The sequence below is a fragment of the Lysinibacillus sp. NPDC048646 genome (genome assembly GCF_050272295.1).
GTDB lineage: Bacteria > Bacillota > Bacilli > Bacillales_A > Planococcaceae > Lysinibacillus.
Genome location: NZ_JBNNLZ010000026.1, coordinates 1 through 57,671, shown reverse-complemented (window position 1 = coordinate 57,671; position 57,671 = coordinate 1). Strand labels below are relative to the sequence as shown.

The 57,671-nt window shown below is 34.8% G+C and carries 55 protein-coding genes, 6 tRNA genes, 1 rRNA gene and 2 pseudogenes (1 of these 64 running past the window's edge); 22 read left to right on the top strand and 42 right to left on the bottom strand.

The genetic code is table 11. The annotated features are described in order from the left end of the window. Both ACQKII_RS20660 and ACQKII_RS20655 read right to left on the bottom strand, forming a co-directional pair. A protein-coding gene (locus ACQKII_RS20660; protein ID WP_427462349.1) for a RidA family protein crosses the window boundary here: on the bottom strand, positions 1-10 show its beginning. 389 nt of this gene lie to the left of the window's left edge; only the first 10 of its 399 coding nucleotides appear in the window; the start codon lies at positions 8-10; its stop codon lies beyond the left edge, outside the window. 353 nt (positions 11-363) lie between these two features. Then, the gene (locus ACQKII_RS20655) at positions 364-1,425 is read right to left on the bottom strand and encodes an AI-2E family transporter (protein WP_427462348.1); all 1,062 of its coding nucleotides are present in this window, start codon (positions 1,423-1,425) and stop codon (positions 364-366) included. A gap of 350 nt (positions 1,426-1,775) precedes the next feature. Here ACQKII_RS20655 and ACQKII_RS20650 point away from each other — a divergent pair, with 350 nt between their 5' ends. From ACQKII_RS20650 to ACQKII_RS20640, 3 genes are all read left to right on the top strand, one after another. Next, the gene (locus ACQKII_RS20650; protein WP_427462347.1) at positions 1,776-2,168 is read left to right on the top strand and encodes a RidA family protein; all 393 of its coding nucleotides are present in this window, start codon (positions 1,776-1,778) and stop codon (positions 2,166-2,168) included. Positions 2,169-2,338: 170 nt separating this feature from the next. Next, positions 2,339-3,091: an IclR family transcriptional regulator gene (locus tag ACQKII_RS20645; protein ID WP_427462346.1), complete on the top strand. Its 753-nt coding sequence runs from the start codon at positions 2,339-2,341 to the stop codon at positions 3,089-3,091. 135 nt (positions 3,092-3,226) lie between these two features. Further along, the gene (locus tag ACQKII_RS20640; protein ID WP_427462356.1) at positions 3,227-4,159 is read left to right on the top strand and encodes an aldo/keto reductase; all 933 of its coding nucleotides are present in this window, start codon (positions 3,227-3,229) and stop codon (positions 4,157-4,159) included. Between the two features lie 74 nt (positions 4,160-4,233). On the opposite strand, the gene ACQKII_RS20635 is transcribed toward ACQKII_RS20640, so the two are convergent. The 3 genes from ACQKII_RS20635 to ACQKII_RS20625 form a co-directional block, all read right to left on the bottom strand. After that, positions 4,234-4,842, bottom strand: a complete 609-nt coding sequence (locus tag ACQKII_RS20635; protein WP_427462345.1) for a flavin reductase family protein — start codon at positions 4,840-4,842, stop codon at positions 4,234-4,236. A gap of 17 nt (positions 4,843-4,859) precedes the next feature. Continuing rightward, on the bottom strand, positions 4,860-5,798 hold the full coding sequence (locus ACQKII_RS20630; protein ID WP_427462344.1) for a ring-cleaving dioxygenase: 939 nt from the start codon (positions 5,796-5,798) through the stop codon (positions 4,860-4,862). Positions 5,799-5,872: 74 nt separating this feature from the next. Continuing rightward, positions 5,873-6,469: an NADPH-dependent FMN reductase gene (locus ACQKII_RS20625; protein WP_427462343.1), complete on the bottom strand. Its 597-nt coding sequence runs from the start codon at positions 6,467-6,469 to the stop codon at positions 5,873-5,875. Positions 6,470-6,743: 274 nt separating this feature from the next. Here ACQKII_RS20625 and ACQKII_RS20620 point away from each other — a divergent pair, with 274 nt between their 5' ends. Beyond that, a complete protein-coding gene (locus tag ACQKII_RS20620; protein ID WP_427462342.1) occupies positions 6,744-7,583 on the top strand; it encodes a YitT family protein in 840 nt (279 codons plus the stop codon). A 259-nt stretch (positions 7,584-7,842) separates the two neighbouring features. Here ACQKII_RS20620 and ACQKII_RS20615 read toward each other — a convergent pair whose 3' ends face one another. Continuing rightward, positions 7,843-8,748, bottom strand: a complete 906-nt coding sequence (locus ACQKII_RS20615; RefSeq protein WP_427462341.1) for a D-alanine--D-alanine ligase — start codon at positions 8,746-8,748, stop codon at positions 7,843-7,845. A gap of 4 nt (positions 8,749-8,752) precedes the next feature. After that, positions 8,753-10,201, bottom strand: a complete 1,449-nt coding sequence (locus ACQKII_RS20610; RefSeq protein WP_427462340.1) for a PLP-dependent aminotransferase family protein — start codon at positions 10,199-10,201, stop codon at positions 8,753-8,755. A gap of 286 nt (positions 10,202-10,487) precedes the next feature. Here ACQKII_RS20610 and ACQKII_RS20605 point away from each other — a divergent pair, with 286 nt between their 5' ends. Both ACQKII_RS20605 and ACQKII_RS20600 read left to right on the top strand, forming a co-directional pair. Continuing rightward, entirely contained in the window at positions 10,488-11,273 is a 786-nt protein-coding gene (locus ACQKII_RS20605; protein ID WP_427462339.1) for an ABC transporter ATP-binding protein, read from the top strand. Next, positions 11,273-12,898 (top strand): hypothetical protein, encoded by a 1,626-nt coding sequence (locus ACQKII_RS20600; RefSeq protein WP_427462338.1) that lies wholly within the window; start codon positions 11,273-11,275, stop codon positions 12,896-12,898. The genes ACQKII_RS20605 and ACQKII_RS20600 overlap by 1 nt, the downstream gene beginning before the upstream one ends. Before the next feature lie 222 nt (positions 12,899-13,120). Here the strand turns inward: ACQKII_RS20600 and ACQKII_RS20595 are convergent, their stop codons facing one another. Next, positions 13,121-14,197, bottom strand: coding sequence for a helix-turn-helix domain-containing protein (locus ACQKII_RS20595; RefSeq protein WP_427462337.1), 1,077 nt, complete (start codon positions 14,195-14,197; stop codon positions 13,121-13,123). A gap of 350 nt (positions 14,198-14,547) precedes the next feature. Between ACQKII_RS20595 and ACQKII_RS20590 the strand changes: the two genes are divergently transcribed. Next, complete coding sequence (locus ACQKII_RS20590; RefSeq protein ID WP_427462336.1) at positions 14,548-15,411, top strand: glycine betaine ABC transporter substrate-binding protein; 864 nt, start codon at positions 14,548-14,550, stop codon at positions 15,409-15,411. A gap of 110 nt (positions 15,412-15,521) precedes the next feature. Here ACQKII_RS20590 and ACQKII_RS20585 read toward each other — a convergent pair. The 6 genes and pseudogenes from ACQKII_RS20585 to ACQKII_RS20560 all read right to left on the bottom strand — a co-directional run. Next, positions 15,522-15,611 (bottom strand): annotated as a pseudogene (locus tag ACQKII_RS20585) (IS3 family transposase); the annotation flags it as partial. Further along, positions 15,608-15,778: a hypothetical protein gene (locus ACQKII_RS20580; protein ID WP_427462335.1), complete on the bottom strand. Its 171-nt coding sequence runs from the start codon at positions 15,776-15,778 to the stop codon at positions 15,608-15,610. The pseudogene ACQKII_RS20585 and the gene ACQKII_RS20580, both read right to left, overlap by 4 nt. Before the next feature lie 477 nt (positions 15,779-16,255). Next, the gene (locus ACQKII_RS20575) at positions 16,256-16,627 is read right to left on the bottom strand and encodes an iron chaperone (protein ID WP_427462334.1); all 372 of its coding nucleotides are present in this window, start codon (positions 16,625-16,627) and stop codon (positions 16,256-16,258) included. An 11-nt stretch (positions 16,628-16,638) separates the two neighbouring features. Beyond that, entirely contained in the window at positions 16,639-16,767 is a 129-nt protein-coding gene (locus tag ACQKII_RS20570) for a hypothetical protein (protein WP_427462333.1), read from the bottom strand. A 465-nt stretch (positions 16,768-17,232) separates the two neighbouring features. Then, positions 17,233-17,373, bottom strand: coding sequence for an S-layer homology domain-containing protein (locus ACQKII_RS20565; RefSeq protein WP_427462355.1), 141 nt, complete (start codon positions 17,371-17,373; stop codon positions 17,233-17,235). A 61-nt stretch (positions 17,374-17,434) separates the two neighbouring features. After that, entirely contained in the window at positions 17,435-19,003 is a 1,569-nt protein-coding gene (locus ACQKII_RS20560; protein ID WP_427462332.1) for a glycoside hydrolase family 10 protein, read from the bottom strand. A 492-nt stretch (positions 19,004-19,495) separates the two neighbouring features. Between ACQKII_RS20560 and ACQKII_RS20555 the strand changes: the two genes are divergently transcribed. Together ACQKII_RS20555 and ACQKII_RS20550 are read left to right on the top strand one after the other, a co-directional pair. Further along, positions 19,496-19,720 (top strand): N-acetylmuramoyl-L-alanine amidase, encoded by a 225-nt coding sequence (locus ACQKII_RS20555; protein WP_427462354.1) that lies wholly within the window; start codon positions 19,496-19,498, stop codon positions 19,718-19,720. 106 nt (positions 19,721-19,826) lie between these two features. Continuing rightward, positions 19,827-20,156, top strand: coding sequence for a hypothetical protein (locus ACQKII_RS20550; RefSeq protein WP_427462331.1), 330 nt, complete (start codon positions 19,827-19,829; stop codon positions 20,154-20,156). Positions 20,157-20,792: 636 nt separating this feature from the next. Here the strand turns inward: ACQKII_RS20550 and ACQKII_RS20545 are convergent. Both ACQKII_RS20545 and ACQKII_RS20540 read right to left on the bottom strand, forming a co-directional pair. Then, positions 20,793-21,755, bottom strand: a complete 963-nt coding sequence (locus tag ACQKII_RS20545) for an alpha/beta fold hydrolase (RefSeq protein WP_427462330.1) — start codon at positions 21,753-21,755, stop codon at positions 20,793-20,795. 640 nt (positions 21,756-22,395) lie between these two features. Beyond that, positions 22,396-23,163: a GNAT family N-acetyltransferase gene (locus ACQKII_RS20540; RefSeq protein ID WP_427462329.1), complete on the bottom strand. Its 768-nt coding sequence runs from the start codon at positions 23,161-23,163 to the stop codon at positions 22,396-22,398. Between the two features lie 463 nt (positions 23,164-23,626). On the opposite strand from ACQKII_RS20540, the gene ACQKII_RS20535 reads away from it, so the two are divergent. After that, entirely contained in the window at positions 23,627-23,875 is a 249-nt protein-coding gene (locus ACQKII_RS20535; RefSeq protein WP_427462328.1) for a hypothetical protein, read from the top strand. Between the two features lie 734 nt (positions 23,876-24,609). Here ACQKII_RS20535 and ACQKII_RS20530 read toward each other — a convergent pair. From ACQKII_RS20530 to ACQKII_RS20520, 3 genes are read right to left on the bottom strand one after another with little or no spacing between them, the layout of a single operon-like run. Next, positions 24,610-25,131: a hypothetical protein gene (locus ACQKII_RS20530; protein ID WP_427462327.1), complete on the bottom strand. Its 522-nt coding sequence runs from the start codon at positions 25,129-25,131 to the stop codon at positions 24,610-24,612. Positions 25,132-25,137: 6 nt separating this feature from the next. After that, positions 25,138-25,902: an SAR2788 family putative toxin gene (locus ACQKII_RS20525; RefSeq protein ID WP_427462326.1), complete on the bottom strand. Its 765-nt coding sequence runs from the start codon at positions 25,900-25,902 to the stop codon at positions 25,138-25,140. Then, positions 25,902-26,783, bottom strand: a complete 882-nt coding sequence (locus tag ACQKII_RS20520) for a S8 family peptidase (protein WP_427462325.1) — start codon at positions 26,781-26,783, stop codon at positions 25,902-25,904. Before ACQKII_RS20520 ends, ACQKII_RS20525 begins: the two co-directional genes overlap by 1 nt. A gap of 1,320 nt (positions 26,784-28,103) precedes the next feature. Between ACQKII_RS20520 and ACQKII_RS20515 the strand changes: the two genes are divergently transcribed. The 11 genes from ACQKII_RS20515 to ACQKII_RS20465 all read left to right on the top strand — a co-directional run bounded on the left by ACQKII_RS20515 (position 28,104) and on the right by ACQKII_RS20465 (position 37,017). Next, positions 28,104-28,379, top strand: coding sequence for a response regulator transcription factor (locus tag ACQKII_RS20515; protein ID WP_427462324.1), 276 nt, complete (start codon positions 28,104-28,106; stop codon positions 28,377-28,379). A 66-nt stretch (positions 28,380-28,445) separates the two neighbouring features. Then, positions 28,446-28,823: a hypothetical protein gene (locus ACQKII_RS20510; protein WP_427462323.1), complete on the top strand. Its 378-nt coding sequence runs from the start codon at positions 28,446-28,448 to the stop codon at positions 28,821-28,823. Positions 28,824-28,890: 67 nt separating this feature from the next. Continuing rightward, entirely contained in the window at positions 28,891-29,931 is a 1,041-nt protein-coding gene (locus ACQKII_RS20505; protein ID WP_427462322.1) for an FtsX-like permease family protein, read from the top strand. After that, positions 29,928-31,124 carry an ABC transporter permease gene (locus ACQKII_RS20500; protein ID WP_427462321.1) on the top strand — a complete coding sequence of 399 codons (1,197 nt, stop codon included), beginning with the start codon at positions 29,928-29,930 and terminating at the stop codon, positions 31,122-31,124. Before ACQKII_RS20505 ends, ACQKII_RS20500 begins: the two co-directional genes overlap by 4 nt. Then, the gene (locus tag ACQKII_RS20495; RefSeq protein ID WP_427462320.1) at positions 31,121-31,795 is read left to right on the top strand and encodes an ABC transporter ATP-binding protein; all 675 of its coding nucleotides are present in this window, start codon (positions 31,121-31,123) and stop codon (positions 31,793-31,795) included. Before ACQKII_RS20500 ends, ACQKII_RS20495 begins: the two co-directional genes overlap by 4 nt. Positions 31,796-31,833: 38 nt before the next feature. Further along, on the top strand, positions 31,834-32,388 hold the full coding sequence (gene lepB / locus ACQKII_RS20490) for a signal peptidase I (protein WP_427462353.1): 555 nt from the start codon (positions 31,834-31,836) through the stop codon (positions 32,386-32,388). 243 nt (positions 32,389-32,631) lie between these two features. Next, positions 32,632-33,231, top strand: a complete 600-nt coding sequence (locus ACQKII_RS20485; protein ID WP_427462319.1) for an accessory gene regulator ArgB-like protein — start codon at positions 32,632-32,634, stop codon at positions 33,229-33,231. Beyond that, positions 33,232-33,399 (top strand): hypothetical protein, encoded by a 168-nt coding sequence (locus ACQKII_RS20480; RefSeq protein ID WP_427462318.1) that lies wholly within the window; start codon positions 33,232-33,234, stop codon positions 33,397-33,399. It begins immediately after the preceding gene. A gap of 14 nt (positions 33,400-33,413) precedes the next feature. Beyond that, positions 33,414-34,685, top strand: a complete 1,272-nt coding sequence (locus ACQKII_RS20475) for a sensor histidine kinase (RefSeq protein WP_427462317.1) — start codon at positions 33,414-33,416, stop codon at positions 34,683-34,685. 8 nt (positions 34,686-34,693) lie between these two features. Beyond that, a complete protein-coding gene (locus ACQKII_RS20470; RefSeq protein ID WP_427462316.1) occupies positions 34,694-35,440 on the top strand; it encodes a LytR/AlgR family response regulator transcription factor in 747 nt (248 codons plus the stop codon). Positions 35,441-35,736: 296 nt separating this feature from the next. Further along, positions 35,737-37,017, top strand: coding sequence for an oligosaccharide repeat unit polymerase (locus tag ACQKII_RS20465; RefSeq protein WP_427462315.1), 1,281 nt, complete (start codon positions 35,737-35,739; stop codon positions 37,015-37,017). Positions 37,018-37,478: 461 nt separating this feature from the next. Here ACQKII_RS20465 and glmS read toward each other — a convergent pair whose 3' ends face one another. The 22 genes and pseudogenes from glmS to ACQKII_RS20355 form a co-directional block, all read right to left on the bottom strand. Further along, the gene (gene glmS, locus ACQKII_RS20460; RefSeq protein WP_427462314.1) at positions 37,479-39,281 is read right to left on the bottom strand and encodes a glutamine--fructose-6-phosphate transaminase (isomerizing); all 1,803 of its coding nucleotides are present in this window, start codon (positions 39,279-39,281) and stop codon (positions 37,479-37,481) included. Between the two features lie 589 nt (positions 39,282-39,870). After that, the gene (locus tag ACQKII_RS20455; RefSeq protein WP_427462313.1) at positions 39,871-40,161 is read right to left on the bottom strand and encodes an ATP-binding cassette domain-containing protein; all 291 of its coding nucleotides are present in this window, start codon (positions 40,159-40,161) and stop codon (positions 39,871-39,873) included. A 53-nt stretch (positions 40,162-40,214) separates the two neighbouring features. After that, positions 40,215-40,733, bottom strand: a complete 519-nt coding sequence (locus tag ACQKII_RS20450; protein WP_427462312.1) for a type 1 glutamine amidotransferase domain-containing protein — start codon at positions 40,731-40,733, stop codon at positions 40,215-40,217. Positions 40,734-40,804: 71 nt separating this feature from the next. Next, positions 40,805-41,089 (bottom strand): annotated as a pseudogene (locus ACQKII_RS20445) (M20/M25/M40 family metallo-hydrolase); the annotation flags it as partial. Between the two features lie 142 nt (positions 41,090-41,231). Beyond that, positions 41,232-42,584 carry a phosphoglucosamine mutase gene (gene glmM, locus ACQKII_RS20440; protein WP_427462352.1) on the bottom strand — a complete coding sequence of 451 codons (1,353 nt, stop codon included), beginning with the start codon at positions 42,582-42,584 and terminating at the stop codon, positions 41,232-41,234. Between the two features lie 335 nt (positions 42,585-42,919). Next, positions 42,920-43,960 (bottom strand): CdaR family protein, encoded by a 1,041-nt coding sequence (locus ACQKII_RS20435; RefSeq protein ID WP_427462311.1) that lies wholly within the window; start codon positions 43,958-43,960, stop codon positions 42,920-42,922. Continuing rightward, a complete protein-coding gene (cdaA, locus tag ACQKII_RS20430) occupies positions 43,953-44,789 on the bottom strand; it encodes a diadenylate cyclase CdaA (protein ID WP_427462310.1) in 837 nt (278 codons plus the stop codon). The genes ACQKII_RS20435 and cdaA overlap by 8 nt, the downstream gene beginning before the upstream one ends. A 149-nt stretch (positions 44,790-44,938) precedes the next feature. Beyond that, positions 44,939-45,562 carry an anti-sigma factor family protein gene (locus tag ACQKII_RS20425; RefSeq protein ID WP_143996827.1) on the bottom strand — a complete coding sequence of 208 codons (624 nt, stop codon included), beginning with the start codon at positions 45,560-45,562 and terminating at the stop codon, positions 44,939-44,941. A 13-nt stretch (positions 45,563-45,575) separates the two neighbouring features. Next, positions 45,576-46,139, bottom strand: a complete 564-nt coding sequence (gene sigW / locus ACQKII_RS20420; protein WP_004225410.1) for an RNA polymerase sigma factor SigW — start codon at positions 46,137-46,139, stop codon at positions 45,576-45,578. Positions 46,140-46,269: 130 nt separating this feature from the next. Then, on the bottom strand, positions 46,270-47,175 hold the full coding sequence (gene rocF / locus ACQKII_RS20415) for an arginase (protein ID WP_427462309.1): 906 nt from the start codon (positions 47,173-47,175) through the stop codon (positions 46,270-46,272). A 180-nt stretch (positions 47,176-47,355) separates the two neighbouring features. After that, positions 47,356-47,428, bottom strand: a tRNA-Lys gene (locus tag ACQKII_RS20410). A gap of 16 nt (positions 47,429-47,444) precedes the next feature. Further along, a tRNA-Gln gene (locus ACQKII_RS20405) sits at positions 47,445-47,519 on the bottom strand. A gap of 19 nt (positions 47,520-47,538) precedes the next feature. Then, positions 47,539-47,622 (bottom strand) — tRNA-Tyr (locus tag ACQKII_RS20400). Positions 47,623-47,637: 15 nt separating this feature from the next. Then, positions 47,638-47,713 (bottom strand) — tRNA-Val (locus tag ACQKII_RS20395). A gap of 74 nt (positions 47,714-47,787) precedes the next feature. Further along, positions 47,788-47,862 (bottom strand) — tRNA-Glu (locus ACQKII_RS20390). Positions 47,863-48,179: 317 nt separating this feature from the next. Continuing rightward, positions 48,180-48,971 carry an ABC transporter ATP-binding protein gene (locus ACQKII_RS20385; RefSeq protein ID WP_427462308.1) on the bottom strand — a complete coding sequence of 264 codons (792 nt, stop codon included), beginning with the start codon at positions 48,969-48,971 and terminating at the stop codon, positions 48,180-48,182. Between the two features lie 28 nt (positions 48,972-48,999). Then, positions 49,000-50,256, bottom strand: coding sequence for an ABC transporter substrate-binding protein (locus ACQKII_RS20380; RefSeq protein WP_427462307.1), 1,257 nt, complete (start codon positions 50,254-50,256; stop codon positions 49,000-49,002). Between the two features lie 61 nt (positions 50,257-50,317). Further along, entirely contained in the window at positions 50,318-51,379 is a 1,062-nt protein-coding gene (locus ACQKII_RS20375) for a branched-chain amino acid ABC transporter permease (RefSeq protein WP_427462306.1), read from the bottom strand. Between the two features lie 4 nt (positions 51,380-51,383). After that, positions 51,384-52,268: a branched-chain amino acid ABC transporter permease gene (locus ACQKII_RS20370; RefSeq protein WP_427462305.1), complete on the bottom strand. Its 885-nt coding sequence runs from the start codon at positions 52,266-52,268 to the stop codon at positions 51,384-51,386. Continuing rightward, entirely contained in the window at positions 52,243-54,165 is a 1,923-nt protein-coding gene (locus tag ACQKII_RS20365; RefSeq protein ID WP_427462304.1) for an AMP-dependent synthetase/ligase, read from the bottom strand. The genes ACQKII_RS20370 and ACQKII_RS20365 overlap by 26 nt, the downstream gene beginning before the upstream one ends. 14 nt (positions 54,166-54,179) lie before the next feature. Beyond that, the gene (locus tag ACQKII_RS20360; protein WP_427462303.1) at positions 54,180-54,953 is read right to left on the bottom strand and encodes an ABC transporter ATP-binding protein; all 774 of its coding nucleotides are present in this window, start codon (positions 54,951-54,953) and stop codon (positions 54,180-54,182) included. A gap of 554 nt (positions 54,954-55,507) precedes the next feature. After that, positions 55,508-55,584: transfer RNA gene (locus ACQKII_RS20355), tRNA-Asn, on the bottom strand. A 273-nt stretch (positions 55,585-55,857) separates the two neighbouring features. Between ACQKII_RS20355 and mbcS the strand changes: the two genes are divergently transcribed. After that, positions 55,858-57,435 (top strand): acyl-CoA synthetase MbcS, encoded by a 1,578-nt coding sequence (mbcS, locus tag ACQKII_RS20350; protein WP_427462302.1) that lies wholly within the window; start codon positions 55,858-55,860, stop codon positions 57,433-57,435. Between the two features lie 141 nt (positions 57,436-57,576). Here mbcS and rrf read toward each other — a convergent pair. Continuing rightward, positions 57,577-57,671: ribosomal RNA gene (rrf, locus tag ACQKII_RS20345) — 5S ribosomal RNA — on the bottom strand; the annotation flags it as partial.

The window sequence follows — 57,671 nt, the reverse complement described above, 5'->3', positions numbered from 1 at the left end:
TGTTTTTCATATTGTTTACCTCACCTTTTAATAGTTTCTACTGTACTTCCTTTTTCTCATTTTTGGGCACACTTCTCCCTTGAAAAATGATTCTAGAAAAAAACAGCAGTAGAGTACCCATATCCAAACGATAAAAGCTTCAGAGATTTTTTCTTCATGAATTGAATACCCCCTTTCTATTAATAGGACAAGATTGATATTTCCATTATATTATACACATGAACTCTCAATGTTTACATTATATTCTATTATTTACGTCGTTTTATACAAACCAACATAGGCAAATTGAAAATACACAACACAAATAACTAAAATGGAAGCATACGCATAAGAGCGAAGCTTCCATTTTTGGGTTAGACAAGATTATTCAATTTGCTTATCCTTATTATCTGGTACCGCCATTTTTTTCTGCAATTCTTCCTCTGGAGCAGATGTAACACCAAGAATATCAAGTAAGAACATGAACAGTGGAATACCAATGATTAGTCCCCATACACCTAGGAAATGTTCTGAGAAAAGGATTACGATAAATGTATAGAAAATCGGAAGATTTGTCTTTGCCGACATCAGTTTCGGATTTAAGAAATACGCCTCAAGCGCATGTAGCACCACAACGATGATTAGAATATAGACTATGTGCATCAATCCACCGATACTATAGGCAATAATACTGAGCGGAATCAATGAAATGATGACGCCTGCTACAGGAATCAATCCTAGTATGAAGAGCATGATGCCTAGTGCAATCAAATGTGGGAAGCCCATGAAGTACAGAGCAATAACAGATACAATACAGTTCACTGCCGCAATGACAAATTGTGCTTCGATGACTTTACCGAAAGAACGAACGAATATCTTGCAGAAATACGTTAGTTCATCGTAAAGCGGACCAATCTTACTATCCTTGAATTTCGCTGTAAATTCCATAATTCGCTTTTTCTCAAGAAGAATAAACAAGCTTAAAATCAGTGCGATGAACACATGCATGATGACTTTACCAATATTCGTGAGATTTGTAAGCGTGAGGTCCACACCTTGCTCCAAATATTTACCAAGTTCAATCTTCTCGAAAGTTGGAGCCAAATACCTCGCAATCTCATTATCATTCGGATTGAGATTAAATGCTGCAATAAGATTAAACAACTGTGTGATTTGCTGACTCACGACTGGTAGATACTTGTAGATAACCGCAACAATACCCGCTACAAGTAGGAGATAAAGTGTGACGATAACAGCTTTTTCATTTATCGGTACGAATCGTCTAAGTCCTTTAGTGGCACTCGTAGAAAGTTCATTCATCAGGTAGGTGATAATGAATGTTAGAAGAATAAGATTAATCATACTCCACATTAAATATAGTGCAACAGCGACCCCTATTAGAATAATAAAACGTTTAAAACCATTACTTCGAAAAAAATCAACCATGCATTCACACCCTTCAAAAAACGGCTTTTCTGCCTTTACGGTTAGATTTGTTCATTTATCTTGAGATACATTAACCTATAGATAAGCAAGTAGAAAATATATTTTGATAGCTAAACAAATATTTTTTATGTTATATACTTTCAAATTTGATAAACATTTGAGCATAACAGCTTAAAAATCCATAATTAGAAGAATATTCACATAATCCAAAAGAATAAGTAAAAACAGACCTTATTTTAACTATATAGATAAAAACTCTGTTTGACAAAGGATTAATCATAATGGAATTGTATATCTTTAAATACGTATAATATTTTTATAAAACAGTTTAATCAGTAAAGGATGATTATATGAAAATCTCAAGAAATCCAAAGGAAATTCACGCACCAGTGGCACCTTATGTCCACCAAATTGAAGTAACCGGACCAAATAGATGGCTAACATTATCTGGACAATTAGGTATGAGCGTAGATGGTACTGTACCTGAAGATTCTTTAGAACAAATGCAGATAGCATTAGGCAATATCCTACAAAATCTTACATCTGCTAACATGGGGATTCACGATTTGACCAAACTAGTTTTTTATTTTGTCGGAGAAAATGACGCTAATCGGAGAAGACAGATCATAAAGGATTTTCTCGGTGATCACCTACCGTGTACGACAATGATTTATGTTGTCGCATTAGCTGCACCAACCTTCAAAGTTGAAATCGATGCTTGGGCATGTAAGGAAATCGAATAACGGTATAGGCAATATATGCTTGAAGGATTAGGGACATTAACGACTTTTTTTCGTGTTATTAACCAGCCTATCCAGTTGGGAACTTTTTTATAGCTTTAACATGAAAGAATACGATGAGTTTTAAACGTGTTACGATTAAAAAAGCCAATTCAAAGTAAGGAGAGGACATAATGGAGTCCTATGAAGTATTAACATTAAAAAAGGGCCTTTTAATTTTGGATTTACTACGTGAAAAACATGCGCTTACCTTAACTGAAATTATGGAAGAATTATCAATGAATAAGACTTCTGTTTTTCGAATGCTTTATACACTAGAAAAAATGAATTATGTTACTAAATATAATAAATATTATCAATTAAATTCTCATATTTTTAGAAATGAGCATTTATATTGGCATAATGATATCCAATGGGCTTCTCTCGTAGCCCCCTATCAATTAGCAAGGCAAGAACAAATAACCACTTATATTGGTATTTTAGAAGCGTGTGAGATGGTCATAAAAAATGTCATTAGGGAGCCTTTTGAACAGCCTGCTTTTCATGCCATCGATTCTCGAACACCTATGCATTCAAGTGCCCTTGGGAAAGTAGTATTAGCTCATCTCTCACCTGAAAAACAACAAGCAATGTTAAATAATATGGAGCTACATACATATACAACGGAAACTTTTTATGATTATGGACTATTGGTTCCTCATTTACAGGTTATTAAAGCACAAGGATATGCGGTTGATAATGAAGAAACAAATCTAGGTAAATGCTGCATTGCGGTTCCAATTTATCTTAATAAAGAAGTAATCGGAGCAATTGCTTTCCATGGTTCGACCGAACAAATTAAAAAAAATGCCATTCGTTCGTATGTAAAAAAATTAGTGGAGGCAAGTGAACAAGTGACAGTAGAAATTAATTATCTGATAACCTAAGATGTTCATTTACAATTTCTCCTCTTTTTACAATGAAAATGCTTTTGTTTCTATATTCGAAACAACATGTAGCTGTGTTGGTAAAAAAATTCTTTTGCTCTATGCTGATTATAGAAAACACGAGGAGGTAGGATGATGAAATTTCATACGTTAAAGAAAACAACGATCAATATTTCAGAAATAGGTCTTGGTACAAATGCTGTGGGTGGACATAACTTATTTGAAAATTTAAATGAACAAGATGGTCAGGAACTAGTCTCCGCTGCACTTGATTTAGGGATAACTTTCATTGATACAGCAGACATTTATGGTAAAGGGCGTTCCGAGGAAATTGTCGGGGAAGTACTGAAAAATTATCGCAGAGAGGATTTCGTGTTAGCGACCAAGGGAGCTAAACATTGGTTTGAAGATGGATCTGTCACAGTAGATAATGATCCACAATATTTACGCCAAGCACTCGAGAATAGCTTGCAGCGACTTCAAATGGATTATGTAGATCTTTATTACTTACACTTTCCAGATAACGATACACCGCTAGCTGAGTCAATTGGTGAATTATCACGTCTAAAAGAAGAAGGAAAAATTCGAGCAATAGGGATTTCAAATGTAACTTTAGATCAACTAAAAGAAGCCAATGTCCATAATGATATTTCAGTTTTACAATCTCCTTACAATATGTTAAACCGTTCAGCAGAGCAAGATCTTTTGCCTTACTGTATACAACATGATATTTCATTTATTCCATATGGTCCGCTTGCATATGGGCTACTTGGAGGTAAATATACAAAAGATTTTAGATTGGATGCAGGCGACTGGCGAATTGCAAATCCTTTATTCCACGGTGAACTATTTCAACAAACATTAGCAAAAGTAGAGACATTAAAGGGAATTGCACAGAAGCATCAAACAACATTACCAAATTTGGCGCTTGCTTGGTTATTAGCGCAAGAAGGTATTGATGCCGTTATTCCAGGTGGAAAACATAAAAATCAAGTGGCTGCCAATGTAGAAGCAACTGATGTCCTTTTAACGAGTGAAGATTTCGCGAATATAGAAAGAATTTTATAACACTAAAAAAGCGGAAATGCTGTTCAATCAACATTTCCGCCTTTTATCTTAGAACACTGCACAGTAACAAGACATTATTGTGGTCGCTCTAGCGCAAAAATGTCACCAATTTTTGCGTAGTTTGAACCCGCTAGTCTACTAACCGTTCGAAGCTTGCTCGGATCAATGCGTCCTTCATGATAGATAGCCTCATCTATATGAAATTGAACAACTTCTCCAATAAACAAATCACCTGTCTGTTCCTCACCATTCATCAAAGGAATTGTTTGTACTAAACGACACTCCATACGGACCTTTGCTTCTTGAATACCTGGCACCTTAATATGCTGACTGTCAATAAGGGTAAATTGCGCTCTGACAATTTCACTCTCAGTTACTGGCAAGGAAGCCGCAGTTTCATTCACCTGCTTTACATTATCCTCATCTACAATATGCACAACAAATTGTTGTTGATAATGGATATGACGAGCTGTATCTTTTAAGTGCCCATTTGGTCTTTGAATGGCTAGAGAAATCATTGGTGGGTTTGACGACACAATATTAAAAAAACTGAAAGGTGCACCATTGATAACCCCTTGCTCTGACTTCGTTGTTACAAAAGCAATAGGTCTCGGAATAATACTACCAATTAATAATTTATAGTTTTCACGCTCTGTATTTTTCTTAGGATCAATTGATATCAAAACTTTCATCCTCCCTGTTAATCAACTGAGCGAACTCTGATTGGGATTAATGTTCTTTCTAACTGTTCACGATGCCCCTCATACTGTGATGGTAACATTAATTGACTGCCCATTGTCTCCGGTGTTTCATCGTGTGCAAATCCTGGTGGATCTGTCGCAATTTCAAATAGAATTTCCCCTGGCTCACGGAAATAAATAGCATTAAAGTAATTACGATCTTTTACTTCTGTTACATGTTGCCCATGATTCATTACATGCTGTTGCCAATCTAAGTGATCCGCATTATCTTGTGCTCTCCACGCAATATGATGTACTGTCCCAACACCCAATTGACCGCGTTGACCAGGAACAACTTTTAAATCCACGATATTCCCTATATCAGCACTGGATTTATAGCGTGTATACTCGCCCTCTGTCGCCACTTGTTCAAGCCCCATAACATCTGTTAGTACCTTTGCTGTTTCTTCAGGGTGACTTGAATAAAGCGTTGCACCTCCAAATCCTTTAATCGCAACCTCAGGAGTTACTTCACCAAAAGTCCATTCATTCGATTCACCTTCTGCACGTGCAACGATTTCAATATGAAGTCCGTGTGGGTCATCCAGTTGTATCACTTGTTCATTAAAACGTTCAGCTTTTTTGAATGGAATAGCAAATTTCGCAAGACGATTAACCCAAAATGGTAGCGTTCCTTCTGGTACAACATAAGTAGTTACACCAACTTGACCATCACCAATTCGTCCTTGATAAGCATTTGTCCATGGAAAGAACGTAATGATTGTGCCTGGTTTCCCACCTTTGTTACCAAAGTAAAGATGATAGGTACCTGGATCATCAAAGTTTACCGTTTGTTTTACTAAACGTAAGCCTAGTACACCAGCATAAAAATCAATATTTTCTTGTGGATGCCCTACAATAGCTGTGATATGGTGAATACCCGCTGTATGTTTTTTCATGTTAACAAGCCCCTTCATGACTAAATGTATTTTCTCACCCATACTTTGCCCAGTTATGTTGTCCTCAATCTTCATTATGAACGGATTGTATATAAAGCTTTTGACCATGGAATTATTTGATCTAGCATTTGGTTAACTGATTCAGCTTGAACTGCTTTTGGTTTAAAGTCTGTACCGTTTTCGAAATCTGTGAATAATGATAGTGCTGGGTGTACACGTACATCCGCAATTAACAGCTCACCCATAATGCCACGTAAATGCTCTGCTGCTCGTGCACCGCCTACAGATCCATAAGATACAATACCCGCAGCTTTGTTATTCCATTCTTCACGTAAATAATCGAGTGCATTTTTTAGAGCACCTGTAATGGAGTGATTGTACTCTTGCACGATGAATACAAAACCATCTTGTTTTGCAATAGCTTCTGACCAAGCTTGAGCACCAGAAGCATCTTGCCCCGCTTCACCTAGTAAAGGTAATTTGTAATCTGCAATATCAATAATTGTATAATTTGCATCTCCTCGTTGATTGGCAATTTCTTTTACCCATTGTGCTACCTGTGGACTGACACGTCCTTCACGAGTTGATCCTAAAATAATTCCGATGTTTAATTCTGCCATTGCATGTTCCTCCTCTTTTTTTGAAGTAAAAATTTTATTGAAAAAGTTCATTTTTTTATCTCCTTCTTTGTAAAAGGTAAGCTTTCTACACAAGTTAAAAACCTTGAATATATTTATCTCGAATTAGAATATCTTGAATTCGAGATAATAATAACATGGTGTTCAGAATTACGTCAACATATTTGTTTTTTGTTTTAATAAAAAAGCAGAGATGAAGTGATTTCAACATCTCTACTTTCAGCAACATTCCAAAAAGTATAAAATATATATAAAACTTGATATAGTATGTACTTAAGAAAAAATCAAATTTATGGTGGTGGCATGTGTGAAGAAATACGTTTTGGATATTTTAATAATTATGATTGGGTCGCTGCTTTTTGCGCTGGCAGTTAACTTATTTGTTATTCCAAATGATTTAGGTGAAGGTGGCGTTACTGGTATAACAATCATCGCCTATTATCTATTTGGGTGGTCGCCAAGTATTGTAAGCTTTGTGTTAAACGCAGCTTTATTAGTGGTTGGATATAAATTTTTAAATAGGCAAACGACCATTTATACGATTATTGCAGTAACGTTCCATTCACTTTTTTTACATTTGACAGAAACATGGTCCATTTCTTCAAATGAAATTATTGTGAATGCCATTTTCGGCGGGGTATTTGCTGGTGTAGGCATTGGCTTAATTATAAGGGTTGGTGGAACAACAGCGGGTTCTACAATTTTAGCTAGAATCACGAACAAATATCTTGGCTGGAGTATTAGTTATGGTTTATTATTTTTTGATTTAATTGTTGCTTTCTCATCTTATTTTATTATCGGCACAGAGGCATTGTTGCTTACTATTATTATGCTATATGTCGGAACAAAGGTGATGGAGTTTGTTATTGAAGGTGTGAATCCTAAAAAGGCAGTTACGATTATTTCAAAAAAACCGGAGGCCATTGCCGGTCAAGTGAGTGCGTTTATGAATCGAGGCGTGACGGTCCTATCAGGACATGGCTATTATACGAAGGAGCAAAAAGAAATCCTATATATTGTCATTAGTAAACAGGAAGTTGTAAAGCTAAAGAAAATTGTCAAAGAAATAGACAAGGATGCCTTTATTGCCATTCACGATGTCAGAGATGTCTTTGGACATGGATTTATAGAATTATCTAAATCTTAGTTCGTACATTCTGATTTAAATTGATCTAAAACCTAAGAAAACACCTTTTGTTGAAAATGGGATAAGCCCTGTAAAAACCAACATAGAGGTGTTTTTCCTATGGGAACAAGCGGTAGTTATTCAGTGAAATAAACTACATTTATGAAATTAAACACCCTATCGCCAATACAATACCGTCAATATGCCGGACAGCATAGCTGTCTCAAAACGACACTTAATACAATCAGAATACGGCTAGTAAAGTATCATATTAGATTATTCATGTCTTTTTAACCTGCAGGGAGGTTTTTATAATCTTATCCAATAGCTTGCTATAGGTGATGCCCGCCGCATGAGCACTTTTTGGCAGTAAACTATTTTTTGTCATACCTGGCAATGTATTGACCTCCATGACATATGGAATTCCATCCTTTATAAGCATATCAATTCTGGCATAAATGGCGCATTTTAAGGAGCTATAGCAGGCCATTGCAGCCTCAGCAACACGTTCATGTAGTGCGGTCGGAAGTTCTACAACCTCTTCAATCGTAGCGGCATCTTCATATTTTGCATTATAGTCAAAAAACGCTGCTGTATGGCGGATTGAAAGTATCGGGAAAAGCTTTCCATCAATAATAGAGCATGTTATTTCTTCGCCCTTAATATACTTTTCGATAATTATTTCACTATCCCATTTGAAAACTTCCATAACTGAGGATAGTAAAGAATCTTTATCGTATACTATTTTTACCCCTACACTGGAGCCACCCGAATTCGGTTTTACTACTAATGGATAGCCCATTTTGTCTAATTCATCCATCTGAAGCTCTTCCATATCCGAAATATGAAGCCAATCTGGTGTTTGAATGCCCTCATACCGAATAATTTTTTTTGAAATATTTTTATCCATACAAATACTGCTTGAGAGCATACCACTTCCGGTATAGGGAACGCCCATCGTTTCTAAAACGCCTTGAATGGTGCCGTCCTCTCCAAATTTGCCGTGAAGTGCTAACAAGGCAATATCAAGATCTCTTACCTTTTCAATCAGTTCTATGTTGTCATTTAGTTTAATTGGTACAACTTCGTATTTATTGTTATCCAAATGAGCAATCATTTCTTCACCTGTCATGAGGGACACTTGCCTTTCTGAAGAAATACCTCCCATAATAACGCCAACTTTCATTTTTTCAACTCCCCATTTCATTTTTTAAGGTATTACCAATTATCTGAATCCCACGGACAATGTCCTCTTCATTTAACCGGGAAAATCCTAATCGAAGTGTATTACTTCCTCCTCCATCGGTGTAAAAAACATCCCCAGGATAAAAAACAACACCCTTTTGGTAGCACTTTTTTAAAAGTGTACGGGCATTTATTCCTTCTTCTAGCTCTATAAAGAGATGGAGCCCGCCATCTCCTGTCATTCTTTTAAAAGGAATGTATTGATTACATGCTTGTCGAACTAGTTCATATTTTTTCTTATATACTGATCTAGCCTTTTTCAAGTATCTTTCGAAATAGCCATCATGCAAATATTGATACAGCACGGCCTGATCCAGTGTCGATGTATGAATAGTACGTGCCCTTTTTATGCTTTCTAAGCAATGGATTAGTTCCTTATCTGCTAAAATCCAACCTACACGTAAGCCTGGAAAAAGAATTTTCGAAAAGCTGCTTATATAGATAACATTGTTACCAGGACCGACAAAAGTCATTAACGGTGCTACATGGGCGCCTGAATAACGTAATTCTTCATTAAAACCATCTTCCACAATCGGCATTTGATATTTTGAAAATAGTTTAATGATTTCACTTCTCTTATCAGAGGAGGTAACAATTCCCGTTGGATTATGATAAGACGGGATGAGGTAGGTAAAATCAAAAGCCGCTTCAGACAAGCTTTTCTCAACCTTACTGATGTCAATGCCATCATCCTTCATGTCGATTCCATGAATATCAAGCCCATGTAAGCGAAAAAGCTTTAATGCGGCATGATGGGTAGGATTTTCGCAAAGAACACGACCAGATTTTTTAGCTAAGGAAGACAATAAAATATCCAAACCCTCTGTGAAGCCATTCGTGATAAGAATATCCTTATTGGAAATATCTACACCCTTCATTTCCATATAGTGAAGAAGGTAATCGATGAGGGGTTTATAACCTTTTGCATAGCCGTAATTCAACACAATATCCCCTTCAATGGACATCCGCGTCAGAAAGGCCCTTTTAAAATTTTCGACATCAAAAAGCTTTTCTTCTGGCGCAATACTATTGAATGAAATCATGCCTTTCTCCCAGTAGATGCCTTGCTTCATTACATCTAATTCGTCAGCTAATAAAGCAACAGTACTAAGCCTCTCATTCCAATTAAGTTCAATGGATGGCGTTTTAAACGTTTCGACTTTCCCTATAAAATGCCCTTTTCCTTTAATTGCGTAAATTAGGCCATCTTGTTCTAAATCTGCGTAAGCTGTAAGAACCGTATTTCTGCTGACCGATAATAATTTACTAAGTTCACGGGTTGATGGAAGTTTCTGATGCTCCAACAGGTGTCCTTTCAAAATTGCCTCTTTTAAATAATCCCGTAATTGCCCATAAACAGGACGATCATCCACAACCTTAAAATCATTAAACACTCCCTGACCCCCTTGCTTTCATTGTTACATAACTATATCTCGCTCAAAAGGTCCACACCATATGTGTTTTTCCTTAGCGGCGGTTGCCCAAAAAAGCAACCCAGTACAGTTTATTTCAAATATATATTTAAAGACAAAGCATAAGCAGAATTTATTACTTTCTTCTTAACTATTGAAATCCTTATTTCAAGTTTGTTAGTATTTCTATATATGGTTAATTTTCCCGAAACCATTCAAGTGTTTATCCGTATATAAGACAGATAGAAAAACAGAAAGGAGCGGTAAAATGGATCAGCAAGAAATTTTGACGATTACGAATTTGACGAAAAGTTACGGTAGCAAGGAAATTTTAAAGGGAATCGACTTGCACGTCTCGAGAGGGGAAATTATTGGTTATATCGGTCCAAACGGTGCTGGTAAAAGTACAACCGTAAAAATTATCTTGGGGATTGAAGGCGAATATGGTGGAGAAATTAAGCTTTTCGGACAAGATATTGAACAAGATCGCATTGAATATAAACGAAGAATTGGCTATGTACCAGAAATAGCTGATGTGTATGATAATTTAACTGGTTATGAGTATTTGACCTTCATCGGTCAGCTTTATGGCTTACAGTTAGAAGCTGCTGCTGAAAAGTCAAAATCCTTAATGGAATTGTTTGGTGTTGGCGAAGCCTATCATGCAAGAATATCTTCCTATTCAAAGGGTATGCGACAAAAACTGTTAATTATCGCTAGTCTTTTACATAATCCAGATTTACTGTTTTTAGATGAACCCATTAATGGATTAGACGCAAATAGTGTGATGATCTTTAAAGAGATTTTAACGCAATTGGCTGCCCAAGGAAAAACTATATTCTATTCATCGCACATCATGGATGTGGTCGAAAAAATCAGTAGTCGCATTATATTACTGAATGATGGAAAAATCGCTGCCGACGGAACATTTGCCCAGCTACAAGCAGACAATACTACGGGCACTTTGGAAGGGATTTTCAATCAATTGACAGGTTTCCATAATCATAAAGAAATTGGCGAACAATTTGTGTCCGTTGTACAAGGGGGAATGTAATGAAAGATTTCAAAACCCTACAACTACTTGATAAATTCCAATTTATTTTTGTGAAAATGGGCATCGATTATGACATCATGAGAAAAATTCTCCATATTAAACTAACAATGGACGAACGCAAAGTACCGACATTATTTAACCAGTCAACAAATAAAAAGAAACAAGAACAAAAAAATGGTTATATCAAATCATTATGGATTTATATTTTATTCGGCCTTATACTAATTCCGTTTATGGGCTTTGGCCATAACTATCTTTTTCAGATGAGTATGACTTATGCCATGATTATCTTTTTAATTATGACATCGTTGATATCTGACTTTTCTTCTGTACTTTTGGATGTACGAGATCGAAACATTCTGTCAACCAAGCCCATCTCATCTAAAACAATCAGTGCGGCTAAATTTATGCATATATCCATCTATTTGGCGTATTTAACTATTGCATTAACGACCATTCCACTTTTAGTCGGCTTGTTTAACCAAGGAATTGTATTCTTCATTTTAACGGTGCTCGAATTAGTTTTAATCAATATTTTTATTGTCGTGTTAACAGCAATTTTATATATTGTTATATTGAGATTTTTTGATGGGGAAAAACTGAAAGATATCATCAATTATGTGCAAATCGGTTTGTCGTTGGTGCTGATGATTGGCTATCAAGTCCTCATCCGATCCTTTGAATTTGTGAATTTTGATGTTGGCGTAGCGTTTCATTGGTGGAGCATTTTTCTAATTCCCATGTGGTTTGCCGCTCCTTATGAGCTACTGTTAAATGGAGACACGTCATTATTTACAGTGATCTACTGCATTTTCGCTATCATCATCCCAATCGTGTCGATATGGCTTTATGTAAAGCTGGTTCCAACCTTTGAGCGCAATCTACAAAAATTATTAAGTACAAGTAAATCGAAAAAAGAAAAGAAAAATTATTTGAAAGAGTTTTTATTAAAAATTACTTGTCGAACAAGTGAGGAAAGAGCTTTCTACCGCTTCGCCTCCCTCATGATGAAACAAGAGCGAGAGTTTAAACTGAAAGTATATCCGTCTCTAGGCTTTTCTTTTGTCATTCCATTTATTTTTATGTTTACTATGAGGTCCGAAGATGTTAATTATTCCGTTAGCATGGGCTATTTGAATATTTATTTTAGCATGCTCATTATTCCGTCTGCTGTGCTTATGCTCGGACATTCTGGAAAGTACAAGGCAGCTTGGATTTATAAAATATTTCCAATAAAAGACTATATGGATTTGAAAAAAGGTAGTTTAAAGGCATTTTTAATTAAACTCTATATTCCTTTATATATTGTTCTCAGCATAATTTTCTGTTTTATCTATGGTACAAGAATCATCCCAGATTTACTGACTGTCTTCGTAGCAAGCTGTATGTACACAGTGATATGTCACGTCTTTATGGGCAGCAAGATTCCTTTCACAAAGCCCTATGATGAAATTGGCGATGCACAGGGCTGGAAATCTTTAATATTATTTATTCCATTAGGCATGTTAGCGGGACTACACTATTTCATGGCAGCGCGTATTCCCTATGGCTCCATGATTTACTTAATTGTGCTTGTCATCATTAATTTTGCACTATGGAAAATCGTCTTTAAACGGTCGAAGTAACATTTTATACCGTTCTCTTTGTAAAATAAATAAAACGGCTTGAGCCCTTTACTCCATTGGGCTTAAGCCATTTTTTAATTAGAAGTCCTACTAATGGATTTAACATTTTATAATAATTTTTAAATTATTTTGCAACTCTTTTTTCCGTTTCCTTAAGAAAGAGTCCTAGCCCACCTTTACACTTTATTCTAGATGAAAAGCCAGTCGGGGCAGACTGACTTTTCATCTCGTTTTATTAATAAGCTCTATATATTGCGAATCTCCATACCCTATTGTTGGAAAAAGTTCAAATAACCGATTTACTAATTCTGATGTTGGTAACTCTTTATTTTTGGAAATATATTTTACTACTGCATTATTTTCTTTTAGCATATCTAAATAGATGGCAATTGCCTGATATATTACTGGCAGTAGTTCTTTAGATGGTTTTTCATGATTCACCAATACTTCTTCGTATACAGAATAATAGTGACCTAATTTTAGTTCAATTTGACTTACTTTAAATTCATCCTCTCGGAAGCTATTTAAAAACACTTTGCCTGCATACCCGGATTGTTCTAAATAGGAAAGTATTGTAAGTAAATTCATTTGACAAAACATGTCTTCTCCAAACCATAAAACGATATATTTATACTCTTTATGAAAAAGATTGTCTAATGGATCCATAACCTTTTTGATATAATTTTCTACTGACTCGTGATGTCCCGATGCTCTTGTTTTTATAAACTCTTTATCAAAAACTTGTTTAGTAGTCGCGTTTATACACATCGCTTCATTAAATGGCGCGTAATTAGAATCTCCCATTAATTTTTTATCTTTAAACTCTTCATACATAACCTGACCATTCAATATGTTGAGTACATATTTGTCAAACAACTTACTGTTCTCTTTTTGCAACTGTTCAACCTCAAGTTTTCTAGAAATATTCATGCTACAGCATTCCTCCTCTTTATTGATTGTGAGTTTAAGAAATGATTGAACGGGCATCTTGTTAAGTTGAAATTCTCTAGGGTTTAGTCCAAAAACAGTTTTAAAAGCTCTACCATAAGCTTCATGCGAAGAATAATCGTAATCAAAGGCAATATCAATTATCTTCCTATTATTCGCCAAATCTTCCGTAGATAAATACAATCTTCTCAGAAGCATATAGCGCCTAATACTTAAACCCGTTATTTGGTGAAATTTAAAAGAACAATAATAAGGGGAATAGCCCATATAAGTAGATAGTTCATCTAATGAAAATTCATTTCTTAAATTGTCCTCAATCCAATCAATCATAAGCTGTATATGTTCATTCATTTATCTCACTCCTAAAGAAAATTATAAACGGTATCGATTTCTTTCTTTTGATATTTCTTGTGATTTATAAAATTAAATCTCCACAAAAATGCCAAAAAAATAACCTTACATTTCATATTTTATCTTACTCGTCTACTTCCCTTAGTTGAGCTTTACATTTCTAATTCCATACTATCTAACCACTTTCCCAACTATATTTACGCCTTCTAAATCCAATCCAACTGATTCATCGTCTATTTGACAAAAGTAACAACTCTTTGCTAACATTAAGTTGTTACTTTCTAATTTTTGGGTAAATTTTACGCTATACTATAACATAGATAGAGAGACCAATGAGAAAGGGAGATTTTATGAGATCCGGTAAATTATCAAAGATAGGATTGGCTTTAGGATTCATTTTACTATTAGCTGCCTGTGGCTCCGTAGATGCAGACAAAAAAAATAAAGAAGTCAACTTAGCCTATGTAGAATGGGATACTGAAATTGCCTCTACAAATGTAATAGGGCAAGTTCTTGAGGATTTAGGATATGATGTAACACTAACACCCCTTGACAATGGGATTATGTGGGAAGCTATTGCCAACGGAGAGGTTGATGGCATGGTGTCAGCTTGGCTACCACAAACGCATGCCCCACAAGTTGAGAAGTACAAGGATGATTTAGACGATTTGGGTGAAAATCTAACAGGTGCAAAGATTGGTATGGTAGTGCCTAGTTATATGGATGTAAACTCCATCGAAGATTTAACAAATGAAGCTGGTAAAACAATCACAGGCATTGACCCAGGAGCCAATATGACAGCAGCTACAGAAAATGCTTATAAGGATTATCCAAACCTCGAAGGCTGGACTGTACTTACCTCATCTGGAGGTGCCATGACAGCAGCACTTAGGCAAGCGCTTGAGAAAAATGAAGAAATCATCGTTACAGGTTGGTCTCCTCACTGGAAATTTAATGCTTTTGACTTAAAATATTTAGATGATCCTAAAGGTATATATGGAGCTGAAGAATACATTGGTACATTTGCACGTAAAGGATTTAAAGAAGATAATCCGGAAGCATACAGTGTTCTCGATAACTTCCACTGGACTGCAGAAGATATAGAAAGTGTTATGTATGATATTATGGAAGGCACTGGTCCTAAGGATGCTGCAAAAAAATGGATTAAAGAAAATGAAGATAAAGTTGCGGATTGGACAAAGGATGTAAAATAGTGCAAATCTCAATTTTTTATTAATGTGCAAGGACTTTTCACATTTACTGTAGCTCGAGGTTACGAAAAACTGCAAATTGAAGCGCTCCCCGATGTTGGACACTATTATTATTAAAGAGCTTGTAAGGATTGAGTTCGGTATTGTACCGGACTTAATCCTTTTAGTTTTGCCTTAATTCGTTTGTGATTGTCGTAATCTATTTTTTTAATTGTTTGGTATTTATATAAAAGGTTGTACCAATTAAAAATAAGCCTAAACAAACGAACATTGCTATACCTGAATATTCATCATCCAATATTGTTGCGCTAACCAGAATAACTAACATCATTAGTACAAGTGTTACATATAAGCCTTTAATGTATTTCATACGTTATACCTCCTCATTAAAACCTTAGTAGCAGTCCTGCTAATTTGATATTCTAATTATTACCAATACTTCATTTTTATCATAACACTAATTTCCTTTTAATTGAAATCAAAATATAAAAATGACCACGTCTGCCGCCTGCACAGGAAATGATTGCGCTAATTGAATACTCACTCCCCTTGTCTTTAACAATGAATACATATGTTTTAATGTAGCACTCTAGAGTAAATATTTTACAACTAAATGGGACTTGCTCCGTCTAATAGTTGAAAGGATTCTCCTAGTCTTTATATAGCTTTCATTAAAGGTCTATTTCACTTTTTTTATAAAAAAGAAATCTCCCCTAAAATAAAATAACCTCTTACCGAAATTTCTCGGCAAGAGATTATTTCTTATTAATTTTCATAATAAGTGAATTTATTTTTGTATAAAAGTTTGATTAAAATAATTGAACTGAACTCTTAATACTACGATTTTTCATTGTCGCCAAAAAGTTGTGCAGTCCGTCTTATCCAAAATATTAAACTCGATTATTTTCTCAAGTAATGAGAAATCAACTGGACTATCCCATGGGATACGTACCAACTGCTTAGTATGATCATAGCCAGCCTGCACAATCTCATCAGAAAAATGAATAATCCCTGCCCTTTCAGGGCCAACAGCCAAATGATGTTTGGCTATGCTAAAGCCAATAATAAATGTGCCATGCTCGCTAAACATAGGCTGATTCCACGCAATTTTCGGCATTAAATTTGGGAATTTGTCCGTTACCCAAGCCAAAACTTCTTCCATTCTTTCCCGATGTTGCGGGTTATCAATATGCGCTAAATATTCTGCAAAAACTTCCATATCATTCTCTCCTAAAATAAAAAATAATTTGAACGATGTAATTTTTTATGCCAAATAACATCAATTGCTCCATTCGCAACCTCACCCGTAACTTTGACAGGATACTTAGACACCTCAAAAATCACCTTTTGTTCAGCCATAGTTTTTTCTTTCTATACGGCTGTGGCGATACTACCCTCATTTCTCCGATTTCCTGTTTAAATCGCTTGATTATTTTTTGAGCTTTTTCTTTTTAAATCGTTTGGATATATATTCACCATCTAACTACTTAAAACATTTTAAACTTCTTAAATTCTATCATTTCCCACAAAAAAACCTCTCACAGGCATCATACCCGAAGAGGTTATCTTTAATCAAACTTTATTCAAATGCATTTTTTAACTAAAAAAACTATACATAACTGTTGGTTTAGAAAAATTTTTGATTCGTTTGGAAGCTGAATCTTCAAAGTAAACGCCGTTGCTCATTGTTTGCATATTAGAATTCAGCAAACGTTCTTATAATCTAAAGGGGTATTTCATCGTAACTTTATTTAAAAAGGTATGACTTTATTTCAAATCTGCAATAACTGAAGAGTTCCAATAAAGTTGTTTACTATAAAATGTTCAAACCCACATTCTAAAACACTCTATAAAATTCTGAAACTTCGGTCGGAACGTGCAGTCTGGATAGCCTGTGATAATACCACGAGCTGCGATGTCTTCAATCATATCCTTAGCCCAGTTTTCGTGGAGATATCGTTGAATGTAATAGTAGGCTTTGGATCTACAGGTTTTTCTGATTGCTCTGGCCCTTCAGGTGTTGGCTCTATTGGTGCTGGTAAGGGTTTCCGTCTTTTAAAACAAAAGCAGTTTTACTTTCCACACCTGTAGCAGATATGGACTTTATACCATACGTGTATACTTTACTATTGTTTGCAATAGTATCTACATAAACAGTATTACCTTGTGTGTTATAAACCACGTCTACTATATTTTTAACGTCTTCATATGATCCTTCTTTTTCTCCATCAAATCGGTATATTACATATTTCCTTGGTTGCGTACTATTTTTATCTGTAATAGTAAGCTTCATGCCGGAGGACTCTTTACTCAATGCAACATCGGTTGGACTTAAAGGTACAGTAGAGTCTTTCCAAAAAGTTGAAGGTGTTAATGCTTTATAATTGTATAGTTGCTGATTTAGATAAGAAGAATATCCAAGAGCGTTATTGTTAATGCTTTTTAGAGAAAAATGCATTTGTCCTTGTGCATTTTTATTTGCTCTGTTAGCGATTACTTGGCTGATCAGTTCCGTCTTATTTTTCCATGCAGGATCAGAATCATTTCCAACTTTATAATCTGCCGTGCCAATATATAGATTAACAGGATGAGCTTTTGCGTACGTTTGAACTTCTTTTCCCCACCAATCTAATAAAACAGAGTAATTGGCTACTTTATGATTTCTAGACCAATAGATTTGAGGAGTAATGTAATCGATACTGCCATCTTTAATCCATTGTCTTGTATCAGCATAGATATCATCGTAGTTACTCATTCCATTTGTATTACTACCAGTGGAATCTTGCGCTTTGTTTCGCCATATTCCAAACGGAGATATTCCATATTGAACATGAGGTTTAGTTGCTTTAATGCTTTCATAAACCTTTTTTACTAATTGATTAACATTATCTCGGCGCCAGTCTTCAATTTTTTTGAAAGAGCTACCATACTTTTTAAAAGTTTGTTGATCTGGAAAAGTCTCACCTTTAATTTTATAAGGATAGAAATAATCATCCATATGTACAGCGTCGATATCATAGTTGCTGACTAATTCTTCTATAGTTGATATTAAGTAATTTTGAACTTCTGGTAAACCAGGATTTAAGTAGTATTGTTTACCGTATTTCACTATCCAGCTAGGATTTTTACGAGCTACATTGTCTGTAGCTAGATCAGACAACGCGTGCGAAGGCATAGTGACTCTATATGGATTTACCCATGCATGAAGTTCTAACCCTCGCTTATGTGCTTCGTCCAGCATGATTTGCAAAGGATCAAAACCTGGGTTGGTTCCTTGTTTTTTGCCGGTTATGTACGATGACCATGGAGCAAGCTTAGACGGGTACAATGCATCATTTAAAGGCTTCACTTGAAAAATAACTGTATTAAAGTTAGCGGCTTTTAATTTGTCTAAAGTACTTTGAGCCCATTGAGTATATTGGGCTTGACTCATACCTGCCTTCATATCAATATTAGAGACTGATGAAATCCAGGCTGCACGCATTTCATTTTTGGGTAGTGAATTAGCTGTAGCCTTTTGATTTGTAAAAACAGGGATAAGTAAAAGTAAAACCAAAAAAGTTACTAAGCTCTTACCAAAAAAATTTTTAAACATAAATAATAAAATCTCTCCTTTTTTAAATAATTATTTTTTATAATAATTTTTCAACAACTAATTCTCAGCTGTTAAAACCTAGCTGTTACTATAACCTAAGTAAATACCATATCAGCCTATTCTATAAAAGTAGGAACTGATTTATCCTTCCAAAAAGTGTCTTACAGCAATTAGGTCAGTAGCGTTTTGTCGGCAGGACCCTCTATTGGTAATTTCAATTGTTTGCGAAGCTCGTTGGATAATTTTATTCTTGTTTCTTCGCTCACTATATAATACCACAAATCCCCAATTCCCCCCCTTCACCGGTAATTTCCATTTGTTTAATATTTTTGACGCCACTTTTATGAGAGCGTTGAATAGCTATCATTTGATCAATTGTTAAGTTCGTTTGAATATTTTTCTTAACAACTAAGAGGTGATTTTTATCAAACTTTATTATAAATGATCAATCTTTTTTATAAAACTACAATAAAAGAGTTCTTTCTTCCATAGATATTAAAAGTTAAATCATTCATTATTGATGCAGGGCATGGCGGTAAATACGATGGCACAACATCGGGTTCTCGAAAAGAAAAAGTAGTGACTTTAAACATGTCTAAAATTCTTGAAAAGAAATTAAAAGCTAAAGGGGCAACGGTTTACATGACTCGTACCACTGACAAACTGCTCCACATGAAGGGGATTTTGCGATCATCCGTGATAGTGTATTATTTTTAATAATCAAAAAAACACCGTTATCCATAGTTAAATTTTATCAATACTGGATTTTATCGTATTTTTATGGTATCTTCTTTTAGGTATTCATACATAAAGGAGAGGTAAAATGAAATTTTTAAAAGGCCTAATTGGCGTAGTAATTTTAGCTGTTTTAATCAATGGTGGTTTGTGGTTGTACTGGAAAAATGCGAACAGTGAAGAACATGCCGAAGTTGAGAAACTTGAAAAATGGTTTGACAAAGCAGACGAGACATTAAGTAGTTTAGAAAAACAAGCAGGTAATACAGATTCAGACGAAGAATATGACGCCATTTTAGAAGAGTACAACACTTTATCAGATGAGTATAATAAAAATATAGGTCATTACAACGAATCGATTGAAGTATTAAATGATGAATTTTATTTGATCCCATTCTCAGTGAGAGGTAGTAAATAGTATAACTTCATGGGGGACCGTCAGGAAAATGCGGATTTACTACTTTAAGCATTTTAAGAATTAAAAATGTTTAACTTAACAACGATAAGAGATTTTGAGACCTGTATATGAGACGTTCAAAACCCTTTAATTACTGTTAATTAACGTTGTAAATTGTCAAAATCCTGGCGCTACCCTTAAACATTCTTTTAAACTAACCTACCCCGTTAGCCATCCATGAAGCGAAAAAATTAGCACTTCACCACAGAATACGAAAGATAATAAAGTTCTTTCATGGGAGTACACAGATTTTTTCTACAAATACTTCAACTAAACTCCGTTAGCTATCCATGTCGCGTAAAATCAACGCTACACCACAGAAAATGAAAGATTATTACGTTCTTTCATGGGAGTTCAATAAAATTAGCTTGATTACGACCAGAATGTACCACTTCCGTCATCTTTTTCACCAGTGATTTCCACAAGGCTTACTACCTGTTGCCACCGCATTTACCAATGGGGTAATATTTAAAATAACGAGTGATAAAAAAGCCTAATTCCTGCTTCTTTTTGGCTAGGAATTAGGCTTTTGGTCTTCCACTATCGCTCCCGATTGCTGAACATTAGATCTACATAAAAGTTAAATATTCGCTAATATTAACGATTTAAACTTTCTATAAACTCTTCTGATTCCTCAGCTATTCGCTCATAGTCAATACTATGAACATAGTGAGATGAATCTAACTCAATTAATTTACCATTATAAATCATACTAATAAAGTCATTTTGAATGCCATTCCACGTTTTAATATCAAAACCTGTTCCCTCACCATTGGATGAAAACAAAAGTATAGGAATGTTCGGCATTCCAACTTTTTTGACTTTTTGTGCATTTGCTTTTATATTATTTATTTCATTGATCATATCTTTAGTCAAGGTTCTTCGATAAAAAATTACTTTATACAACTTTTTCTCTATATCTGTTAAATTTCCATATTTTATCGCGTCACTTTCCGATAGATTTGGAAACCACCTGGTTAACCCAGTATTTGCAGCTAAAGCACCTAATCGAACGAGGAACATATTGATATCTAAATCTTCATATGCAGTTGGAACAGCCATATCTAATCCAATGATAGCTTTTATTTCATCCGGGTAGTCTTGCGCCCATTTCAAGGCTTCAATGCCGGACATAGAATGAGGAAATAAAATATATGGTCCTTCAATTCCTGATTTAAAAAGAGCTTCTTTTGTTTCAGCTAGAATTGTATCAATGTCTCGATCAGTATCTGTGACTTCGCTAAATCCATAACCTGCCTTTTCAACAACAACAATTTTATATTTATCGCTTAACAAGGAATAAAGTGATTTAAAATCTAATGCAGGTGAGCTCGTACCACCACCAGACATAAAAATAAGAGTACCTTCTCCTTTTCCTTCTGTATAAACGTGCATTTGATGACCATTAACTTCTACAAGTTGTCCAATCGGAACAAATAGTTCTTCTTCTTTTGACAATTGTATTTTATGATTAATAAAGCTCACAGAAAGAAACAACACAAAAAACGAAATAATTACTGTAAATATTATCAACACAATACGTTTAAATCCTCTTTTCATATTTCACACCCATATTCTGCATTTTATAGCAGATTATTTCCTACCTTATTCTACATAATGGCCCGATTGCGGAAAGAACGAATATCTTACACTAGATGCCTTTCTCCTATTTTTTTAGTTGTGATACTTATATATTGAACGAAACCGAGACTCGTTAAAAGAAGTAGTAAATTATTTGTATAAAATCAAAAAAAGTATATTATGTATGGACCTTCCATCTCATAATATACTTCTCAAGTGCTTCCTTAAAGCTTATTGCAGAAGCCTGCCCTAGTAAGTTCAAGAAAGAAAAAAAGAGCTGTATATGCAACTTAATGATCTTCAAGTAAAGCCCTCCGAAAGTTCAATAAAATACTCGACCCATGGCTAATGGATCGAGTTTTAAATTTGATTTTATTTATTCAGCTTATATTTACCGTTGAATGTCAGTACCAGACTTTTTTATCATTCAACATCAGTATACAACTTTTTTGTGCAGTATATAACTTTATTGTAAAGTATGCGACTTTTTTGTCCAGTATACATCTCTATTGTCATTCAACAATAGCGCCCGTTTGTTCAATAAGAAAGAAGAAAGAGTGTTACCGCAGTAACCCACATTCTTAAACTCAAGTACCCTTTAGCTTAATAAGAAATTTCCTTATTCAAATACAACCATTTCTCCGACATCTATAAACCCAAAGCGCTTATAGATATTTTTCCCATCCTCTGATGCTTGTAAGACAACGGGTTTTTGTTTATCTTTTGTTTGAGTAAGAAGGTATTGAAACATTTCACTGCCATATCCTTTACTTCTAAATGTTTCTTTTGTCATAACATCATAAATACCATAACTTTCTTTGCTATCTATTAGTAAACCAGTAGATACAGTTATTTCACCGACGCGTCCAATAAACATTTGAATTTCTGAACCTAAATTCACTTCAGAAAACTTATTAAAATAATTTTCTAACGCATCTTTTTCTGGTGTACCTTCAAATAGGCTCATAAAAACCTCTTTATATTCCTTAAGTTCTTCAAAATTTCTCACGTGAGTAATCATAAGCTGATGGGACTTTCTTTGACCAACATTAAGAGTATTTTCAAGTTTCATCATTACATTACGTTCTGCTTCTTTTAGGTCGTATTCTTGCATCAGGTCTTGCCAGCCAGCGTTCAAATACCGGGAGTCAATCCATGTACTAAAGGGATATTCTTTAAGAGACATATTTTCGATGCTACTTCTAATATTAAATGCATTTTTTATATGTGAAGATTTCGGCAAAAGTACATTGAATGTATCAGTCGGTATTTCTGTATTGGCCAAAACAAAATCTTCTTCTTTGATAAGCTTTCCATTAACCGCATGAGTGAATATTCTTATTTTTTCTTCAAGATTGTTTATAACTAATTGTTGATTTGCAATCATTTCTTTGCACCTCCAATTAAATTCAGCGCGCGCTCTTTTTTATTATAGGAGCAATTCAATTATAATAAAACAATGTTCACAGTTTTTATATCCTCCCATAATTTTCAGAAAACGTAAAGCGCACTTGTTTATTTACTCCACAATCTGGCCGATTGTTGAATAGAATGACTCGCATTCTTTAAATAACTTTATTATTTTTTAAACGACTTTATTGTAAATTAAACAATTTTTTTGTCACTCTACAAATAATGAATACAGAGAATAAGGTTGTACAAAAATGATAGTAAAAACCTTCTTTTCACAATTGGAAAATAAACTGATACATATTTTTTGATGATAAAGAAAAAGTTATTTTAATATCCTTTTTTTAGTAGTATTATGTAATGGTATAAATAAATATTTTTTAAGAGAATTAAAATTTTATTCAAAAAGGATTTATTCTAAAAGGAGTATTTTTATAAAAATGTTAGGTTTATTTATAGGTATAGTACTTATCATAATAGGATTTTTTATAATTCCTATTGGCTTTGTTCAATTAAAAGATGAATTAGGGGATTATAGTGATAAGCCAATATATAAAAGAATTTTTGTTTATACTATTGAAATTTTTAGTTTCTTAAATCTTAGTAACATCATTGGTTGGTTATTGGGTATAGGGTTTTTACTAGTTATTTCAGGTTTCTATTTTGTAATTTTATTTTTTTCTAAATAATAATACTATTTATGGTAATTTTAAATATAAATACTATATTAGTAAAAATTCAGTTGGATAAATTTTATTATATTTTTATAGTCTAATGTTGGAGTAATACAAGTACAATTACAAAAAATATTGCAACGTCATCTGCTCAGGGAGCAGCAATTGGTGGTGTTGCTGGAACAGTGAAATACGCAGCTGGTTCTGCAGCAAAATATTTTGGATTGACAAAGTAAGTAATAATAATTAAAACTGGATGCGGAATTACATAAATGAGGATACAGTTTACCATTTTTGGGGGTGCTAACTTGATTAACTCGATTACTATTTGTGAAAATATAACTGAAGAATTTAAATCCGTTAACGAAAAAAATATTTACACCAAAAGATGCTCATGTTTGTGCTTTAATTGAGTTAAGTAAAATAGAAGAGGATACATACATTAATATAGAATGGACAATTGATGATAATAAACAAGAAATAATCGGCATTTATCAACTACCTTTAATCGGGAAAGAAGATGGTTCTAGATTTACTGTTGCAGGTTTAGATATTCAATTGTTGTTATCAGAGAATATATGTTATTGAACTATCGCCCCCTATAGTATTTGTTCACAATGTTATTCTTTTCCCACTTCATTTAATAAAAGAATGCTACCCCTTTAGTTACATAAAAAAAGGCTCCCCTTTTTCAAGGAAAGCCCCTAAGTACAATACTGCTTTATTTAATTAGTAAATTAACAAATGTTTTAATTATTAGAGATCTCATAATACGTATCATAAAGGTTTTTATAGTTATCTTTTAGTTTAGTAATGTTAGTGGAATCATTTGAAATAATATCAATAACATCACTACTTACATATAATAAATATTCATTGGAATAGAATGAAATATATGCTCCTGCTATTCCATTTTTAACATTAAAACAGTAATTATATACATCTAAAGGATCTAAGTTTTTTATAGAAGCATAAATTACTCCATCATTTGTATCGCCTTCTAATACTACATCCTCTTTCCAATTTTTCAAATGAATAATTTGACCAATCTTTGTTTTGGCTGACTTACGTTTTTTATTGAAAATATATTCAGAAACAAAGATAGCATTAATATCTTTATTCCCATTAAATATTTGATTAATAATTAATTGTAGGTTAACACTACTTAGCTCCTCAATATCAAATCGTATCCGATTGTCTTCATGAACTTGGAAAAAAGGTGTCACTTGAGTACAGTCAAAGTCAATATTAAAGTCTTTTAATTTTACCAAAGTGTATCAATCTCCTATTTTATTTAATTCGGCATCATAGGTTCCTGAACGTGTTTTCTTTGAACCTAAATTTTTTATAGAGTCGGCGCCTTTCCATACTCCTCCATTATGACCATCTTGATCTATTGAAATATATTTAGGTTTTCCTTTTTTATTATAAAATATTTTAGCTCCATGTGAATATTGGTTTTCAACTAAAGAATACCCTAAATCTTTAGCTGCTTCTTTAGCTACAGCTGGGACTGAGCGAATCATAGAAGCAACAACACTTTTTCCCCATTTTTTCAAAGCTTGTTTAAGACCCTGCTTTGCTATAAACCCAACGATAACACCAACTACTGGCCAAACAGATGCCTGTAACTCTGCACTATCATACAGATATTCTTCTCCAGTTTCATGGTCAATAAAGCTCGCTTTAAAATTATCTTCATCAGTAATTGATAAAAGCGTAACATCGAATTTTTTATCAACAGAATTACCATATTTATCATCTAAGTTGGCACTTACTGTTATAGTATCTGTATCTTCATTAAACTCTAACATACTAATAATAGTAATTTCTTCTGTATTTAAACTAGATTCAACGTATTTAGAGTCGCCTTCTATAAAATAATTATGCTCTACTATTTCACTATTAGAAACTAAATTATTCTCTTCCGTATTAAGTTGAACTAGTTCTGGCCCTTCATTTTCAATCGATGTTGCATACCCTACACCACCATAAGCTATAAATAATGACACAGAAAGTAGTATCGCTATGAATTTTTTCATTATTCTTCCCCCTTATATTGTATTAATCCTTTCCCATAAATACTTGTAGGACCAAGTTCTAATGCATGGGAATTTAAGTATTCAGTAATTTCTTCGTTATTCAATGATGTTTTAAGCAAAGATATAATTCCTGTAGCATACGCTGTAGCGAAAGATGTTCCAGTTTTTTTATTAATTTTCCCATATTCATTTAGAACAGGAACGTCCACGCCTGGGGCTACATAATCAACTTTTCCTTTTCCTGCATATATAAAAATGTCTTTTTGCTTATCAATTGCAGAAATAGATAGAACTTCTTTATATTTAGCCGGGTAATCTGTTGATAATCCAATTGTATTTCCTGAAGCCGCAACTAATATAATTCCTTCTTCTTGGGCTCTTTGTATAACTTCATGAAATTGAGGATCATCCTTTGAAAAACCATAACTCATATTAATAATGTCAACTTTGTTCTCTATAGCCCATTTTATACCCGAAATTGTATGTTCGATATCGCCTAAACCGGTGTTGTCTAACACCTGAACATCATAAAGTTCAACTTGGTTATTGATACCAATAGGGAATTTTTCAGAAGATGTACTTGCTATAATACTGGCAATCATTGTACCGTGATTGTTTAAAGGATTTACTTCTGAAGAATTATCAATTGCATTAAAACTTTTTACAACACGAGAACTAAGTTGAGGAATATCTTGATTAATACCACTATCAAGTATTGCTACCTTAACAGGTTTTCCCCTTGATACTTGTTCGACCTCAATAGGTATAATTGTACATATGGCCCAATTTTTTTTACATGCTATATTCTCTTTAATATCTGTCGAATCACAACCTCCAATCAATACTAAAAGAAAAAGTAGCAAAAACTTCCTCTTTTTCATTAAAACCTCCTAATTTTGTATTTCTTACCACTAAGTTGCACTATATCATTATTTTTAAAAATAAAAGGTTTATATTCATAAATACACCAAAAAAGTATAATATCAACAACTATTTGTCATTGAACATGTTACGATTAAAAGATACGAAATTTTCAAATTTAGAATTGCCCCATTTAAAAACAGGTTAAGAGAATAGACTGTAGTCAACACCACCATCATATGTCGAAAAGGCAAGGTTTGTTGTTTTCATTAATATTTTTCTTCAATAAAATTTATAAGAGATATCCTACTTACACAAATCTGCTGCGTTTTTCCAATAAAAAAGTTGCTACCATAGTGCAGCAACCTAAAAATACTTCTTATATAGTTCCCGACTAAAATTACCAGTTAAAAACGTATACACTCTCGTTTTTTTCTTTTCTCATGACCCATGAGATTTTGAATAACCTATTACGAGGAAAACACTCTTATCTTTAGTTTTAAAGCCGAATCTCCCTTAGTGTAGGGAAATTCGGCTTTTATGTTCCAAATATTGTCTTATTGTATATTTTCGTTATTTAAACAACTATAAGTGTTTCTCGCAACTTTTTTACAATCGTCGCGACTTTATTTTAAACATCGTATCTTTTTTATAAACATCGCAACTTTATTTCAAATCTACAATAATGTATACGCACAACTCAATTGTACCCCGAAAACGTTTCAAACCAGTATTTTTACGTCTCAAAAATACCTCTACCAACAACTTAGTAGTACCCTATAAAACCTATAATCTTTTTTATTCATACAACTCAATCGTACCCTAATGGATTCTCCTTCTTATATATCCTTTCATGAAAGTGTTCATGTATTTCTATGTATTCTCTAGTCTTTTGAAGATTCGGTAATCCTGCTTTGATATTTATATTGTCAACTGCTCTTAAGATCGACCAGTATACTTTGGCTTATTTTTAATAATTGCATTACTAACAATTGCTTTTAAATATAATAGTACTTGTCTATCTCAGTGTATTAGTTCAACAATATGCGAGTATTAAGAAACACGGGGCTATTTAACACCAGTGATATTCAAGCAGCAGTCATTATAATAATGCTCTAATATAGTGTGGACATATCATAGTAGAAATATAATAATCGTCAAATTTTTTATAATTTATTATAAAATCTAAAACTAAATAGTTCGGATATTATAAAAAAGAATGTTTTTATTACTTATATAAAATAATCATACTTTTCTTCCCTATAATTAAAAAGAAATTATGGAGATAGAAATATAACTAGCTATTTAAAGAAAAGAGAAGAAAAGAGGAGTTTGAAGCTATGAAACAACAAATTTTAGAATCTGATGTTATAATCTCAGATTCTGATAAAACAATTTTATTTTTAATTTCCAAAGAATATACAAATAAACAACTCGCATCTGAACTTAATTATTCAGAAAGAATGATCGAACATAAAATTAATAAGTTATTTAGAAAATTTAATGTGTGTACCCGAGTTGGGTTAGTATCGAAAGCATTTCAATTAAAAATACTTTCAATTTACAATCAAAACATTGTGGAAACCCACAATATCAAAAAAACAATAAATATGTAATTATATTATACATAAATACATATTTTAGTATTTATGTATAATAATTATTTAAGAGGAGGAAGATTTATGGGTAATTTAAGAAAAGCAATTTTAGCTGGTGCTTTAGCATGCGGTATTGGAGCGGTAGGAACTGTAGGAACTATTGCAGCTTCTGGAGCAGCTCCATTTGGATTTACATCAAATAATAACGTACAGGTAACTGCAGATGCATGGTTTACACCATCAGTTAAAACTACAAGTTCTCATGGTTACGATTTAACTGCAGGGAAAAACGTTCAACAATCATACGTGCGAATCCAGGAAGGTAATTATGACTCTGGTCGTGTAAATTCTACCGCTGCTTCTAGTAAAACTGATTCAAATGTGTATCATGCATACCACTCTAAAATGAACGCACCATTTTCAACTGCCTACACTAGCTATGGTTGGTATTACTTTAATTAATTTTCATTCTAATATAATGTCCATTCTATTTTAGAATGGACATTATTTACAATTGGAGAAATATACTATGACATTTTTTAATAGATCTATCTACATAATTATTTACCTTGTTGCTGTTTCTACATTTACTTGTTTGGCATTCTCATCTATATTAACCTCTTACGAAAATACAAAGAATTTGCAAAATGGGTTAAGTGAAAACAGCATACAAGTTTCAATTCAGTCTAATATGGGTGAAACAAATTTAACAAATAATGATATGTTGGATAAATTGGTGAACGCTTCCGATTCCTTTTTGCTTTATAAAGAACTTGGAACTTATTATGGTAAAGAAATATATTTACATAACACTATATTTCCTTTTGAAACAGCAAGTAATAGAAAAGACATTAATTTCTTTATAGATTCTATTATCATTGACCAGGCACTGTTAAATAATACAATCACCAAAAATGATACTCAATATTTCTTATTTAAGGGAAAGTATTATGAAGTTATTGATTCATTTATAAAGGTGAAAAAAGATATCAATCAAGATAGTAGTTTTTTTACTGCACTAAATATTCAAGATTCTTTAATTGGCAATTATGTAATAGATGGTATCCCTAAACAAACACTTGAAAATATATTAAATGAATTTGTTGCTACATTTAATGGAGACTTAACGTATTCCATAGACAGCTTATCTTTGAATTTTAAAGATAGAATTTCATTGGTTTTCAAAGATCAAATCCTAATTATTTTTATTTTACTCCTAACAATCTTATTAATTGTAATGAATACCATTGGAACTATTATAGCTTGGATTGACTCTCGAAAAGATGAAATTAAAACAAGATACTTAGTCGGGGCCAGCTCTTTTCAAATCCAATTTTGGTTATTAAAAGAGTATTGGTTAATATTAATATCTAGCTTTTTAATAGGGACCATAGCGGCTATTATCGTTTTCAATTTTGGTTTTTTAAATTACCTTATTAAAGAAGTTAATATATATGGAATTTTCATTTCTTTATGTTTCTGCTTTTTCATCGGTACCCTAACAGCCATAATATCAATCACTTATCATTACACGAAGAAGAGCTCCATAAGAAAGGATGTTAAACAATGATGAGTCAATTTTTATTATCTTTATCTGATATTTGGCGAAAAAAGGGGACCACTTTTATATTACTCATACAGTTGAGTATGTTATTGATTATTATTAACCTTGTTATGCTGAGTTTTAATGACCTAAATCGTATGAAGGAAGAAGTACAAAGATTAAATTCAAGCGAAGAAATCTATTCATTTATGGATTTTACTGATGAAACTCAAATAAACGAATTGCTTAATGAGGAAAGTAGAGTAAAGGATTTAACTGATCTTTATGACTATATCTTTTCTAATAATGATTTCCAAGCGTTTTCTCTCTATTCAGCAACAAAACCTTTTGATAGTGCGACATTACAAAATATTGATGTAAATAATATAACAGTTATACAAAATACAGCATTAATTAAATTTATTTATACTAATGAATTATTTATTAATTATTTTCACATTGCAGTAGAACAAGGAAAGTTATTTTCAGATGTTGAGTATACAAAAAAAACAGAAATTATTCCCATAGTAATCGGCAATAAACTTCAAAACTATTTACAAATTGGGCAACGCATTACGGACATAAGTGGGCAACAATATGAAGTAATTGGCATTTTGAAAGAAAAAACCAATTATATAGATATTATGTCTTCGCGAGAATTTGAAAGTTTGGATTATATGATTATGCTACCTCAAAATAAACATAATTTTGTATCTAATACTTATTTGGATTCCATTATTAATAAAGCTTATGTCGTTTCTGATAGTGAGAGTAATGTGGAAAAAATCATAAAATATGCGGCAAGTTTAGATACGTACTCCTTTGCTTATAAAAGTATGTTGCAACAATTAGATGTTGTTGTGCGTGATAAAGAAAAATGGATTCAAATGCAACTACTCCTTTTAAGTTTAGTTATTATCTTTACATTTATAAGTGTAACAGTTTCATACTTACAGTTTATTGAAAAGCATATCTATGAGTTTGGAATACACATATTATCAGGAGCAACTATCAAAGATTTAGCTTTACGAATTTGTTTCCAACTAATCCCGTTATTTTTAATTAGTGATGTGATTGTTATAAGTATTTTTAGGGAATTTGCTGTTGCTAAAAACACTCTTGGGATTACTATAATATTGGGTATAGCACTTTGTATAATTCCTGTTACTAAAATTAGTTTAATAAAAATGACTTCGATGTTAAGGTGGAAAAACAGATGAGTATAATACAAATTAAGGATTTATCTAAAATTTATAACACTAAGGATAATTCTTTATATGCATTAAAAAATGTATCATTAAGTATTGATAAAGGAGAAATGGTAGCGATTATAGGGACCTCTGGTTCAGGAAAATCAACTTTATTAAATATTTTAGGTTGTATAGATTCTCAAACCAGCGGCGCCTATTTTTTGGACAATCAATCTGTCGAAAGTAAATCGAAAAAAGAACTGGCTGAAATGAGAAATAATTATTTAGGATTCGTAATGCAAGATTTTGCTTTAGTAGATTATTATTCTGTAAAGAAAAATGTTACATTACCCTTGATTTACTTAAAAAATAAAGAATTAAGAAAAAAAAGACAAAAAGATTTAAATGGATTACTTGAAAAAATGCATATTAAAAAAAAGATTGGAGAAAAAGTAGCGTATTTATCAGGTGGGCAAAAACAACGAGTTGCAATAGCCAGGGCATTAATTAATAACCCTGAAATTATTTTAGCAGATGAACCTACTGGATCATTAGACCAAAATACTTCAAAACAAATTATTGAACTCCTATTATCGTTAAATAGAGAAGGGAAAACAATCATAATTGTCACTCATGATCCTATGATTGCTTCTTATTGCAACCGTGTTATTCGTATAGAAGATGGGGTAGTTAGCGATTAATCTTATTTTGAATTCTTAAAAGGGGGCTTGTTTTGAAGATGGAAGAAAAATCAAACAACGAAATAGGAGCATGGTTGAAAATTTTTATAATTGGATTTTTGTGTTTAGTAGGAATTCGCTATTTCTTATTGACTCCTATTGTTGTAGACGGTGCCTCAATGAATCCTACGTTTAATGATGGTGATAGAGTAGTAGTAAATAAAATTAGTTCAACCATTACTGGTTATGAAAGATTTGATATAATTGTATTCAAATTTACAGGAAACACTCATTATATTAAGCGTATTATTGGAGTCCCAGGCGACCATATTGAGTACAAGAACGACGAATTGTATATAAATGATAAAAAATACGAAGAGCCATATCTTGATGAATTTAAATTTTCATTAAAAGATAATGAACCTTTTACAGAAAATTTCACGCTTGAAGCAAAGTTAGGAGAAGTAGTTGTACCTGAAGGACACTATTTTATACTAGGAGATAACCGTAGAAATAGCGTAGATAGTCGAGTTGATAAAGTAGGGTTTGTTTCGAGTGATCAAATAATCGGTACAGCAAGTTTTATTTTTTGGCCGCTGGGTACTCGGGAATAATAGAGAACTATTATTAAATATTATATGTTTTATTAATAAAACAACAGTCCATTCGAGTAAACAAATAAAATCATTTAAATAAAAATGATTTTATTCTCTCTATTTGAATGGGTTTTTATGTTTTTAACGTTTATTATAAATATTTAAACGTTTATTATATAAAAAGTATTAATTTGTAAATTTAATGTTAGAATAATAATTGTCTGAAAAAATTATAGAAAATAGTAAGAGAATAAGTTCGTTATGAAAACAGCCTATTTACTAGCAAGGGAGGGATACTGGATATACAAGCTAGAAAATGCTCTATTTAACTTATTAAATCAAGAAGATTACTCCATTCTAGAAAGAGAAAAATTAAAGTTTGGTATCAAAATAATACTATCTGAATTTAATAAACTCCTCATTATCTATGCAATAGCTTTTTTATTAGATTGTGTTATTCCAACTTTGATTACACATCTAACCTTCTTTTTTTTAAGACAGGTTTGTTTTGGATATCATTTTAAAAATTTGTATATCTGTATCGGGTGGAGTATTTTTGCATTTCCAATTACGGTTCATTATTTAGCTGAATCGCTTACAAATTTCTCAACAACTTTACTATTTATACTGTTTTGCATTACATGCTTGTTATTATATAAGCTGGCTCCGAAAGGTACTGAAAATCAGCCTATTATTAATCAAAATCACCTAAATCATTTAAGGGATAAAATGAAGTTACGCTTATTAGTAATAGTTGGTTTGTTTTTTTTAAGTCCATTCAAAATAAAAGTCTTTATCGAATACGGAGTATTTTTAGAATCAATCATGTTACTGTTACAAATAACAAGGGAGCGACATTAAATGAACAATGAAAAAAAAGGTTTTAATATTGATTATTTTATTTCAAAATTATCTCAATTAGTTGTTGCAGCTGGGGGAATTGCAGTTGTACAATCTTGTACACTAATATTCCATGAAAAAAAGGTTCCTAGTGAGCTGTTAAATGACAACCAATTTACAGTTGAATAATAACTTAGGTGACAATGATGAATTTATTAGTATTCATAACTGAATTTACTTTATTTTTCTTTGCAGTGACCTACACATCAGAAATAAAAAGTAGTATTAAAAGTATCTTAATCTATATCTTATTTGCCATAATACCTACCATACTAATCTTTCAATTTATAGGGCAATGGCACGGAATCCTCTTTTTGGTGATTAGTTCTCTTATTTTCTTTTTCATCATATCAAAAACTTTTCTTGTCTTAATACATATCTGCTTCGTATTGATTATTGGAATACTTTCTGACAATATAGCACAATTTATCACTATTGATAGTTTTTCTCGATTATTGGAACACTATATTATCTTTTCAGCTTTATTTATTGTATTCATCATCATCTATAAAATCTCAACTCAAACCATTTATAAATTAATTGGTGAAGTTAAATCTGTTCTTTTATTCACTTTTTTCATATCCATAATGACAATGTCGACATTTTATATCAATATTTTTTTAACGGATTATTTTTCTCAAACTTCTATTTTAAAATTTAATATTTATATTCAAATTACCTATTTCGCTATTCTTTTATTAATTTTGATCTTAACGGTTATCAACCTAAAAAAAGAAAATAAATGCCGTGAAATTGAGTTCGAAACAAAGCAATTTAATAACTATATGCATTCACTTGAATTAATTAATAATGATATGCAAAAGTTTCGTCATGATTACGCGAATATCTTATTTACTATGCAAGGATATATAGAATTAAACGACTTTAAAGGTTTAAAGGTTTATTTTAAAGAACATATCTTGACAGCGGAAGAAGATACATTAAAAAGGAATAAAAATTTAGCAAGTTTATCCAAATTGCAGGTCACAGGGATAAAAGGTTTGATTTTAACAAAGCTATTTCAAGCTGAAAAACAAGATATTATATTTAACATTGAAATTCCAGATGTTATTGATGAATTTGATATGAATATAGTTGACTTAGCAAGAATTATTGGAATTTTTTTTGATAATGCTATCGAGGCAAGCAGTTCATGCCAACAGTCTAAAGAAATCAATGTAGCACTCTTTAAGGGTTTGTCTAATTCTTTAATTTTTATAATTGAAAATACCTTTGATGATCATTCAGTCCCAATAGACCAGTTATTTAACGATGGATTTTCAACCAAAAAGAATGATCGTGGAAAGGGGTTAAATACCGCTAAACGAATTATCAATAGCTATCCCAATATAATGCTTAACACAAATGTTAGCAGCGGTACTTTTACACAAATAATTGAAATTAATGAAAAATGAGGTGTATTATGAAAATTGTTATTTGTGAAGATAATCCACAGCAACAAAAGGTTATTTTTACAAAATTAAAAAATTATTCAATGATTAATCATCCGAGTGTTGAAATTGTATTAGTTGCTTCCAATGCAGAAGAAGTTTTGAAATTTATGAATAACAACAAAATAGATTGTTACTTTTTAGATATTGACCTAGGGATAGGAAGCAATGGACTTGAACTAGCGGCTAAAATAAGAAAACAAGATGTTCTTGCGAGTATCATATTTGTTACGAATTATTCAGAAGCACTAAGACTTACATTTAAATATAAAGTAGCCGCATTAGATTATATTGTGAAACAAGTGGACCCAGGTTTTTCAGATTCATTAATTGGCGCTTTTGAAAGTTCTATACAACGATATAACCAATTAGGACAGACCAAAACCATGAATTTATTTCAAATAAAGATGGGTGAATTAATAAAAAATATTCCATACGAAAATATTTATTACTTTGAAACATCCGAAAATATCCATAAAGTCCGTTTATATGAACAGAATGGAGTATATGAATTTTATGAAAAATTAAAAAACATTGAGCAAATTAATCCAATTTTTTTTAGATGCCATAAAAGTTATATTATCAATATTCAACATGTTGTCCAAATTAACAAAAAGAGTAGGACTATCGAAATGGCAAACGGAACAGAATGCCCAGTATCTATTAGAGCATTAAGAATTATCCAAAATAAAATGACTGAAAATTTATGTAGAATTTAGTATATCTTTTTTTCAAATCAATTAAGACTGCTAAATCATTTTTTGAATTGCTCCTTGAGGAAAAAACAATAAAATAATTACTCTACTGGAAGTAATCTGGAGGGAATCCATACTAGTATAATGACATTAAAAAAGGAAAATATAGATTTTTTTACAATATGTTTTTGGAGCTTAATCCGTATGTTATAATTGAATTCATATATATGTAATGAAAATTAAATGGACGAGAATGTGCTGAATCACCACTAGTTCAACCTAAGGGAGGGCAATAGCATCTAATTAGATGTATTAAATTTATGAATAAACTGAAACAGTTTTTTACAAAGGTCAATAAAATTGAAACTTTTTCACCATACTTCTTTTTACCTTTTATATTTGTACTTTATTTTTTTACAAGTTTATTTGATTTCCATCGGTTCGACCAATTTAAATTAAGCGAGTCGATTTGGCCGGTTGTTATTTTAGCGCTTGTATGTTATTACATAGGTGTGTATATTATTGACAAACTACAATGGACGATTCCATCATTCGGTTTGTCTTTCTTGGGGAAATATGTGATTCAATTCATTGTACTATTAACAATGATTGGATTAGTTTGCTTTTTAAAGTTGATATTTGATGGTGGCTTAGGTATTTCTGATGAATCGAATCGTCGAAATCTTGATCCAAAGCTAAACTTTTTTAGTCAATTATTATGGTTCGGAGTTTTATTATTACTTTCTTATAAAATGATTTTAGAAGAGAAAATGACGTGGAAAAAAGCATTCGTCTATGGTTCAATTTTAGCTGTTGTAATGTTCTTATTTTTATTAATGGCTTATCGTACGCCACTAATCATTATGCTATTTACTGGTATCATTATTGTCCACTATGTTGTAAAACAAGTGAAATTGACTTGGTTCCTATCTGCATTATTCGTTATTGCGGTAGTATTTTCGATGTTCGGCTTCATACGTGTCCTTACAGAAGATTTATCGAAGGAGTCAAATTCACGTGACCAACCAGATGTTGAATTGACAGTTGAGGAAAAAGCAAAGCTATTAACCGCTGAGCAAAAGGTAAATTTAACACCGAAGTGGATACGTGCAATAAATCAGGAAAGTGTAACAGGTCATATCGTGTTAAGTACCATTATAGAGTATACACAGGAGGAAGATTACTTGAAGGGTGAAATTCACCGTGGTATTTTTAATACCGTATTGCCTGGACAACAAACCTCGCCACGTAAGAAGGTAACCGAGGTTGTAAACTCTATAAGTATTGAGAAAGGTAAATACATTACACGCCCATCAAGAACGACGACACCAACATTTATTGGTCAGCTGTTCCTTGATGGTGGCTATTTATTAGTGGCCATCGGCTTCTTGTTGTATGGTGTACTAATATCATTAATCTATAACAAAGTAAGGCAAGCTGGCATTCGTAGCTTCCATACTGTAGCTTACGCGTTTGTAATTACAGTGTTTACAGTGTCTATGCATACGGGGCTACTCGATTTAATCTTTATATTAATGCTTGGCTTTGTCATTATTGCATCGTCCAGCATTAAAACTAATAAGCGAAAGCTTCAATATTAAAGTACAATGGGCTGTCCTAAAATAGGATGGCCCAATTTTTTATTAATGAACTTCAAAAGTTATGGTAATTTAATTTAGTTGAATAATTTTGTAAATAAATCACTTAAAGTAACGAGGGTTTTTAGTTAAATATTCGATTTGCAAAATTTAAAAACAAAAAAAGAGAGTTAATCTACAAAAGTTTGTAGATTAACTCTGTCTTAATGTTTGAACAGCTATAATCTTTTAGAAAACAGCTATAATTTAAAAGTGTCTTCCTTTATACAATATAGGAAGGTACTAGCTTTTTAAGCATTAAATCAAACAACTTTATTATCATACATAAATTAGCAAATAACTTAAACACACTAGGGTGCAACTAAGTTGTTTGAGGTACAACTTAGTTGTATCGGGTATGTTTAAGTTGTGTAGGATACAATTAAGTTGTGTTCTAACAAATGACTTATTTAATCTCTGAAATCTTATTCTACAGTCACTGATTTAGCTAAGTTACGTGGTTTATCAACGTCACAGCGACGGTGTAAAGCTGCATAATAGCTAATTAATTGTAATGGCACTACAGATACTAGCGGTGTTAATAATTCATTTACTGGTGGAATTACTAAACGGTCGCCATCTTCGTCTACCCCTGCCATTGCAATAATACATGGATATGCGCCACGTGCAGCTACCTCTTTGACATTCCCACGAATGTTTAACGCTACCGCTTCTTGCGTCACAAGGGCAAACACTGGCGTACCTTCTTCAATCAAAGCAATCGTACCGTGTTTTAGCTCGCCACCTGCGAAACCTTCCGCTTGGATATAGGAGATTTCTTTTAGTTTCAAAGCACCTTCAAGACTAACACAGAAGTCTATGTTACGGCCGATGAAGAAAGCATTACGGGCAATTTTTAAGTAATCTTCTGCAATATCCTCAAGTACATCTTTTGAATCAATAATTGTTTGGATACCGTTTGCCGCAATCGCAAGCTCTTGTTTTAAATCAAATTCTAATCCTTGGCCATTCGCCTTGGCAGTTACATATGCTGCTACAGCAAGTACAGCTACCTGTGCTACGTACGCTTTTGTTGAAGCTACAGCTATTTCTGGGCCTGCGTGTAGTAATAAAGTATGGTCGGCTTCACGTGACAATGTTGAGCCTGTTACGTTTGTAATTGTTAATGTTGGGTAGCCAAGCTCTTTAATTTTCACAAGCACTTGACGGCTGTCAGCTGTTTCACCTGATTGGGTAATGAAGATAAACAATGGTTTTTCAGAAAGTAATGGCATATTGTAGCCAAATTCACTTGAAATGTGAACTTCTACTGGGATACCTGCCATTTTTTCGAAGTATTGTTTACCGATTAAACCTGCATGGTAACTAGTGCCGGCTGCAATAATATATAAGCGGTCTGCGTCTTGTAATGCATGTAAAATAGCTGCATCAATTGTTAAGTCGCCAGTTTCACTTTCATATGCTTGAATAATTTTACGGATAACAGTTGGTTGCTCATCCATTTCTTTTAACATGTAGTGAGGATACGTACCTTTTTCAATATCACTCATATCAAGCTCTGCTGTATATGGTGCACGCTCTACTACAGTACCATCTAGTTTCGTAATTTGAACGCTTTCTTTGTGTACAATCACGACTTCTTTATCATGTAATTCTACGTACTGATCCGTGACTTGTAGCATGGCCATTGCATCTGATGCAACCACATTGAAGTCCTCGCCCACACCTACAAGAAGTGGTGATTTGTTTTTCGCTACAAAAATTGTGTCAGCCGCTTCTGCATCTAGTAGCGCAAGTGCGTAAGAGCCGTGTAATAGAGATAATGTTTTACGGAATGCTTCAGCTGTTTGCAGTCCATCTTTCACAAATAACTCGACTAATTGTACGATAACCTCTGTATCTGTATCAGATTTCATCGGTATACCTTTTAAATATGTCTTTTGTAATAAATGATAGTTTTCAATTACGCCGTTATGTACAAGCGTAAAACGACCTGATGTACTTTGATGAGGGTGGGCATTTAAACGGTTAGGTACACCATGTGTTGCCCAACGAGTATGACCAATACCGATTTTCGCTGCTACATCCTCGTCCACTGCTTCACGTAAGTCTGCAATACGTCCTTTTTCCTTGAAGATTGTAACGCCCTCTTCATTGCGTACAGCAATACCTGCTGAGTCATAACCACGATATTCTAGTTTCTCTAAACCTTTTAATAAGATTTCCTTTGCATCTGTTTCACCAATATATCCTACAATTCCACACATAATTTATACTCCTCCGCTATTGTCAATTTAGTGCAATGACAAACTAGACCTCAACCTATCGAATTTTTTAGTGGACGTAAATGTTTTACTTAATTTTTGACAAAATAAGCATACAAATACGCGCACGTTCTCGTACTATTCAGCCATCTGAATAGTGCTCCGCTTCGATATGTGGGGTTTTCCTATTTATCTATTGCTTTAACTATACCTTCTCCATTTTCTGTACATTCAATCACTCAAATGCTTTCAAAATGAAAAATGACAATCGGGTATGTCGATTGGGAGGCATCCGCCGAATTTTCGATAAACCTCCACCTCGTCTGCTGAAGATGTAACCGTCCAATTTCTTCAGCTCAGGCGCTATAATTGTTTTCCGTTTTATGCTTCTTTCCTATCCTCCTCAGCATATTAAGCTATTATATGTAACGCAACAGCTGTTCCGTTCCAATAGCATTTCCATCATACTTAAAAGTAGTTCATTAGTCAAATAGATCCGCTGTTTCAAAGAGCAATTACTTTATTTCCCATAAAAATAATGGCTCATTTGCAATAATGAACCGTTATTTCCCGCGCAATATTAAGTGTTTTTTTACCGATATGTAGCAACCTCTTCCTCTTGATAATATACGAAATGGTCTTCTACAATTTCATGCCAAGAAGCGTCTTCAACCAATAACTTTGCTAAATTTGCTGCATCATATAAAGCTAGTTGGCAATTTTTCTCAATTAAAGGCTCAGCAATTGGAATGGCGCCCTTCGCCTGCTTATTCAAGCCTAAAATTGTCCGGCTCGTAGTAGATTTACCTGAACCTGATTCCCCTACTAAGCCCAAAATCCCCCCCTCATTAAATGTATAGTTGGAATTATTCCATTTTTGCATTTTTACGCTAGAAAAAAAGTTACTACCTGATTAGATAGTAACTTTCGAAATAATTATACGACTTCATGTAACAACTTGACAATCTCTCGATTAAAAGCTGGTAAATCCTCGGGTGTTCGACTTGTTACAAGTTGCTTTTGGCAAACAAATACTTCCTCGTCATGCACCGTAGCACCAGCATTTTCAAGATCGACGAGAATAGATTGATAACCTGTCGCATCTCTACCTTTTAATGTTTTAGCTGTAATGAGCAACTGCGGACCATGACAAATCGCAAAGGTAGGCTTCATGGCATCCATAAAGTCCTTCACAAAAGCTACTACACGGTCATCTGCACGTAATATATCTGGAGAAAAGCCACCCGGAATAAATAACGCATCAAACTCAGAAGCCTCGACTTCATCGATTCCTTTTGCAATTGTTACGCTTTCACCGTGCTTTCCTTTCACTACTTTTCCTGCTTTCGTGTCAATCGTTGTAAGCTCATGACCAGCCTCTTCTAATGCCTTTTTGGGGCTTGTCCACTCACTATCTTCGAACATATCAGTAATTAATGTTGCAATCTTAGCCATTTCAATCAAACACTCCTTACATAATAGGATACTTTATTTATTCCCCTAGCTATGCAAAGTAAACATGTTAATTATTCAGTAGCTAGCTGCTGCAAAACTTTTATCGCTAAATTACTAAAATAGTTTGCCGCCACTAGTAAGGCTTCTTCATTTAATATAAAGCCTGGGTGATGCCATTCCTCTGTACCACTCGTACCCATCCAAACAAAGAAGCCTGGTTTTAACGTCTGGTAGTAAGCGAAATCTTCACCACCAGAACTTTGTTTAGCCTCTACTACTATTTCAGCAGCCTCCTTTGCAACATCTTCAAAAACACTTGCATTGTTCACGACTGGTAAATAATCAAACCATCGAAAAAAATGGGGTTATGACTTGTACATCTGTTTGGTATATTTTAGAACTCCTATTACCAGTTGCCAACAGGTAGCGTACTTAAAATTGCAAACTAAAAACTCGGCTTTCTATCTTGTTAGAAGAAAACCGAGTTTACATGTATGTTTATTCAGTTAGACCCATTTCAGCGCGTACAACATCTGCAATGCGCTCTACATAACGCTCGCAATCTGCTTCTGTAGCAGCTTCCACCATTACACGAACAAGTGGTTCTGTACCAGAAGGACGTACTAAAATTCGACCATTGCCAGCCATTTCAGCCTCGACTTCAGCAATAACGGCAGCAACCTTAGCATTTTCCGTTACAGCATGCTTGTCTGTTACACGTACATTTACTAAACGTTGTGGGAAAATTGTCATTTCAGATGCAAGCTCAGAAAGTTTTTTACCTGTAGCTTTCATAATATTCACGAGTTGAATACCCGTTAACAAGCCATCACCAGTTGTATTGAAGTCCAGGAAAACAATATGGCCAGATTGTTCGCCACCTAAGTTGTAATCATTAGCACGCATTTCTTCCACGACATAGCGGTCACCTACAGCTGTTTGTACACTTTGCATACCATTTTCCCCAACTGCTTTATAGAAGCCCATATTACTCATAACTGTTGACACAATTGTTTGCTTTTTCAGGCGACCTACTGCATTCAAATGTTTACCGATGATGAACATAATTTGGTCACCATCCACGATTTTACCGTTTTCATCGACTGCGATTAAACGGTCACCATCTCCATCAAAGGCTAATCCAACATCTGCACCCTTTTCCTCAACAAATGCAGCTAAGCCCTCTGGATGCGTTGAGCCAACGCCTTCATTAATATTTAAGCCCGTTGGTGAAGCACCCATTGTTGAAATGTCTGCTTCTAAATCCGCAAATAAATGGGTTGCAAGAGAAGATGTTGCACCATGCGCACAGTCTAATGCCACAAGAATGCCATCGAATTCTTCATCTACTGTTTGTTTCAAGTATTGAATGTATTTTTGCCCACCTTCGAAGTAGTCACTTACAGAGCCCAAATCTGCCCCGATTGGACGTGGCAATGTATCCACTTCTGCATCAAGAATTGCTTCGATTTCGGCTTCTTGCGCATCTGTTAGCTTGAAGCCATCAGGACCGAAGAATTTTATGCCATTGTCGGCAACTGGGTTATGTGAAGCTGAAATCATGACGCCTGCATCTGCACTCATAATTCGAGTAAGATAAGCGACACCTGGTGTTGAAATAACACCAAGACGCATCACCTCTACGCCAATCGAAAGAAGACCAGCGACAAGTGCACCTTCAAGCATTTCACCTGAAATACGTGTGTCACGACCAATTAATACCTTTGGACGTTCCGTTGCATCTTTCGTTAAAACATAGCCACCTACGCGACCTAGTTTAAATGCAAATTCCGGTGTTAATTCACTATTCGCGACGCCACGGACGCCATCTGTTCCAAAATATTTACCCATTCTAATTGTTCTCTCCTTCAATGCAAGACGACCTAAATCACGCTTGTCTCTTGTAGACAATTGGACGGCTCGTCTGCTTACTTTTGGAAAAGTCTATTTTCGTTCATTTGTTAGTAACTATTAATTACACCCCTACGAATTGTACCTGACGCTCTCGTGCATAGAACCTTTGCTATATCGTTTCTTTATCATGCTTAACATACTTTTTCGCATTTCGGACAAATAAACAATGTGTCTAGGTTTGTATCCACGGCATCTCCTAGAGGTTTCAGCCAACAAGGTATTGTTTCTTAAGTTTGCCACTGAGTCAAAATAAAATTATAGTCAGTTATTGTTTAAGAATCAATATCTTCTGTAATTGTATCAGGTTCAGTTTCTTCAGGATTTGGATTTGGATTTGGATTTGGATTAGTAGTAGTTTCCTTCGATTCCTCTTCCACCTTCGTAATATCTGCTTTAACTTTTACTTTTGATTCAGATATTTTTGTCACACCTTCTGGTAATTTCACATCAAATTCATATGTTTTTGATTCAGTAATTTTTGACAGGTCGACATCTACCAAAATTTCAGCCAAGACATCAATAATCGATTTTTTACCATATACTCTCAACGCTGTCGTATCCAGCGATAATTTATCGATTGTTATACCATCCTGTACTTTACCTGTTTCATTCATCGTAACAGGTAGTTCTTTGCTGTATTCTCCAATATCCACTTGTACCTTAACGCTGTCTGGTTCAATAGTCACATCTAATTTATTTAAATCTCGATCCAAAACTTTCACTGCCGCTTCTTGTGAGAAAGGTTGATTTAAGCCCTGCTCACCAGTTACTGTCGCTTTTACATAGCTGATGCTCTCAATGGCACTTTTTGCCCCTGTGACAAATACTGTTGCTGGGTTTGCAGTCATGCCCTTTAATATATAGCCTTCATCAATTAAACGGTTGTTCATCTCCGGATCAACACGGAATTCCTGTGTGACTTTTTCCTCGATATTCACATCGATTGTCGCTGGGTCTAATGTAACTTGCAGCTTATCAGAAATATTTTCGTATTGCAGCTCTACTTTATGCTCACCTATTAATAAATGGTTTAAGTCTACAAATATTGAGAAGTCCTTTATCGCTTTTGTTTGTATAACAAGTGGCATTGGACCCTTAATTGTGACATTAACCGTTTTTGGTATACCCGTCACAATTAGGCTTTCATCATCATAATAAACATCTACAGGTACATCACGAATCACTTCCACCTGTTCATTCGTTATCGTTTTATTTGTTGAAGATAACTCTGTACGAACGGAGAAAAACAGTAAACAGGCTAGAAAAAGTGCGATAATTCGTAATACCCAAGGGCTATCCATCATTTTATCCATTCTTTTTCCCCCTCCAAGTCAACTTAGAGGCTGTATTCGATTCTTGTACTGATCCGAACCACATTCTACGTAATAGAGTTTCGAATTCCTCTAGAGAAAGATTGCGATGTAGATTACCGTTTAATGTAATACTAATGGCTCCTGTTTCTTCCGATACGACAATCGTAATGGCGTCTGTCACTTCACTTAAGCCAAGTGCCGCACGGTGTCGTGTTCCAAGTTCTTTTGAAATAAACGGGCTTTCAGAAAGAGGTAAATAACAGGCCGCTGCCGTTACCTTATCCTTTTGCATAATTACCGCTCCATCGTGAAGTGGTGTATTCGGTATAAAAATATTGATGAGTAGTTCAGATGAAATTTCAGCATTCAAGCCTATTCCCGTTTCAATATATTCATTCAGACCTGTTTCTTTTTCAATAGAAATCAACGCCCCAATACGACGTTTTGCCATATAACTAACGGATTTCTTCATAGCCTCAATAAGTCTTGTCTGCTCTTCTTCTACTTGGCTCGTTGAACGTTGGAATAGCTTTCCTCGTCCAATCTGTTCAAGTCCACGTCGAATTTCAGGTTGGAAGATGATAATAATCGCCAAGAAACCGAACTCGATCACCTGTTTTAGCATCCAACCTAATGTTTCTAACCCTAAAAAGTCCGTTGCCATGCGCGCAATAATAATGACGAAAATGCCTTTTAATAATTGGACAGCCTTCGTACCTTTAATGAGGGTTAAGATTTTATAAACAACGTACCAAACGAGCAGTACATCTATGAAGTTAATAACAATGTTCACTGGCGTCAAATCCGTGAATTGTTCGATAATTTGCACGTGGCATCCCCCACTTTTCATTGCGAATCCATACACATTTAAGTATAGCACATTCTTATTAAATGTAACTTTTTTCAAATAAAAAGTCTACTCAAAAGAGTAGACTTCTCAGCCTCTCACGTGCACTATCATGTAGGACGTATAGAGTGTTATTTAGTTTCTTTATCTTCAAATGCCATGGCGTCTTTGAATGAATTTTTAATGGTATACCATAGCCATTCAAACGCTTGGTCAATTTCTTCAATTTGACCTGTCACAACTGCCGAGGATGCCATGTACTGCCCATTAATAACAGTAACATTGCCATCTACTTGCCCCTCAACAATTAAATCACCATTTTTTACAACGATATCCCCTTTGACAACTTCACCTTTCGGTACGATGACCGTTTGCCCTTCAACAACTAGATTCGGCTGTTTCGTGACAGAAAAATGTTGGTCATCCATGAAACTTCCAAGTAAAGTAGCACTCATAAATAGGCAAAAAACCGCTGCCGCCACAAATAATGGGTGACGACGAATCCATTTTTGCATGCCCACACGACTTTTAGGTTTGGGTAAACGAGCCATCACTGCAGCTTCAAAATGCGGAGGTGCTGTAATATGAGAAGCACTCTTCACAAAGGCGATCGTTTCACTTAATTCCTGCATCAATTGCTTGCAATCACCGCATGAATGCAAATGCTGTTTCAACTCTTGCTCATGCTCACGACTAATGTCACCGTCTAAATAATCATGCATATAGTCTATAATATGCTCTGGACAAATATTCATGACGCTCCCCCTCCTACAGATTGTTTAATTGCTTTCGTAATGCTTCACGTCCGCGGTGAATTCTCGTTTTCACCGTACCAAGAGGCATATCCAAAATTTCACTAATCTCCTGTAACGATAATTCTTCAATATATTTCAATACTATAACTGAACGATATTTATCCGGTAAACGTCCAATCTCATATTGAATACGATCTTGTAACTCCATCTGCTCTAGCTGTTCCTCTGGTAACTGGTCATCTGCAGCAATTTGAGAATACATATCAAGCCCTTCAGTACCAGCTACTTCCGCATCTAAATAGTAATCCGGCTTCTTTTTTCGAATACGATCTATGCAGAGATTTGTCGCTATGCGATAAAGCCATGTCGAAAATTTTCTTTTTTGATCAAATGTATGCAGATTCATATAGGCACGTACAAACGCTTCTTGTGCAATGTCTTCTGATTCTTGTTTATTGCCTAACATCCGGTAGCATACTTGGTACAGTTTGTGCTGATAGAGACTCACAATATCGGCAAATGCGTTTTGATCGCCTTTAAGCACTTGTTTTATTCTCTTATTTACTAACGCATCCATTGTGTTAACTTCTCCACCTTTACAACTGTCTTATACTATACGACCCACCGATAAGAAAAGTTTCATTTTAATTAATTATAACAAAAGATTTTTATTCGATGCGACAATAGGCATTTTTTTGACAATTTTATTATACGAGGGTCTCTCCAAATAATGAGCCCATTAATGCTACTGCAACATCTGCTGTTCTGTTCTTTTCATCTAATATCGGGTTAACCTCTACAAATTCAGCGGATGTAAGTATACCTGATTCCTGTAACATTTCCATCGCTAAATGACTTTCACGGTATGTCATCCCACCAGGTACCGGCGTTCCCACCCCAGGTGTATACAGCGGATCTAGGCCATCTAAATCAAGCGATAAGTGTAAACCATCTACCTTGCGTTCTTTTAAATAGGAAAGAGCATCCTCCATAACACGAGTCATACCTAGTCGATCTACCTCGTGCATTGAATAGACTTTTATACCTTGTTGACGAATCAGTTCACGTTCTCCAGGATCTACTGAACGAGCTCCGATTATAATGACATTTTCAGGTTTAATTTTCGGTGCATAGTTACGAATTTGTACAAGTCGATCATGTCCTAGTCCAATACTAACAGCTAGCGGCATCCCATGAATATTACCAGATGGAGTTGTATCTGGCGTGTTTAAATCTGCATGTGCATCAAACCAGATAACACCTAAATTTTTATAATGTTCACCAAGCCCAGCTAGCGTGCCGATTGCAATGCTATGATCTCCACCAAATACAAGTGGAAACTTCTTCTGCTCAACCGCTTCATATACTCTGCTTGCCAAAGTAGTACTTATATCGACGACTTCTTCTAAATTTAACAGTTGTTTATCAATAATTGCATTTTCTTGTTTATGATTAACACGGATATCTCCCTGATCCTGTACCTCATGACCAATCGCTTCTAAACGATCAACAATACCTGCATAACGAATAGCACTTGGCCCCATATCTACTCCTCTGCGTGTTTGTCCGTAATCTGTCGGCACTCCAATGATTGAAATACTATGTTTATTCAATATTTTATACCCCCTCTGTGTTGTATAACCATTGTAAAGCCAACAATGCCTTTGGCTCAACTCAACACATTTTTGCATATTCATGCAGTCAAAGAAGGCAAAAAAAATCTCCTACTGTTTTCAGTAAGAGATTAGTATCTGTAGTTAATGTGACACTTTTGAATATATTCTATAGAAAAGTGAGCCATGAAGGACTCGAACCTTCGACCCTCTGATTAAAAGTCAGATGCTCTACCAACTGAGCTAATGGCTCAAATATAAGAAATGAATGGCTGGGGTACCTGGATTCGAACCAGGGCATGACGGAATCAAAATCCGTTGCCTTACCGCTTGGCTATACCCCAATCATTGTATAAATAAAACTGGTGGAGGGGGACGGATTCGAACCGCCGAACCCTAAGGAGCGGATTTACAGTCCGCCGCGTTTAGCCACTTCGCTACCCCTCCGAAATTAACACTATATGGTGGAGGATGACGGGCTCGAACCGCCGACCCTCTGCTTGTAAGGCAGATGCTCTCCCAGCTGAGCTAATCCTCCATAAAAACAGGTGTAATTTCTTTACAGTTTATTTATTCTTTTTAAGCCTTTGCATTACTACAACGCCAAGGAAATGGTGACCCCTACGGGATTCGAACCCGTGTTACCGCCGTGAAAGGGCGGTGTCTTAACCGCTTGACCAAGGGGCCGACATGTTACATTGTTCTCAACAAGACAAGATTTATAATAACATCTTTTTTTATACTTAGCAAGCATTTTTTAAAATTTTTTAAAACTAAATATTTGCTTATGAAAATGTTCAAAAACCTAACTTAATCCTACCATCTTCTCAATCATTTATCTACAATCAATTTAAATGTAGCTTCTACCTACTATGATCGTAGTTGTAGATTCATTGAGAATGAGTAGATTTAAAATAACCTCACTTTTATTGGAATAAATTAGTTTAAACGCATCATTAATTGCCTAAAAAAGCTGCTACAAATTACTGTAGCAGCTACTATTCTTACCAAACGATACGTTGGCGTCGTTTATATGATTTTGCTTCTTTGTAGTCTTTACTGCCTTCTTTTCCTATCCCTAAATAATGCTCACTAATTTCATTATCGGATAATAGGCTAGCTGCATCCCCTTGCATCACTACGCGGCCATTTTCCATAATATAGCCGGAGTGTGCAATCGATAATGCAACATTGGCATTTTGCTCAACTACTAGAATAGTCATACCTTCTTCTTCATTAATCTTTTTAATGTTTTGGAAGATTTCTTGTACTAACAGCGGCGCAATCCCTAAAGACGGCTCATCGAGTAATAATAGCTTTGGCTTAGCCATCAAGCCGCGCCCAATCGCCAACATTTGCTGCTCACCACCCGATAAATAACCCGCTTTACGTGATTGGAGCATTTTTAGTTTCGGGAAATAGCCGTATATTTTTTCAATATCCGCCTTAATATTACCGCGATCTTTTCGTGTATAGGCCCCTGCAATCAAATTTTCTTCTACTGTTAAGTCTTTGAAAACACGACGCCCTTCCATACTTAAGAAAATTCCCTTTTTCACAAGGACATCTGGCATAATATCATTGATGACTTCGCCTTGAAACTCAATCGTACCATCTGTAATCTTTCCTCCATCACCCACGAGGAGACCTGAAATAGCTTTTAAAGTTGTGGACTTACCCGCTCCATTACTACCGAGAAGCGCAACAATTTTCCCTTCGGGTACATGGAGGGACATTCCTCTTAATGCTAGGATATTTTTTTGATAAACAGCCTCTAAATTATTTACCTGAAGCATGTAAGTCCCTCCTTTCTATTACAGAAAATTAATCTTCGAAACTAATGTAATCTGTAATTGCTTCCCATTTGCCGTCTTTTACAACACCAATACGAATTTCTTTTGTACCTGCATGGTTGTTAGCTGAGAATGATACATTTGCTGCTACACCGCCTAAGTCTAGGTCTGTTAAAGACTCCATACCTTCACGGATTTGAGCACCTTTAATGTCACCATCTGGATATAATTCAGCTGCTTTTTTAATAGCTTCAACCATAATTTTCGCTGTTACCCAACCTTGTACGAATTTTTGGTTGATGTCTTCGTCTTTTTTGCCTTTGCCTGTCAAGTATTCTTCTATTTCAGCCATCCCTGGCACTTCATCACCTGGCATAGAGTTGATCAGTACGCCCATATATCCTTCAGCAGTTGCCGCATCTACATTATCAAATAGACCTTCACCTGTAGTCCAGTTAAGACCCATGAATTGTGTATCGATTCCCAATGTTTTTGCGTCACGTAAAATTGTAGAAGTTGCTGCCCAAGTTTGCTGAATGATTGCATAGTCTGGGTCTTTCTTTTTCATATTTAATAATTGTGATTGTGCTTCTGTTGCTTTTACGTCGATTACTTGCTCGTCCACAACTTTAACACCGATTTCTTTTGCATACGCTTTCATATCTTCAACTGGAGAACGGCCGAACGCTGTATCATTGTAAAGTAATGCTACTGTTGGCTCGCCGCCTTCATGATTTTCTTTAATCCATTTTAATAATGCACGACCTTGGTCAGAATACGAAGCTGCCACTAAGAAGTTATATGGCGATTCCTTTGTATCATTTAAGTTCTCCGATAATGAACCTGATACGAATGGGAATTCATCGGCAGCTACTTGCTGGCGTAAAGCCTCTGTATCACCTGTACCGAAACCAATAATTGCTTGTGCACCAGCTTTGTCACGGTGCTCTTGATATAACTTTTGTGCTTCTGGAATAACATAACCATAGTCTTTACCGATTAACTTAATATTTAAGCCTTCGATCCCTTTTGAATTAGCATATTCTACATATGCTTCTGCCCCTTCAGCAAAAGGTGCACCTACATCAGATGTACCACCTGTTAAATCCCATAGTCCCCCAATTACTACTTCACGGGCATTACTATCTGTGTTACTTCCTGTATTTGTACCACTATCGCCTTGTGTATCGCTATCTGTTGCCGAGCCACCATCGCCATTACAAGCTGCTAGTACAAGTACAAATAAAGCACTCAATAGCAACCATAATAGTTTCTTGCTTTTCTTCACATCAATTCCCCCTACTGTTTGTGTATTTTTGTATTTATATATTTAATTTCCCCCGCAGGCACTAGTACGAGAATGGCCAAAGCTTAAAGTACTTCTTAATATTTAACCAAATATGCGCTAGCCCTCCTGGTTCAAAAATTAAAAACAGGATAATGACTAAACCAAATGCAAATTCTTTAAATGCAGATAATAATTGATTTAAATCTGGGAAGTATACTGTAACCAAATCGATTGCAGTTCCTAAACCAATCGGTAATAGTGTGATAAATACCGCCCCAAGAATAGACCCAAAAACACTGCCTAAACCACCGATTAAAATCATCGCTAAGTACTCAATGGATACCGTTGTACTATAAAGTTCTGGACTTACAATCATCGTATAGTGAGCTAGTAAAGCACCAGCTAACCCTACGAAAAATGAACTTACAGCAAATGCTAATACTTTATATTTGAATAAGTTAATCCCCATAATTTGTGCTGCTATATCGCGATCTCGAACAGCTAAGAAAGCTCGCCCTACTCGCGTGCGTAATAGATTCGTTGCATACAGCACCGTTAACAATAAAATCGCAATAGACAAGTAATAATAAGATGTATTAGATTTGAATGAGAATGACCCAATCGATGGACGGCTTAGCACCATCCCTGATGTACCACCAGTTACGCTTGTCCATCGACTAATAATAAATAAAATAATTACTTGCGCCGCTAATGTAGCGATTGCCAAGTATAAACCTTTCAAACGTAATGCTGGTAATCCGAAAATACCACCTACAATGGCTGTAATTAATCCGGCTAATGGCAAAGAGATCCAGAAGTTAAGCCCGTATGTAGATGTGATAATCGCCGACGTATAGCCTCCTACACCTAGGAACGCTCCTACTCCAATCGAAATTTGCCCTGTAAATCCTGTTAAAATATTTAACCCTATTGCACCAATAGCTGAAATGGCACAGAGCGTTAATAACCCTACCCAGTAGTTTGAAGTAAATAGCGGTACTAGCAATAAAACGCCAACAATCACTACGATTTTAACTTTTCCACTAACCGTACCAAATAACTTCATATCACCTACATAAGATGTTTTATAATTGCCACTTTCACGAACAAATATATTCCTCACACCGTCACACCCTCTCTATACCCTTGCTGCCGAATAATCCGTGTGGTTTTACCATTAAAATCAACAGTACGATGATAAACGGCACAACTTCTTTTAAGCCGCCACCTACAAGCGGATCTAAGTAGCCTCCCGCAATATTTTGAACAATGCCGATTAAAAATCCACCGATGATAGCACCTGCTACACTGTCTAGTCCCCCTAAAATAACAACTGGTAATACCGTTAAACCAATTGTCGCCATGACTGGACTTACACCACTAATGTTCCCTAGTAAAACTCCACCAATCGCTGCTACCATTGCTGCGATCGACCATGTTACAGCATAAACAAATTTCACACTCATCCCTACCGATTGTGCAGCTCCTTGATCGTCTGCAACCGCACGCATCGCTAAGCCAATTTTCGAATACTTGAAGAAGATTGTGAAAACAATTAACAATACGATAACAATGACAAATGACCATAAATAAACTGGCGTTACAATTACCCCACCAAATTGAACCGGTGTTTGTGGAAATACTGGTGGGAAGATTTTCGTGCCATGTCCCCAAATCATATGGATAGCCCCAGCCAATAAATTCGCCAATCCGAGCGTCGCCATGATAACTGAAATAGCCGGTGCATGCTGTAATGGACGAACAACAAGTCGCTCTACAATTAATCCTAATATCGCGCTTACAATTAACGTAATAATGATGGCGATATAGAACGGAACCTTGTATGACGTTAACAGCACTAAACAAATATAAGGACCAAATAAAACGAATTCACCATTTGCTAGGTTTAGCGCACCACTTGCTCGATAGATTAATACGAATCCAAGTGCCACTAATCCGTATATACTTCCTACTACAATTCCGTTACTAAGCATTTGTAAAAAGAATGTCATCATGCCACCCCTGTTCAATTTTTAATTGAATAACACGTAAACTTACTTCTTCCTCTACGGATTCGGCATGTGAAGGTGTTAATGACACTTCTTGTGTATCTGTATACATGCCATCAATTAATTCTTTATATTTTTGTTCAACAAAGTTTCGGCGGATTTTTAACGTGCGCGTTAATTCCCCTTGATCTGCCGTAAATTGCTTGTGTAAAATAGAAAACTTTTTCACACGGTATTGCGGAGGCAATTCACTCATTAATTGTTCAACTTGTTGCTCAATGAGCTCTACAACTTTCAAGTTTCTTGATAAGTCTGAATATTCTGTAAATAAAACGCGGTTTTTATCCGCCCATCTCCCGACGCTATTCATATCAATATTTAAAATAGCGGTCATGTATGGCTTATCTTTACCGAAGCAAACCGCTTCTTGAATATATGGACTTGACTTTAACTCATTTTCTACTAATCTCGGATAAATAATTTCACCAGCTGAATTCGTGATGAGGTCTTCTTGTCGATCTAAAATATGAAGATGGCCTTGCTCGTCAAGATACCCATGATCACCTAGTGACAGCCAACCATCAACCACTTCTTTTTGGTCTTCCTCATTCAAATACGCCGAGAAAATGGCATTGTTTTTCATATAAACGATACCGTCTTCTCCTATTTTCACTTCCGTATTTGGAATTGGGATGCCTGAGCTTCCTGACTTGATTTGACGATCTGGCTGAACAAATGCAATACCTGCAACTTCTGTCCCACCGTATGTTTGCTTTAAATTCACGCCGATACTGTGATAGAAATGGAAGGCATCCGGTTGCAACGCCGCCCCCGCAACATACGCTCTTCTAAGCCTAGCTATCCCTAAGTGATCGCGAATAGCACTAAAAATAATGACGTTGCCTAAAAAGTACATCAGTTTATCCATACCTGATAGCACTTCATTATTGGCATCCGCTTCCGCTTTTTTATCCCCGTACTTTTTAAAGAAGCCATACACTTTTCTTTTAAACCAGCTAGCCCCTTCCATCCGAATTGTAAAGCTAGACATTAACGATTGATACACACGAGGGGGTGCGAGCAATGTTTGCGGACCAATCTCTCGCAAATCAACCATTACAGTATGCGGCTTTTCTGGAAAATTAATAGCGAATCCAACAATTAACGGCACAACGGTACTAACTACTTTTTCATTTACCCATGACAACGGTAAAAATGAAAAGTAATCATCATTTTTCTTCATTTCCTCTTCCTCCGTTAAATTTTTTGCTGCATTGATTAAATTAAAATGTGTCAATAAAGCTCCCTTTGGCCTGCCCGATGTTGCGGCGCTATAGGCAATCACAGCCGGGCTATGTGTGTCTAGCGTGCTCGCTTGCTCTTCGTAAAAATTAGGCTGCTGCTTTAATAAATCTTCTCCCTTTTTCATAAAGTCATCTAAAAAACTAAGTTTAGGATGTTTATAATGGCGTAACCCTTGCTTATTGTAGTAAATAATATGTTCTACAAGCGGAATACGACCCTCTATTTCTAGCAGTTTATCTACTTGTTCTTGATCTTCCACGATGACAATTCTTGCTTTGCAATCGTTTAAATAAAATTCCACCTGATCTGGTAATGATTCTTGATAAATCCCTACCGAAATGCCACCTAGCAATTGGGTTGCCATTTGCGCATATAGCCACTGCGGTCGATTTTCGCCAATAATCGCAAGCTTTTCTCCACTCCGAAAGTGAAATTGCTGCGAAAGTGAAGCCGCTAATAATTCCACGTTCTTCAAATAATCATGCCAAGTTATTTCATTCCATATACCTAAGTATTTTTGTCTTAGCGCAACCGCATTCGGCTCATTTTTTGCTCGCTCCGCTAAAAGAGTAGGTAATGTTTTATGAATGACCATTCAGTCTCTCCCCCTTAAGTAACGGTTTCTTCACCAATATATGCTTTAATTACATCTGGATTTTGTTGAATTTCCTTCGGTGTCCCAAATCCAATTAACTTCCCAAAATCCAATACAGCGATATGATCAGACAGACTCATGACAATCCCTAAGTCATGCTCAATTAAAACGACTGTCGTTCCCATCACCTCATGTATATCTAGTATGAACCTGGCCATCATATCCTTCTCGGCATTGTTCATCCCCGCCATAGGCTCATCCAATAAAATCAACTCTGGATTAAGCGCTAAAGCACGTCCAACTTCCACGCGTTTTTGTAACCCGTATGATAGCGTACCAACTGGCGTATGGCGTATATCCTGCAATTCTAAAAATTCGATGACCTCTTCTACCTTTCGCCGATGATCAATCTCCTCTTTAGAAGCTTTTCCAGCATAAAGCCCTCCACTAAAAATGCCTGACTTCATCAATGAATGTCTTCCTAGTTTTAAATTATCGAGTACCGACATATGCGCAAACAACGCGATATTTTGAAAGGCTCGTGCCATCCCTAAAGTCGTGCGGTTGTATGGTTTCATATTGATGATTTCTTGCCCTTTGTACCGAATGGAGCCATTTGTCGGTTGATATAAACCGCTGATACAGTTCAGCATACTTGTTTTCCCAGCTCCATTAGGACCAATCAGCGAAAAGATTTCACCTTGGTTTATATGATAAGTGACACTATCTAATGCTTTGATGCCACCAAACTGCAAAGAGACATTTTCAATCTCTAAAATAGGCCCCACTTGAATTCCCCCTTGGCTATCTAAGCGTGCATTAACATCTTGCTCTGAATATTACTTTAACTAGAATAATGTTGTCAATCTAAATTGTCGGATTTTTCTAACAATTTTTTTACTTAAGTTAATTTTTTCTCGTTTATACTCTGTTTATCTAAGAAAAAAACACGCACTTCAGTAATGAGTACACATCTTAAATAAATTAATTATTTTTAAATAGTAATAAAATATATTTTAACATTATAATTATACGTTACTCCCTTCAAACCAATAGAAATTCAAATTGAAAATATATATTATAATATAACTAATTTATTTATAAAAATAGAAAATAATTCTATACTAGGTGCTGGAAATAACTGTAATAAGAAGGGATTTGTTAGAAAAGTAATGGGATTTGTTTTTGATTTTTTGAATATCATTGTAGGAGACGTTCATTTATAAAGGAGATATAGTGTATTAGACTGAAATATTTCTATCATGTGAAGGCATACTCCACTTTGGAAGATGAATCATGAGAAGTGTTTTAAGAGGGATAGCAGAAAAAAGACAAAAAAAAATGGCTCCGAAGGCAGGACTCGAACCTGCGACAACCTGATTAACAGTCAGGTGCTACTACCAACTGAGCTACTTCGGAACAACACTATTCAATTTAGTTGTTTTTCAACAACCACTTAAGCACATTTATTATTATAGCAAGGATTGTAAATTATGCAATCCCTTTTTATAATAATTTTTATATTAATTATAGAGTTACTATTTTCCTTTACAAAAACACTAATAGTTCTCCATTAAATCTAATATTTCTATTTTATGTATCAAAAATTCTTGCTGTATATTATTGTAATTGTTAAAATAAAAATAGTTTCAAGAATTTTCAATTAAATTTGTTTTGGGGAGGACTGTTCATATGGTAACAAATGATTTAATCGCACCAGAACTTTATAACATTACAGAGGAGTTAGAAAAATTTTCCTTAGATAGTGACCGCCAGGCAATACGCTGGCTAGATGCACAACAACAACGTCGCGGAATTTCTTATGCTGAGCTTATTCAAAAAATGAATCAATACGCAAATGCCTTCACAAATAAGGGGCTTCAAAAAGGCGACCGTGTATTAGTCATCATCCCACGCCTACCAGAAGCATACTTCGTGTTCCTTGGCTGTTTAAAGGCGGGAATCGTTCCTATCTCGTGTTCGGAGATGTTACGTGCAAGTGATCTAGAATATCGTATGGAGCACTCTTCTGCAAAGGCAGTTATTGCATATGAAGCATTTACTTGTGAGGTAGACCGTATTACTTCAACAGTTGATGCATTGAATAATAAGTTAGTCATTGGCAACGCTAATGCTAATTGGACTTCTTTAGATGAACTAGCAAGTACACAACCTGTTACATTTACAGCAGTTGCGACAAAACGTGACGATATGGCATTTCTTTCTTATACTTCGGGTACAACGGGTAAGCCTAAGGGTGTCGTTCACTCACACGGCTGGGGGTATGCACATATTCGAACAGCAGCTTCTCAATGGCTTTGTGTACGTGAAGGTGACTTAGTTTGGGCAACAGCGGCACCTGGCTGGCAGAAGTGGATTTGGAGCCCATTCTTATCAACAATTATGCTTGGAGCAACAGCATTCGTATATCACGGCGGTTTTGATCCAAAAACGTATCTTCAACTCATTCAAGATGAGCAGGTAAATGTCCTTTGTTGCACACCAACCGAATATCGTATTATTGCGAAGATTGATAGTCTGAAAGATTATAATCTATCAGCTCTACGAAGTGCTGTTTCAGCTGGGGAACCTTTGAATCGTCCAGTAATTGAAACATTTATGCAAAACTTTGGCCTTAAAGTGCGTGATGGCTATGGACAAACAGAAAACACGCTACTAATTGGGACACTTGAAAATACCGAATTACGCCCTGGCTCTATGGGTGTTCCGACACCTGGTAATATTGTCCGCATTATTGACCAAGAAGGTAATGAGGCACCCGTAGGAGAAGTTGGAGATATTGCTGTGCATAAATCATCTCCTGCATTATTTAAAGAGTATTATCGTGAGCCTGAGCGCACACATGCCGCCTTCCGGGGTGATTGGTACATTACAGGTGACCAAGCAAAATGCGACGAGGACGGCTACTTCTGGTTTGAAGGTCGCGGTGATGATATTATTATTTCTTCGGGTTATACGATTGGGCCATTTGAAGTAGAAGACGCTTTAAACAAACATGAAGCTGTACAAGAATGTGCTGTTGTTGCAGCACCAGATGAAATTAGAGGCCATATTGTTAAAGCATTTGTAATCTTACGTGAAGGGTTCCGAAACCGTGATGAGGATGAGCTAACAAAAGAGTTACAGGAGCACGTTAAAACGTTAACAGCGCCTTACAAATACCCACGAAGTATTGTCTTTTTGGATGAGCTTCCAAAAACAACATCTGGTAAAATTAGACGGGTTGAGCTACGAGCAATAACTGTTTAAAATAATGAAGGAGACATATCAACTAAGAACCTTGTTGATATGTCTCCTTTTTATGTTGTTAGCTGAAATTTCACATTATTATATAGAAAAGCACATAAATAAAAAAAGCCACTACTGAGTGTATCAGCAGCGACTTTTTGCGCCTAGCGATGTCCTACTCTCACAGGGGGAAGCCCCCAACTACCATCGGCGCTAAAGAGCTTAACTTCCGTGTTCGGTATGGGAACGGGTGTGAC

Coding starts and splice junctions, on each gene's coding strand:
- ACQKII_RS20515 (WP_427462324.1), top strand. CDS start 28,104: ATGAAACAACAAATTTTAGAATCTGATGTTATAATCTCAGATTCTGAT.
- sigW (WP_004225410.1), bottom strand. CDS start 46,139: ATGGATGCGTTAGTAAATAAGAGAATAAAACAAGTGCTTAAAGGCGAT.
- ACQKII_RS20600 (WP_427462338.1), top strand. CDS start 11,273: ATGAAAGATTTCAAAACCCTACAACTACTTGATAAATTCCAATTTATT.
- ACQKII_RS20385 (WP_427462308.1), bottom strand. CDS start 48,971: ATGCTTCAGGTAAATAATTTAGAGGCTGTTTATCAAAAAAATATCCTA.
- ACQKII_RS20425 (WP_143996827.1), bottom strand. CDS start 45,562: ATGAATATTTGTCCAGAGCATATTATAGACTATATGCATGATTATTTA.
- ACQKII_RS20520 (WP_427462325.1), bottom strand. CDS start 26,783: ATGAAAAAGAGGAAGTTTTTGCTACTTTTTCTTTTAGTATTGATTGGA.
- ACQKII_RS20450 (WP_427462312.1), bottom strand. CDS start 40,733: ATGGCTAAGATTGCAACATTAATTACTGATATGTTCGAAGATAGTGAG.
- ACQKII_RS20595 (WP_427462337.1), bottom strand. CDS start 14,197: ATGAATGAACATATACAGCTTATGATTGATTGGATTGAGGACAATTTA.
- ACQKII_RS20370 (WP_427462305.1), bottom strand. CDS start 52,268: ATGACATTCTTTTTACAAATGCTTAGTAACGGAATTGTAGTAGGAAGT.
- ACQKII_RS20645 (WP_427462346.1), top strand. CDS start 2,339: ATGGAGTCCTATGAAGTATTAACATTAAAAAAGGGCCTTTTAATTTTG.
- mbcS (WP_427462302.1), top strand. CDS start 55,858: ATGGTAACAAATGATTTAATCGCACCAGAACTTTATAACATTACAGAG.
- ACQKII_RS20505 (WP_427462322.1), top strand. CDS start 28,891: ATGACATTTTTTAATAGATCTATCTACATAATTATTTACCTTGTTGCT.
- glmM (WP_427462352.1), bottom strand. CDS start 42,584: ATGGGTAAATATTTTGGAACAGATGGCGTCCGTGGCGTCGCGAATAGT.
- ACQKII_RS20480 (WP_427462318.1), top strand. CDS start 33,232: ATGAACAATGAAAAAAAAGGTTTTAATATTGATTATTTTATTTCAAAA.
- ACQKII_RS20545 (WP_427462330.1), bottom strand. CDS start 21,755: ATGAAAAGAGGATTTAAACGTATTGTGTTGATAATATTTACAGTAATT.
- ACQKII_RS20455 (WP_427462313.1), bottom strand. CDS start 40,161: ATGCAAAAATGGAATAATTCCAACTATACATTTAATGAGGGGGGGATT.
- ACQKII_RS20535 (WP_427462328.1), top strand. CDS start 23,627: ATGTTAGGTTTATTTATAGGTATAGTACTTATCATAATAGGATTTTTT.
- ACQKII_RS20495 (WP_427462320.1), top strand. CDS start 31,121: ATGAGTATAATACAAATTAAGGATTTATCTAAAATTTATAACACTAAG.
- ACQKII_RS20485 (WP_427462319.1), top strand. CDS start 32,632: ATGAAAACAGCCTATTTACTAGCAAGGGAGGGATACTGGATATACAAG.
- ACQKII_RS20510 (WP_427462323.1), top strand. CDS start 28,446: ATGGGTAATTTAAGAAAAGCAATTTTAGCTGGTGCTTTAGCATGCGGT.
- ACQKII_RS20465 (WP_427462315.1), top strand. CDS start 35,737: ATGAATAAACTGAAACAGTTTTTTACAAAGGTCAATAAAATTGAAACT.
- ACQKII_RS20630 (WP_427462344.1), bottom strand. CDS start 5,798: ATGAAAAAACATACAGCGGGTATTCACCATATCACAGCTATTGTAGGG.
- glmS (WP_427462314.1), bottom strand. CDS start 39,281: ATGTGTGGAATTGTAGGATATATTGGTGAAACAGATGCAAAGGAAATC.
- ACQKII_RS20365 (WP_427462304.1), bottom strand. CDS start 54,165: ATGGTCATTCATAAAACATTACCTACTCTTTTAGCGGAGCGAGCAAAA.
- ACQKII_RS20550 (WP_427462331.1), top strand. CDS start 19,827: ATGAAATTTTTAAAAGGCCTAATTGGCGTAGTAATTTTAGCTGTTTTA.
- ACQKII_RS20500 (WP_427462321.1), top strand. CDS start 29,928: ATGATGAGTCAATTTTTATTATCTTTATCTGATATTTGGCGAAAAAAG.
- ACQKII_RS20525 (WP_427462326.1), bottom strand. CDS start 25,902: ATGAAAAAATTCATAGCGATACTACTTTCTGTGTCATTATTTATAGCT.
- ACQKII_RS20580 (WP_427462335.1), bottom strand. CDS start 15,778: ATGAAATACATTAAAGGCTTATATGTAACACTTGTACTAATGATGTTA.
- ACQKII_RS20625 (WP_427462343.1), bottom strand. CDS start 6,469: ATGAACTTTTTCAATAAAATTTTTACTTCAAAAAAAGAGGAGGAACAT.
- ACQKII_RS20615 (WP_427462341.1), bottom strand. CDS start 8,748: ATGAAAGTTGGCGTTATTATGGGAGGTATTTCTTCAGAAAGGCAAGTG.
- ACQKII_RS20540 (WP_427462329.1), bottom strand. CDS start 23,163: ATGATTGCAAATCAACAATTAGTTATAAACAATCTTGAAGAAAAAATA.
- ACQKII_RS20470 (WP_427462316.1), top strand. CDS start 34,694: ATGAAAATTGTTATTTGTGAAGATAATCCACAGCAACAAAAGGTTATT.
- ACQKII_RS20655 (WP_427462348.1), bottom strand. CDS start 1,425: ATGGTTGATTTTTTTCGAAGTAATGGTTTTAAACGTTTTATTATTCTA.
- ACQKII_RS20575 (WP_427462334.1), bottom strand. CDS start 16,627: ATGGAAGTTTTTGCAGAATATTTAGCGCATATTGATAACCCGCAACAT.
- ACQKII_RS20605 (WP_427462339.1), top strand. CDS start 10,488: ATGGATCAGCAAGAAATTTTGACGATTACGAATTTGACGAAAAGTTAC.
- ACQKII_RS20590 (WP_427462336.1), top strand. CDS start 14,548: ATGAGATCCGGTAAATTATCAAAGATAGGATTGGCTTTAGGATTCATT.
- ACQKII_RS20570 (WP_427462333.1), bottom strand. CDS start 16,767: ATGGCTGAACAAAAGGTGATTTTTGAGGTGTCTAAGTATCCTGTCAAA.
- ACQKII_RS20640 (WP_427462356.1), top strand. CDS start 3,227: ATGAAATTTCATACGTTAAAGAAAACAACGATCAATATTTCAGAAATA.
- ACQKII_RS20650 (WP_427462347.1), top strand. CDS start 1,776: ATGAAAATCTCAAGAAATCCAAAGGAAATTCACGCACCAGTGGCACCT.
- ACQKII_RS20435 (WP_427462311.1), bottom strand. CDS start 43,960: ATGGATAAAATGATGGATAGCCCTTGGGTATTACGAATTATCGCACTT.
- lepB (WP_427462353.1), top strand. CDS start 31,834: ATGGAAGAAAAATCAAACAACGAAATAGGAGCATGGTTGAAAATTTTT.
- ACQKII_RS20560 (WP_427462332.1), bottom strand. CDS start 19,003: ATGTTTAAAAATTTTTTTGGTAAGAGCTTAGTAACTTTTTTGGTTTTA.
- ACQKII_RS20475 (WP_427462317.1), top strand. CDS start 33,414: ATGATGAATTTATTAGTATTCATAACTGAATTTACTTTATTTTTCTTT.